The 57,381-nt window shown below is 53.2% G+C and carries 53 protein-coding genes, 1 other RNA gene, 1 riboswitch and 1 other annotated feature (1 of these 56 cut by a window edge); of the genes, 8 read left to right on the top strand and 46 right to left on the bottom strand.

The genetic code is table 11. The features are described 5' to 3' along the window. Positions 1-3: 3 nt before the first annotated feature. From H6A13_RS01175 to H6A13_RS01165, 3 genes are all read right to left on the bottom strand, one after another. Positions 4-1,446, bottom strand: a complete 1,443-nt coding sequence (locus H6A13_RS01175) for a TrkH family potassium uptake protein (RefSeq protein WP_204907787.1) — start codon at positions 1,444-1,446, stop codon at positions 4-6. 20 nt (positions 1,447-1,466) lie between these two features. Then, the gene (trkA, locus tag H6A13_RS01170) at positions 1,467-2,825 is read right to left on the bottom strand and encodes a Trk system potassium transporter TrkA (protein WP_204907786.1); all 1,359 of its coding nucleotides are present in this window, start codon (positions 2,823-2,825) and stop codon (positions 1,467-1,469) included. A gap of 191 nt (positions 2,826-3,016) precedes the next feature. Beyond that, a complete protein-coding gene (locus H6A13_RS01165) occupies positions 3,017-5,095 on the bottom strand; it encodes an elongation factor G (RefSeq protein WP_204907785.1) in 2,079 nt (692 codons plus the stop codon). Positions 5,096-5,285: 190 nt separating this feature from the next. Here H6A13_RS01165 and H6A13_RS01160 point away from each other — a divergent pair, with 190 nt between their 5' ends. From H6A13_RS01160 to H6A13_RS01150, 3 genes are read left to right on the top strand one after another with little or no spacing between them, the layout of a single operon-like run. Next, positions 5,286-6,380, top strand: coding sequence for a prephenate dehydrogenase (locus H6A13_RS01160; protein ID WP_204907784.1), 1,095 nt, complete (start codon positions 5,286-5,288; stop codon positions 6,378-6,380). Further along, positions 6,370-7,674 carry a 3-phosphoshikimate 1-carboxyvinyltransferase gene (aroA, locus tag H6A13_RS01155; RefSeq protein WP_204907783.1) on the top strand — a complete coding sequence of 435 codons (1,305 nt, stop codon included), beginning with the start codon at positions 6,370-6,372 and terminating at the stop codon, positions 7,672-7,674. The genes H6A13_RS01160 and aroA overlap by 11 nt, the downstream gene beginning before the upstream one ends. Before the next feature lie 45 nt (positions 7,675-7,719). Beyond that, positions 7,720-8,643 carry a DMT family transporter gene (locus H6A13_RS01150; protein ID WP_204907782.1) on the top strand — a complete coding sequence of 308 codons (924 nt, stop codon included), beginning with the start codon at positions 7,720-7,722 and terminating at the stop codon, positions 8,641-8,643. On the opposite strand, the gene H6A13_RS01145 is transcribed toward H6A13_RS01150, so the two are convergent. From H6A13_RS01145 to H6A13_RS01125, 5 genes are all read right to left on the bottom strand, one after another. Next, positions 8,578-9,279 (bottom strand): YitT family protein, encoded by a 702-nt coding sequence (locus H6A13_RS01145; RefSeq protein ID WP_204907781.1) that lies wholly within the window; start codon positions 9,277-9,279, stop codon positions 8,578-8,580. The genes H6A13_RS01150 and H6A13_RS01145 overlap by 66 nt on opposite strands. Before the next feature lie 91 nt (positions 9,280-9,370). Then, positions 9,371-10,348, bottom strand: coding sequence for a porphobilinogen synthase (gene hemB / locus H6A13_RS01140; RefSeq protein WP_204907780.1), 978 nt, complete (start codon positions 10,346-10,348; stop codon positions 9,371-9,373). Then, the gene (cobA, locus tag H6A13_RS01135) at positions 10,345-11,856 is read right to left on the bottom strand and encodes a uroporphyrinogen-III C-methyltransferase (protein ID WP_204907801.1); all 1,512 of its coding nucleotides are present in this window, start codon (positions 11,854-11,856) and stop codon (positions 10,345-10,347) included. The genes hemB and cobA overlap by 4 nt, the downstream gene beginning before the upstream one ends. Further along, positions 11,856-12,764, bottom strand: a complete 909-nt coding sequence (gene hemC / locus H6A13_RS01130; RefSeq protein ID WP_338042976.1) for a hydroxymethylbilane synthase — start codon at positions 12,762-12,764, stop codon at positions 11,856-11,858. The genes cobA and hemC overlap by 1 nt, the downstream gene beginning before the upstream one ends. After that, positions 12,761-13,249, bottom strand: coding sequence for a precorrin-2 dehydrogenase/sirohydrochlorin ferrochelatase family protein (locus H6A13_RS01125; protein WP_204907779.1), 489 nt, complete (start codon positions 13,247-13,249; stop codon positions 12,761-12,763). The genes hemC and H6A13_RS01125 overlap by 4 nt, the downstream gene beginning before the upstream one ends. Positions 13,250-13,341: 92 nt before the next feature. Between H6A13_RS01125 and H6A13_RS01120 the strand changes: the two genes are divergently transcribed. Beyond that, on the top strand, positions 13,342-14,154 hold the full coding sequence (locus H6A13_RS01120) for a sirohydrochlorin cobaltochelatase (protein WP_204907778.1): 813 nt from the start codon (positions 13,342-13,344) through the stop codon (positions 14,152-14,154). On the opposite strand, the gene H6A13_RS01115 is transcribed toward H6A13_RS01120, so the two are convergent. The 20 genes from H6A13_RS01115 to cbiD are packed head-to-tail and all read right to left on the bottom strand — an operon-like array spanning position 14,075 to position 32,032. Next, positions 14,075-14,935, bottom strand: a complete 861-nt coding sequence (locus H6A13_RS01115) for an energy-coupling factor ABC transporter ATP-binding protein (protein ID WP_204907777.1) — start codon at positions 14,933-14,935, stop codon at positions 14,075-14,077. The two genes, H6A13_RS01120 and H6A13_RS01115, sit on opposite strands and share 80 nt — an antisense overlap. Positions 14,936-14,970: 35 nt before the next feature. After that, positions 14,971-15,732 (bottom strand): cobalt ECF transporter T component CbiQ, encoded by a 762-nt coding sequence (gene cbiQ, locus H6A13_RS01110; protein WP_204907776.1) that lies wholly within the window; start codon positions 15,730-15,732, stop codon positions 14,971-14,973. Continuing rightward, on the bottom strand, positions 15,729-16,058 hold the full coding sequence (locus H6A13_RS01105; protein ID WP_204907775.1) for an energy-coupling factor ABC transporter substrate-binding protein: 330 nt from the start codon (positions 16,056-16,058) through the stop codon (positions 15,729-15,731). Before H6A13_RS01105 ends, cbiQ begins: the two co-directional genes overlap by 4 nt. After that, positions 16,045-16,818 (bottom strand): energy-coupling factor ABC transporter permease, encoded by a 774-nt coding sequence (locus H6A13_RS01100; protein WP_204907774.1) that lies wholly within the window; start codon positions 16,816-16,818, stop codon positions 16,045-16,047. Before H6A13_RS01100 ends, H6A13_RS01105 begins: the two co-directional genes overlap by 14 nt. A gap of 23 nt (positions 16,819-16,841) precedes the next feature. Further along, positions 16,842-17,471: a precorrin-8X methylmutase gene (locus H6A13_RS01095; RefSeq protein ID WP_070088213.1), complete on the bottom strand. Its 630-nt coding sequence runs from the start codon at positions 17,469-17,471 to the stop codon at positions 16,842-16,844. A gap of 3 nt (positions 17,472-17,474) precedes the next feature. Continuing rightward, positions 17,475-18,992 (bottom strand): cobyric acid synthase, encoded by a 1,518-nt coding sequence (locus H6A13_RS01090; protein ID WP_204907773.1) that lies wholly within the window; start codon positions 18,990-18,992, stop codon positions 17,475-17,477. Further along, positions 18,974-20,014: a pyridoxal phosphate-dependent aminotransferase gene (locus H6A13_RS01085; protein ID WP_204907772.1), complete on the bottom strand. Its 1,041-nt coding sequence runs from the start codon at positions 20,012-20,014 to the stop codon at positions 18,974-18,976. The genes H6A13_RS01090 and H6A13_RS01085 overlap by 19 nt, the downstream gene beginning before the upstream one ends. Positions 20,015-20,029: 15 nt before the next feature. Further along, entirely contained in the window at positions 20,030-20,944 is a 915-nt protein-coding gene (gene cbiB, locus H6A13_RS01080; RefSeq protein WP_243424691.1) for an adenosylcobinamide-phosphate synthase CbiB, read from the bottom strand. Further along, positions 20,838-21,515 (bottom strand): histidine phosphatase family protein, encoded by a 678-nt coding sequence (locus tag H6A13_RS01075; protein ID WP_243424689.1) that lies wholly within the window; start codon positions 21,513-21,515, stop codon positions 20,838-20,840. Before H6A13_RS01075 ends, cbiB begins: the two co-directional genes overlap by 107 nt. A gap of 5 nt (positions 21,516-21,520) precedes the next feature. Next, entirely contained in the window at positions 21,521-21,898 is a 378-nt protein-coding gene (locus H6A13_RS01070) for a bifunctional adenosylcobinamide kinase/adenosylcobinamide-phosphate guanylyltransferase (protein ID WP_204907770.1), read from the bottom strand. A gap of 1 nt (position 21,899) precedes the next feature. Next, positions 21,900-22,697 (bottom strand): adenosylcobinamide-GDP ribazoletransferase, encoded by a 798-nt coding sequence (locus H6A13_RS01065; protein ID WP_204907769.1) that lies wholly within the window; start codon positions 22,695-22,697, stop codon positions 21,900-21,902. Further along, entirely contained in the window at positions 22,694-23,248 is a 555-nt protein-coding gene (locus H6A13_RS01060; RefSeq protein ID WP_204907768.1) for a bifunctional adenosylcobinamide kinase/adenosylcobinamide-phosphate guanylyltransferase, read from the bottom strand. The genes H6A13_RS01065 and H6A13_RS01060 overlap by 4 nt, the downstream gene beginning before the upstream one ends. Next, positions 23,248-24,339: a nicotinate-nucleotide--dimethylbenzimidazole phosphoribosyltransferase gene (gene cobT, locus H6A13_RS01055; protein WP_204907767.1), complete on the bottom strand. Its 1,092-nt coding sequence runs from the start codon at positions 24,337-24,339 to the stop codon at positions 23,248-23,250. Before cobT ends, H6A13_RS01060 begins: the two co-directional genes overlap by 1 nt. Then, positions 24,312-25,706: a cobyrinic acid a,c-diamide synthase CobB gene (locus H6A13_RS01050; RefSeq protein ID WP_204907766.1), complete on the bottom strand. Its 1,395-nt coding sequence runs from the start codon at positions 25,704-25,706 to the stop codon at positions 24,312-24,314. Before H6A13_RS01050 ends, cobT begins: the two co-directional genes overlap by 28 nt. Beyond that, a complete protein-coding gene (gene cobK, locus H6A13_RS01045; protein ID WP_204907765.1) occupies positions 25,703-27,739 on the bottom strand; it encodes a precorrin-6A reductase in 2,037 nt (678 codons plus the stop codon). Before cobK ends, H6A13_RS01050 begins: the two co-directional genes overlap by 4 nt. Then, positions 27,736-28,464 (bottom strand): precorrin-3B C(17)-methyltransferase, encoded by a 729-nt coding sequence (cobJ, locus tag H6A13_RS01040; RefSeq protein WP_204907764.1) that lies wholly within the window; start codon positions 28,462-28,464, stop codon positions 27,736-27,738. Before cobJ ends, cobK begins: the two co-directional genes overlap by 4 nt. Next, positions 28,379-29,452 carry a cobalt-precorrin 5A hydrolase gene (locus tag H6A13_RS01035; RefSeq protein WP_204907763.1) on the bottom strand — a complete coding sequence of 358 codons (1,074 nt, stop codon included), beginning with the start codon at positions 29,450-29,452 and terminating at the stop codon, positions 28,379-28,381. Before H6A13_RS01035 ends, cobJ begins: the two co-directional genes overlap by 86 nt. Positions 29,453-29,471: 19 nt before the next feature. Then, positions 29,472-30,230: a precorrin-4 C(11)-methyltransferase gene (gene cobM, locus H6A13_RS01030; protein WP_070088201.1), complete on the bottom strand. Its 759-nt coding sequence runs from the start codon at positions 30,228-30,230 to the stop codon at positions 29,472-29,474. Continuing rightward, the gene (cobI, locus tag H6A13_RS01025) at positions 30,227-30,922 is read right to left on the bottom strand and encodes a precorrin-2 C(20)-methyltransferase (protein ID WP_204907762.1); all 696 of its coding nucleotides are present in this window, start codon (positions 30,920-30,922) and stop codon (positions 30,227-30,229) included. Before cobI ends, cobM begins: the two co-directional genes overlap by 4 nt. Before the next feature lie 3 nt (positions 30,923-30,925). Next, positions 30,926-32,032: a cobalt-precorrin-5B (C(1))-methyltransferase CbiD gene (gene cbiD, locus H6A13_RS01020; protein WP_204907761.1), complete on the bottom strand. Its 1,107-nt coding sequence runs from the start codon at positions 32,030-32,032 to the stop codon at positions 30,926-30,928. A gap of 116 nt (positions 32,033-32,148) precedes the next feature. Continuing rightward, a riboswitch (cobalamin riboswitch) is annotated at positions 32,149-32,341 on the bottom strand. 155 nt (positions 32,342-32,496) lie between these two features. Between cbiD and H6A13_RS01015 the strand changes: the two genes are divergently transcribed. Then, positions 32,497-33,771, top strand: a complete 1,275-nt coding sequence (locus H6A13_RS01015; RefSeq protein WP_420827211.1) for a M18 family aminopeptidase — start codon at positions 32,497-32,499, stop codon at positions 33,769-33,771. Between the two features lie 87 nt (positions 33,772-33,858). Here the strand turns inward: H6A13_RS01015 and queA are convergent, their stop codons facing one another. From queA to H6A13_RS00985, 6 genes are all read right to left on the bottom strand, one after another. Further along, positions 33,859-34,884: a tRNA preQ1(34) S-adenosylmethionine ribosyltransferase-isomerase QueA gene (gene queA / locus H6A13_RS01010; RefSeq protein ID WP_204907759.1), complete on the bottom strand. Its 1,026-nt coding sequence runs from the start codon at positions 34,882-34,884 to the stop codon at positions 33,859-33,861. Between the two features lie 39 nt (positions 34,885-34,923). Further along, on the bottom strand, positions 34,924-35,649 hold the full coding sequence (locus H6A13_RS01005) for an RDD family protein (RefSeq protein WP_243424688.1): 726 nt from the start codon (positions 35,647-35,649) through the stop codon (positions 34,924-34,926). Then, complete coding sequence (gene sppA / locus H6A13_RS01000; protein ID WP_204907758.1) at positions 35,630-36,607, bottom strand: signal peptide peptidase SppA; 978 nt, start codon at positions 36,605-36,607, stop codon at positions 35,630-35,632. Before sppA ends, H6A13_RS01005 begins: the two co-directional genes overlap by 20 nt. A gap of 18 nt (positions 36,608-36,625) precedes the next feature. Continuing rightward, positions 36,626-39,046, bottom strand: coding sequence for a phenylalanine--tRNA ligase subunit beta (gene pheT, locus H6A13_RS00995; RefSeq protein ID WP_204907757.1), 2,421 nt, complete (start codon positions 39,044-39,046; stop codon positions 36,626-36,628). An 18-nt stretch (positions 39,047-39,064) separates the two neighbouring features. Continuing rightward, complete coding sequence (gene pheS / locus H6A13_RS00990) at positions 39,065-40,084, bottom strand: phenylalanine--tRNA ligase subunit alpha (RefSeq protein ID WP_204907756.1); 1,020 nt, start codon at positions 40,082-40,084, stop codon at positions 39,065-39,067. Positions 40,085-40,135: 51 nt separating this feature from the next. After that, positions 40,136-40,364, bottom strand: a binding site (T-box leader). A 38-nt stretch (positions 40,365-40,402) separates the two neighbouring features. Continuing rightward, positions 40,403-41,227: a YihY/virulence factor BrkB family protein gene (locus H6A13_RS00985; protein WP_204907755.1), complete on the bottom strand. Its 825-nt coding sequence runs from the start codon at positions 41,225-41,227 to the stop codon at positions 40,403-40,405. Between the two features lie 186 nt (positions 41,228-41,413). Between H6A13_RS00985 and H6A13_RS00980 the strand changes: the two genes are divergently transcribed. Continuing rightward, complete coding sequence (locus tag H6A13_RS00980) at positions 41,414-41,983, top strand: xanthine phosphoribosyltransferase (protein ID WP_204907754.1); 570 nt, start codon at positions 41,414-41,416, stop codon at positions 41,981-41,983. 18 nt (positions 41,984-42,001) lie between these two features. Here the strand turns inward: H6A13_RS00980 and H6A13_RS00975 are convergent, their stop codons facing one another. The 10 genes from H6A13_RS00975 to H6A13_RS00930 all read right to left on the bottom strand — a co-directional run bounded on the left by H6A13_RS00975 (position 42,002) and on the right by H6A13_RS00930 (position 52,985). After that, positions 42,002-43,354, bottom strand: coding sequence for a SpoIID/LytB domain-containing protein (locus tag H6A13_RS00975; protein WP_204907753.1), 1,353 nt, complete (start codon positions 43,352-43,354; stop codon positions 42,002-42,004). 125 nt (positions 43,355-43,479) lie between these two features. Next, positions 43,480-43,661: non-coding RNA, 6S RNA (gene ssrS, locus H6A13_RS00970), on the bottom strand. Between the two features lie 61 nt (positions 43,662-43,722). After that, positions 43,723-44,205: a Cys-tRNA(Pro) deacylase gene (ybaK, locus tag H6A13_RS00965; protein ID WP_204907752.1), complete on the bottom strand. Its 483-nt coding sequence runs from the start codon at positions 44,203-44,205 to the stop codon at positions 43,723-43,725. A 64-nt stretch (positions 44,206-44,269) separates the two neighbouring features. Then, positions 44,270-45,595 (bottom strand): MATE family efflux transporter, encoded by a 1,326-nt coding sequence (locus H6A13_RS00960; RefSeq protein WP_204907751.1) that lies wholly within the window; start codon positions 45,593-45,595, stop codon positions 44,270-44,272. Between the two features lie 169 nt (positions 45,596-45,764). After that, positions 45,765-47,252 carry a threonine synthase gene (gene thrC / locus H6A13_RS00955; RefSeq protein ID WP_204907750.1) on the bottom strand — a complete coding sequence of 496 codons (1,488 nt, stop codon included), beginning with the start codon at positions 47,250-47,252 and terminating at the stop codon, positions 45,765-45,767. Between the two features lie 12 nt (positions 47,253-47,264). Beyond that, positions 47,265-48,542: a Na+/H+ antiporter NhaC family protein gene (locus H6A13_RS00950; RefSeq protein ID WP_204907749.1), complete on the bottom strand. Its 1,278-nt coding sequence runs from the start codon at positions 48,540-48,542 to the stop codon at positions 47,265-47,267. 31 nt (positions 48,543-48,573) lie between these two features. Beyond that, positions 48,574-49,065 (bottom strand): 3-isopropylmalate dehydratase small subunit, encoded by a 492-nt coding sequence (locus H6A13_RS00945; RefSeq protein WP_204907748.1) that lies wholly within the window; start codon positions 49,063-49,065, stop codon positions 48,574-48,576. Continuing rightward, positions 49,062-50,339, bottom strand: coding sequence for a 3-isopropylmalate dehydratase large subunit (gene leuC, locus H6A13_RS00940; protein WP_204907747.1), 1,278 nt, complete (start codon positions 50,337-50,339; stop codon positions 49,062-49,064). Before leuC ends, H6A13_RS00945 begins: the two co-directional genes overlap by 4 nt. A 20-nt stretch (positions 50,340-50,359) precedes the next feature. Beyond that, entirely contained in the window at positions 50,360-51,889 is a 1,530-nt protein-coding gene (locus H6A13_RS00935; protein ID WP_204907746.1) for an isopeptide-forming domain-containing fimbrial protein, read from the bottom strand. Between the two features lie 262 nt (positions 51,890-52,151). Beyond that, a complete protein-coding gene (locus tag H6A13_RS00930; protein WP_204907745.1) occupies positions 52,152-52,985 on the bottom strand; it encodes a putative ABC transporter permease in 834 nt (277 codons plus the stop codon). A gap of 161 nt (positions 52,986-53,146) precedes the next feature. Here H6A13_RS00930 and H6A13_RS00925 point away from each other — a divergent pair, with 161 nt between their 5' ends. Then, a complete protein-coding gene (locus tag H6A13_RS00925) occupies positions 53,147-53,380 on the top strand; it encodes a FeoA family protein (protein ID WP_204907744.1) in 234 nt (77 codons plus the stop codon). Continuing rightward, the gene (feoB, locus tag H6A13_RS00920; RefSeq protein ID WP_204907743.1) at positions 53,373-55,424 is read left to right on the top strand and encodes a ferrous iron transport protein B; all 2,052 of its coding nucleotides are present in this window, start codon (positions 53,373-53,375) and stop codon (positions 55,422-55,424) included. The genes H6A13_RS00925 and feoB overlap by 8 nt, the downstream gene beginning before the upstream one ends. A gap of 86 nt (positions 55,425-55,510) precedes the next feature. On the opposite strand, the gene H6A13_RS00915 is transcribed toward feoB, so the two are convergent. Beyond that, positions 55,511-56,338, bottom strand: coding sequence for a PHP domain-containing protein (locus H6A13_RS00915; RefSeq protein WP_204907742.1), 828 nt, complete (start codon positions 56,336-56,338; stop codon positions 55,511-55,513). 86 nt (positions 56,339-56,424) lie between these two features. After that, positions 56,425-57,381: the 3' portion of a phosphoenolpyruvate carboxykinase (ATP) gene (pckA, locus tag H6A13_RS00910; protein WP_204907741.1), read on the bottom strand. The gene runs 648 nt beyond the window's last position; the window shows 957 of its 1,605 coding nt (coding positions 649-1,605); its start codon lies off the right edge, out of view; it ends in the stop codon at positions 56,425-56,427.

Genomic DNA, 57,381 nt, shown 5'->3' with positions numbered 1-57,381 from the left:
CGTTTAAAACTTATTTCTGCGGAAGGGAACGGTAAACAGCAACAGGAACGGGAAAATCTCCAGACGTCCCGCCAGCATGTCAAAACAGAACACCAGCTTGGACAATGGAGAAAACTCCGCAAAGCTTCCCAGGGGTCCCACCAGCTCCATTCCAGGTCCTACATTTCCAATGGTCGTAAGAACCGCAGAAAATGTTGTGGTAAAGTCAAAATTGTCAGCAGACACCACGATCACGGACAACATAAAGATCAGCGCATAGGCAGCCAGAAATACGAACACGACCCGCACCACATCTCCACTCACTTTTTTCCCATTGACACGGATAATATTGACAGACTTGGGGTGGAGAAGCTGCATCACTTCCCGCTTGATCCCCTTCACAGCCATGATCAGCCGGGACACCTTGATACCGCCTCCTGTGGAGGACGCACAGGCTCCCACTACCATCAGGAACATCAGTATCGTCTGGGACAGCCAGGGCCACTCCACATAGTTGGCCGTAGCAAATCCAGTGGTCGTAATAATAGAAGCCACCTGGAAGATCGCGTAGCGGAAAGAGGTCACCGGATTGCCGTAGATATAGTTAATATTTACGGTAATGATCAGCGCCGACGCCAGGATGATCCCCAGATACGTCCGGAGCTCTTCATTTTTCCATACCGGCTTAAACTCCCGCAGCAAAAGAAGGTAATACAGACTGAAGTTAATACCGAACAGGATCATAAATACCGTGATCACGCCGTCAATGTATGCGCTGTCAAAATATGCCACGCTGACCGCATAGTTGGAAAATCCTCCGGTTCCCGCGGTTCCGAAGGTATGGATCAGGCTGTCAAACAGGTTCATGCCCCCAAAGAGCAAAAGGACCACCTGGATGATCGACAGTCCAAGATACATGCCGTACAGGATCCTGGCATTGGTCATCATCTTCGGCGCCAGCTTATCCTTCTCCGGTCCTGGCACCTCCGCCCGCATCAGCACCATGGAGTTCTTATCAAAGGACGTCAGCACCATGACAAATACCAGCACGCCCATGCCTCCCACCCAGTGGGTAAAGCTGCGCCAGAACAGCATGCCCTGGGGCAGCGCTTCCACATCCGTCAGGATGGTGGACCCGGTGGTGGTAAATCCGGAAACTGTTTCAAATAACGCATCAATATAATTCGGGATGCATCCGGAAAGGGTAAACGGCAGGGCGCCGAACATGGACCATAAGATCCAGGCGCTTGCCACTACCACCATTCCTTCTTTCCCGTAAATCTCCGCCTGCTTTGGTTTCTTTCTCCCGGCCAGCAGGTAGATCACCGTAAGCACCGCCGCCGGTATCAGGAAATAGATCCCTTCCGTCTCACGGTATAACAGCGAAACAAACGCAGGAAGCAGAAGCAAAAGCGCCTCTACTCCCAACATTTTCGCAAGTATGTATCGTATCATCTTTGTATTCATAACTTTTCTTCCCGTCTCCTCTATGCCAGTATATCACTGAATTGATTGATCATCTGATTGGTGGTGACAACCACAACGCTGTCCCCGACCTCCAGGTGATCGTTACCATTCGGGATAATGATCTTGCGTTTTCTTCCGATGCAGGCGATCAGGTAATTCTTCTTGGTGGGAAGCTCCTTTAACGCCACGCCGGTGATCTCGCATTCTTTCTTAATAATAAACTCCATGGCCTTTACCCGCCCGTTCAGAAGCTGGTACATGGCCTCCACATTGGCGCTGGCATAAGAGTTATTGCGGGCGATAACATAGCTCATGATCTCATCCGCTGTCGCGCTCTTGGCGGAAATGATACTGTCAATTCCCATATCTTCCACCATCTGCGCCCTGGAATCCTCATTGACCTTGGCGATGATCTTGGGTACGCCCCGGGTCTTCGCGAACAGGGACAGGATGATATTCTCCTCGTCCATACCGGTCAGCGCCACCAGCGCGTTGCACTCTTCCAGGCCTTCTTCGATCAGAAGTTCCTGATCCGTGGCATCCCCGTGGATCACGGTTGCTCTTGGAAGAAGCTCGCACAGTTCTTCACACCGCTCTTCTTTCTTCTCGATGATCCGCACCTGAATGCCTGCCTGCATCAGCTGGGCCGCCAGGTAGTAGCACATGTGCCCGCCGCCGCAGATCAGAACCTTCTTCACCTTCCGGTTCTTCTTTCCCAGAGATTTGAAGAAGCTTTCCAGATCCTGGTGTCCGGCCGCAATATGCATCTTATCTCCAGGCTGCAGCACAAAACTTCCATCCGGGATATACACTTCGTCTCCTCTTTTTACCGCGCATACCAGGATCTTGATCTGGTACTTCCGGTAAAAATCCGCCAGTGTCATGCCGGTGATAAAGCTGTCCTCTGTCAGCTTATATTCCACCAGCTCCACTCTTCCCTTCATAAAGGTCTCCACCTTGCTGGTCTCAGGGAACAATAATACTCTTGCCGCTTCATTGGCCGCCGCAAGTTCCGGGTTGACCGCCATACTCAGATGGAGGTCTTCTTTTAAAATACCGATCTGCCGGTAATATAAGGGGTTGCGCACCCTGGCAATGGTATGCTTTGCTCCAAGTCTCTTTGCGATCAGGCAGGACAGCATGTTCAGTTCATCTGTGGACGCACATGCGATCACCAGATCTGCGTGCGGCACGTCCGCCTGTCTCTGTACTTCAATATCCACGCCATTTCCGGGAATACAGAAAATATCCAGCTGGTTCAGCGCGTCCTGCAGTTTTCCTGCGTTCTGATCGATCAGTGTAATATCATAGCCCTCTTCTGACAGCTGGGATGTCAGCTTGTGACCGACCTTACCGTCTCCAATGATTACGATTTTCATCTCTTTTATCCTCTTTTTGCTTAAATTTGTAATGATGATAATGCGGGGCGAAAAAACAGATTTTCTGGGAATATCCGTTTCCTGCCCCACAGTATAGAGATTATAGCACTTTTGTTTCAAGAAAAAAAGCCCCAAAGGGCTTTTCTTCTTAATATTAATTTTTTGCTAAAGTTACTGATTTTACAGGGATTTTACGCATCCTCTTCCGCACGTTTCTTAATCTCTGCTTCCTGCACATCGGACGGAGCCTGCTCGTAGCGTACGAACTCATAAGAGTAGGTTCCTCTTCCGCCTGTCATGGAGCGTAATACCGTGCAATATCCGAAGAGACCAGTCATCGGAATGTCTGCAACGATCTCCTGCTTGCCTCCTGCAACCGGATTCATACCCAGCACACGTCCGCGGCGTTTATTCAGGTCACCCATGACATCTCCGGTGTAATCATCCGGAACTACTACCTTAATGGAAGCGATAGGCTCCAGAAGGATCGGCGCCGCTTCCATAAAGCCTTTCTTGAACGCCTGGATCGTAGCGGTCTTAAATGCCATTTCAGAAGAGTCTACCGGATGGTAGGAACCATCATATAACGTGGCTTTTACGCCCACAACCGGATATCCGGCCAAAGGTCCTCTCTGTACGGACTCCTGCAGACCTTTTTCCACTGCCGGGAAGTAGTTCTTCGGAACCGCTCCGCCTACAACCGTCTCTTCAAATACATACGGGCTCTCCAGATCTCCGGAAGGCTCGAAGGTCATCTTCACATGACCGTACTGTCCGTGTCCGCCGGACTGTTTCTTGTATTTGGTATCCACGTCGGATTTCTTCTTAATGGTCTCCCGGAAGGCAACCTTGGGAGTCTCCAGAGTTACCTCGCATTTATAGCGCTCTGCCAGCTTGCTGACAGCCACTTCCAGATGCTGGTCGCCCATGCCGTAGATCAGGGACTGGCGGTTCTCACTGTCGTTGACAGCCTTTAAGGTCACATCCTCTGCCATCATTCTCTGCAGCGCCTGGGATACCTTGTCCTCGTCTCCTTTATTCTTGGTCACATATCTCATATATGTATACGGTTTGGAATATTCCGTCTTTCCATACAGGATCGGTGTTGTCTTGGTAGACAGGGTGTCGCCGGTCTTCGTATTGGCGAGTTTTCCGATGGCTCCGATATCGCCTGCGAACAGTTCGCTGACTTCCACCGGTTTATTTCCGATCATGGTGTAGATCTTGCCAAGCTTCTCATCTGCTTCGGAATCTGCATTGTAGAGCACATCGTCTCCTTTCAGAACGCCGGAGCAGACCTTGATAAAGGAATATTTTCCGATAAACGGATCCACCATGGTCTTAAATACATACGCAGACTTTGCTTTTGCGAAGTCATAGTTTGCCTCGTAGATCTCGTTGGTCTTGCGGTTGATGCCCGCGCACTCTCTCCAGTCGGGACTGGGGAAAAATCTTACGATATCAGACAGCAGGTTGGCAACGCCCTGTGCCTGAAGATTGGATCCCATTGCCACCGGAACGATGGATCCTTCCATTACCTCGGTACGCATAGCCGCACGGATCTCTTCTACGGAGAACTCTTCTCCTGCAAAGTAACGCTCCATAAATTCATCGCTGGTCTCTGCCACTGCCTCCAGAAGCTTCTCTCTATAGATCTCCAGGTTCGGCTTGCAGTAATCCGGGATCTCGCACTCTTCTCTCTGTCCGATACCAGTGTAACGGCGTCCCGCGTTCTTGATAACATTGACATATCCCACCAGCTTCTCATTCTCGCGGATCGGCTGGAAATGCGGCGCGATCACCTTGCCGTAGCGGTCGGTCAGATCCTGCACCACCTGACGGAAGCTGGCGTCGTCCACATCCATCTCTGTCACGTAGACCATACGGGGCAGATTATACTTGTCGCAGAGTTCCCAGGCTTTTTCCGTTCCGACTTCCACGCCTGCTTTACCGGATACTACGATAACGGCCGCGTCCGCAACGCTGACTGCCTCTTCTACTTCTCCTACAAAATCAAAATATCCCGGAGTGTCCAGAACATTGATCTTCGCTTTTTCCCATTCGATCGGCACCAGAGTTGTGCTGATGGAAAATTCACGTTTCTGCTCCTCTTTATCAAAGTCACTGATCGTATTTTTGTCTGTAACCTTTCCCATACGAGTCGTGGCCCCTGATACGTATGCCATTGCTTCGACCAGGCTGGTTTTTCCGCATCCGCCGTGTCCAAGCAGGACTACGTTTCTAATTTCGTCCGTTCTGTAAACCTTCATATTGTGCTGCCTCCTTATTGGTAAAATCTCATGTGTACATTGTACTAAAAAATTGACAATATTACAACTGATTTATGCATTTTTTACAATCTATACAGCTTTTTTGCTTTAAAGTGGCAAAGTATTGACAAAGCCGGTTTCCAAAGGTTACAATATTTTCTGTATGAGCCTGGAAAGGAAACATGAAAATATGAAGATGAAAATTGGTTTTATCGGCCTGGGCCTGATCGGCGGCTCCCTTGCAAAAGCTATCCGCCAGTACTACCCGGACTGTGAGATTACAGCATTTGATAAGAATAAAGAAACACTGGCACTGGCTACCCTGGAGTCTGTCATCGACGTCGCCGCCACGTCCCTGGACGATAATTTTTACGGCTGCCGCTATCTCTTTTTATGCGCGCCGGTCTCCTGCAATACCGCCTATTTAAAGCAGCTGGCCCGGTATCTGGACGGAGACTGTATCTTAAGCGATGTAGGCAGCGTCAAGGGACAGATCCACCGGGAGGTGGAAAGGCTCGGGATCGGAAAACATTTTATCGGCGGGCATCCCATGGCCGGCTCGGAAAAGAGCGGCTACGCAAACTCCAGAGCCATGCTTCTGGAAAATGCCTATTATGTGCTGACGCCGGGAAAAGAAGTGCCGGAAGAAAAGGTCCGCGCCTTTCAGGAATTTCTTGAGAGCCTGAAAGCCCTGCCTGTCCTTCTGGATGCAGACACCCACGACAAAGTTACCGGAACCATCAGCCATCTGCCCCATATCATCGCGGCAAGTCTGGTGGAACTGGTCCGGGACACCGATACCGGCGAAGGACTGATGAAAACCCTGGCTGCAGGAGGATTTAAAGATCTGACCCGGATCGCCTCCTCTTCGCCTGTCATGTGGCAGCATATCTGCGAACAGAACAAAGAGCATATCACGGAGATCTTAAGCGGATACATCCGTTCTCTGGAAACCGCAAAGGAGCACATTGCCGCCGGCGACGGCCAGTGGGTGTACCGGCTTTTCGACCAGTCCAGGAATTACCGCAATTCCATCTCCGATGCGTCCGCAGGCCCGATCAAAAAGGCCTACGCCGTCTACTGCGATATCATTGACGAGGCGGGCGGGATCGCGGCCATTGCCACAATCCTGGCTTCCGGCGGGATTAATATTAAAAATATCGGCATCGTCCACAACCGGGAATTTGAAGAAGGGGTTCTGCGGATTGAGTTCTATGAAGAGACCGCCTCCAAAAAGGCGGCGGAACTGCTGCAGAAATACAGGTATATTGTTTATGAGCGTTAGAGACATTCATCCATCCAGACAATTAAAAGGAGAAATACTGGTTCCGGGAGATAAGTCCATCTCCCACCGGGCCGTCATGTTCGGCTCCCTGGCAAAGGGCGATACCCGGATCTCTCATTTCTTAAGCGGCGCGGACTGCCTGTCCACCATCTCCTGTTTCCGCAAGATGGGGGTGCCCATCGAAATGGAAAAAGGCCAGGTGCTGGTACACGGAAACGGACTTCACGGCCTGCGCGCCCCTGAAGAGGTCCTGGACACCGGAAACAGCGGCACCACCACCCGGCTGATCGCGGGGATCCTGGCCGGCCAGTCCTTCCCCAGCGTTCTTTCCGGGGATGATTCCTTAAATTCCCGTCCCATGGGACGGATCATGACTCCCTTAAATCAGATGGGCGCGCACATCACCAGCATCCGGGAAAATGGATGCGCCCCCCTTCGCATCGAGCCCGGCAGGCTTCACGGGATCCATTATACGTCTCCGGTTGCCTCTGCACAGGTAAAGTCCGCGGTTCTGCTGGCAGGCCTTTATGCAGAGGGAGAAACTTCCGTGACGGAGCCGGCGCTTTCCCGGAACCACACGGAACTGATGCTTCAGGGCTTTGGCGCTTCTCTTACTTCCACCGTCCATCCGGACGGGACCGCCACTGCCTCCGTCCTTCCCTGCAGCGAATTGTTTGCAAGAGACATCCGGGTGCCGGGGGATATTTCTTCTGCCGCTTATTTTATCGCGGCAGGGCTTCTGACCCCGGGGTCTGAGATCCTGGTAAGAAATGTGGGGCTGAACCCTACAAGAGCCGGCTTTCTGACTGTCTGCCAAAACATGGGCGCAAAGCTGTCCCTGCAGAACAAGACCACCCAGGGCGGGGAAGAGATGGCGGACATCCTGGTTTCTTCCGGGCCGCTGCACGGAACTGTGATCGAAGGCTCCCTGATCCCTTCTCTCATCGATGAGATCCCCATCCTGGCTGTGATGGCGGCCTTTGCAGATGGAACGACCGTCATCCGGGACGCGGCGGAACTGAAAGTCAAGGAAACCAACCGGATCGACACAGTAACAGAAAATCTGTCCGCAATGGGAGCGGACGTCACCCCCACGGAGGACGGCATGATCATCCGGGGCGGAAAAGCCCTTCACGGCGCACAGATCCACTCCCACCTGGACCACCGGATCGCCATGGCATTTACCGTGGCGGCGCTTGCTGCGGACGGTCCCTCCTCCATCCTGGACAGCCAGTGCGTGGATGTGTCCTATCCCGCCTTCTTCCAGGAGCTGGACGCACTTTGCGGGCGTTAAGATACGGATATCCTCCTACTGCAAGATAAGAAAGCGAGCATTTTTATGAAAAAATCTTCTGCAAAATCTTCTGTGATCACGAAACTGATCCTGACCATGCCGGTGCTTTCCGGTATCATGTGGGGCTCCGGCGGCATCTTTGTCCGCCGTTTCGATGCCCTTGGCATGGATAACTTTACCATGCTTTTTACCAGGATCATCGTAGCCGTCGCCCTTCTGGGAGCCGGGCTTTTCTTCTATGACCGCTCCCTTTTAAAAATCCGGCCAAAAGATCTGTGGGTCTTCTTAGGCGGCGGGGTCCTTGGCATGTTCGGGATCAACCTGACTTATAATGAAGCCATTAAGCACGGAACGCTGGCGCTTGCCTCCGTGCTTCTTAGCATGTCTCCCCTTTTTGTCGTTACTTTTTCCGTCCTTTTCTTCCATGAAAAGATGACGCTCCAGAAAGGCGTCTGCATGACGGTGGCTCTCCTGGGCTGCGTGCTGGTAAGCAGAGTGCTGGAAAGCGGCGCCGGGGCGGATCTTTCCCCCATCGCCGTCGGCTGCGGGATCGGTTCGGCTTTTTTCTATGCCCTCTACAGCATTTTCAGTAAAGCCGCCATGGAACGGGGATACCACGCCCTGACCATCACATTTTACTGTCTCCTGGCGTCTCTTCTCGCCCTGATCCCCGGCACCAACTGGGGGCTCATCGGCGTGACCATAGAAAAAGGCGGAAGCCTGATGCCGCTTTTTATGCTGGCACACTCTCTGGTCACTTCCGCCCTTCCTTATGTATTTTACACTTCTTCCTTAAGTTTTATCGACGCAGGGACCGCGTCTATTCTGGCCGCCAGCGAACCGGCGGCCGCCATGCTCTTTGGTTTCCTTGTCTTTTCCGAGGAACCGACGCTCCTGTCTGTATCAGGCCTGATCCTCACGACCGCGGCAATCATTGTTCTTGGCCGTTCTCAGAGCCAGTCGTCTTGAGATGCTTTCCCTGGAAACACTTTTTACCAGGTCAAGAAGCGTAGACGACAGGGTCACGGTGATCAGGGAAAATGCGATCTTGTGGACCGGCAGGTACGTAAGCGATAAGAGAAGGACCGTCACATCGGTAAAGAGATACGCCGCCGCGATCCGGCACTTCAGCGCCTTGGATATGGCCATGGCAAGCGCGTCGTCTCCGCCTGAGGAGGCGCCCTTTCTCACCACCAGTCCCACGCCCACACCGATAAACAGCGCCCCGGCAATGGCCGCCAGAAGCGGACTTCCCGACAGATCCGGAAAAAGATAGGGAAGTCTCTCCCACAGGAAAAACCATCCGGCCAGGCAGACCGACGCAAACGCGGAAGTCTTCAGGAAATCCTTTCCCAGCATCCGGAAAGCCAGCAGATAACAGCAAAGGTCCAGAGCCGGCGAAGCAATGGCCGCCGGAATGTGGAACCAGTGATTCAAAAGCAGGATCATGCCCAGCACGCCGCCCTCTGTGATCCCCGTCCTCTGATGCACGTTATGGAGCCCGAAAGAAGCGATCGCAGTACCGATCACAATACAGACAATGGTCCCCGGGGTAAATACTCTTTTCAGATCTTTTACAACTGCGGAAGCGATCCGCCGAAACATAGTATCATTCCTCCTGTTTTTTATCTCATCACAAGAATAAACCCTGGTATGATACCAGGGTCAACTCTTTTTTTCTTCTTTTTTCTATTTTTTATCCAATCCGGCCCTCTTTGATATATCCGGCCAGTTCCTTTGCATAATAAGTCAGATAGCTCTGAGCGCCGGCACGGAAAGCCGCCACTGCAGTCTCACATACGATCTGGTCTTCCAGGATCCAGCCTTTTTCTGCCGCCGCCTTGATCATGGCATATTCTCCGCTGACGCTGTAGGCGGCGACCGGAAGATTTGTGGCTTCCTTTGCCTTGGCGATCATATCCAGATAGGCAAGCGCCGGCTTGACCATAACAATATCTACGCCTTCCTCTTCATCCAGCAGAATCTCTTTGATTCCCTCCCTGCTGTTATGATAATCCATCTGGTAGCTTTTCCGGTCCCCAAATGCCGGAGCGCTCTTTGCCGCATCACGGAAAGGCGCATAAAATCCGGAGGCATATTTTACCGCATAGGACATGATCGGAATATCTTCATATCCTTCTGCGTCCAGAACCGTCCGGATCTTTCCCACCCGGCCGTCCATCATGTCGGAAGGAGCGACCATGTCCGCACCGGCCTGCACATGAGAGAGGGCCGTCTTAGCCAAAAGTTCCAGAGTGGAGTCATTGTCCACCTCACAGCCTTTAAGCATCCCGCAGTGTCCGTGAGAGGTATACTCGCATAGGCAGACGTCCGTAATATAGTAAAGATCGGGAAATCTTTTTTTTGCCTCCCAGAGCGCCCGCTGGATCACGCCGTCTTCGGCATAGGCCTGACTTCCCTTTTCATCCTTATAATCCGGAATCCCAAAGAGCATGACCGCCCCTACTCCCGCATCGCTTAACTTCTCCAGTTCCTCATACATCCTATCTACACTGTAACGGTACTGTCCCGTCATAGAAGGGATTTCTTCCCGGATTCCCTCTCCGTCACGTACAAACATGGGATAGATCAGGGATGCCTGATCTATTCTGGTTTCCCGCACCATTTTCCGAAGTATTTCTGCTTTTCTTAATCTTCTGGGTCTTTTTATCATCTGTCTTTCTGTATCCTTTCTACTAATTCTGTCAGACTTTCTATCGTAGCCTTCTCGGCCATCCGGCAATTCATGCCGTAGCTTTCTGCCGTCTCCATGGTCTGCCGTCCGATGCAGGCGGCAGTAAATCTGGTATAGTCCGCCCCCTCACTGACCGCGGCAAAACCGTGGACCGTGGAGCTGCTGGTAAACGTCACACAGTCAATCCTCCCGGCGTCAATCTCCCGGCGGATATCCAGCGCCTGACACGGTTCATATACGGTCTCATAGGTCGGAATATCCTCCGTCCGGGCTCCTGCTTTTTCCAGGATCTCTGTAAGTTTAGGATTGCCGGATGCCGACCTGGGGATCAGGATCCTTTTCCCTTTGACGTCCAGGGCTTCCAGACTTCGGGCCAGGGCTTCCCCTTCATAGGTTTCCGGCATCAGATCTGCCCGGATGCCATATTTTCCAAGCGCCTTCCTTGTTCCTTCTCCGATCACGGCAAAACGGGCCGGATAAGTATTCCTGATATCCAGGCCATGTTCTTCCAGGTACTCGAAAAAGACGCGCACACCGATCTGGCTGGTAAATACGATCCAGTCGCAGCTTTTTGTTTCCTTCAGGCACTCTGCCAGTCTGTCGCTTTTTACGGCACGTGTGTTGATCGCCGGAACCTCCAGCACCTCCGCGCCTTTCTTTCGCAGTCTTTCTGCCATAGAAGAGATCAGCTCTCTTGGCCTCGTCACCAGTACCCGCATCCCAGAAAGAGGAAGCTTCTCATACCAGGAAACCTCTTCTGACAGCCGGCACACATGGCCCACTACAATGATGGCCGGCGGCTGGATCTCTTCCTTCCGGCAGGCTTCTAAAAGCTCTGCAAGCGGCGCTGATACTTTTCTCTGTCCGGCCAGGGTTCCCTCCTGTATGACAGCAGAGGGCATCTGCGGATCCATCCCCGCATCAAGGAGCCCTTTCACGATATCGGGAAGCGCCGTTACCCCCATCAGAAAGACGAGGGTCCCCCCGGCCCGCACCAAAGCCGGATAATCACACTCCAGCTCTCCGTTCTTCTTTTTATGCCCGGTCACGATATGCAGAGAGGAAACATAGTCCCGGTGAGTCACCGGAATTCCTGCATAGGCCGGAACAGCCAGGGCGGACGTCACTCCTGGAATAACCTCGAAGGGGATTCCCGCTTCCTTCAGCTTTAGCAGTTCTTCTCCGCCTCTGCCAAACAGGAAGGGATCCCCGCCCTTCAGCCGGACAACCTTTTTCCCCTGCCGGGCTTCTTCCACCAGGATCTGGCATATCTCCTCCTGCGGGATCGGATGGTGCCCGGAGATTTTCCCCACATTCACGGCTTTCTGATCCGGACGGATCCTGGCCAGAATATCCCGGCCCACCAGATGATCGTAAACCACCACGTCCGCCGACTCCAGCACCTTCTTGGCCTTACATGTCAAAAGTCCGGCGTCTCCAGGTCCTGCGCCTGCAAGCCATACTTTCCCTGTCTCTTTATGTTCCATCACACTCCGGTGCCTCCCTTTCTTCCATACTTTCTCTCCATTTCCTCTGCCAGAAGGACGCCGATCTCTTCCGCATCCTCCGGCCTTCCTTCTCTGCTCCCGAGAGCATAGGAATCTTCCTCTTCTATATAATAAAGTCCCTGCAAATACAGCCTGTCTTTTTCTACTCTGGCATAGGCTGCCACCGGTGAAGAGCATCCCCCGTCCAGATACCGGACAAAGGCTCTCTCTGCCAGAGCTTCCAATCCGGCCCCCTCCTTTGCCAAAGTCTCCAGGAACCCATAATCCTCTCCGGCGCGTCCCTGGACAGCCAAAATCCCCTGTCCGGCCGCCGGAAGGATCTCTTCCGCAGAAAAATACCGGCAGATCCGATGTTCAAGCCCCAGCCGCTTTAAGCCTGCCGCAGCCAGGATCAGTGCATCGTATTCTCCCCGGTCCAGCTTCTCAAGCCTGGTCAGGACATTTCCCCGGATACTCCGAAACTCTGCCTGCGGGAACAGCCTCTCGCCCTGGATCCTCCTTCTGAAGGAAGAGCAGCCGATCACGCCCCGGCCCTTCCAGGGCTTTCCGCCCTCCGGCAGCACCAGCACATCCCGGACATCCTCTCTTTTGGTATATCCCAGGATGGGGATCCGGGAAGACTCTTCCATCGGCATATCCTTTAAGCTGTGGACCGCCAGGTCGATCCTGCCCTCGAGAAGAGCGCGGTCCAGTTCCTTGACAAACAGCCCCTTACCGCCGATCTTATCCAATGTCACGTCCAGCCGGCGGTCCCCGGTGGTTTCCATCGTGATAAGCTCCAGCTCAATCTCCGGATGGGTTTCCCGGATTGTATCCATCACAAGTTCTGTCTGTATCACCGCCAGACGGCTTTTCCTGCTGCCGATTCTGATTTTCCTACTCATCATGCTTTTGTCTCTTCCTCTAGTTTTATTAATATCTTTTCGATTTCCTCCCGGGCTCTTTTCGCCTTCCCATGGTCCCGCCCGCTGGCTGTGACTCCGGCTGTCAGATCCCCGCACACCGCGGTTCCCGGGAAATAGAAATCGCACAATTCCTTTTTGTGGGACACATTGACCGGAATCCCACGTCTCCTGCACTCATCTGCTGCCTGTTCATTGCAGGCCGGATCATCCGTGGCCGCCAGCACAAGATCCGCATCCCGGATCAATTCCGGCGCATACCGGGTTTTCAAATGGGTGACCATTCCTTCTTTTATATACCCTTCAATCTCTTCCGTCACCTCAGGCGCGATCACACAGATCTGCCCCGCAAATGACAAAAGCGTCCTGATCCGCCGTCCCGCAATGCGGCCTCCGCCGATGACCACTACCTTCTTTTTTGATAGATCAATAAACATTGGAAAAAAAGGCTTTTCTTCATATCTTTTCATTTTCAGTTGCGGTCCTTTCTTCCTCCCTGATATAATGACAACAGTGCAATTTTCTTTTTTGCACCTGTCAATTTCGAAAGGAGACTCTCTTTATGATAACAAAAAATACACCTTCTGACACAGCGATTTCTCCCAAAAAAGGTATCCTTGTCGTCAGCTTCGGCACCAGCCATCCGGATACCCGGGCAGTCACGATCAACGCCATCGAAGAAAGCATCCGGAATGCCCATCCGGATCTTGCGGTATACAGTGCCTGGACCAGCCAGATGATCATCCGAAAGCTTTCACGCACCACCGGTGAGCATATCCCCACCGTCACAGAGGCTCTGGAAAACATGCGCCGGGACGGCATTACCGACGTCTGCATCCAGCCTACCCATATCCTGAACGGCATCGAAAACGACCGGATGACGGCGGACGCCCTGGCTTTCCGGGATCAGTTTTCTTCCATTAGCTTCGGCGCCCCTCTTCTGTCCTCTACGGAAGATTTGAAAGAAGTCATCTCGATCCTCGCTGGAGAATATTCTTTCTTGAAAGAAGATGAGGCCCTGATCCTGATGGGCCATGGCAGCGACCACTTCTCTAACACGGTCTATGCCGCCCTGGACTATATGTGCAAGGACTTAAGGCTCTCTCATATCCACGTGGGAACGGTAGAAGCCTATCCCGCCCCCCGGGATGTGCTCCGCCATCTGGAAGGCAGCCCTATCCGCTCCCTTCATCTTCTGCCCCTTATGATCGTGGCAGGGGACCATGCAAAAAACGATATGGCAGGAGACGATCCAGACTCCTGGAAGGAGCAGTTCCGGTCAGCCGGTTATCAGGTTACCTGCCATCTGAAGGGGCTGGGAGAATTTCCGCAGATCCGGAAGATATTCCTTCGCCATCTGGAAGCAATTCTTTAAGAGTCTTTGGCAAAGGCGAAATTCCATAGATCTTTCCCACCTCGTAGAGAAGCGGCTTCTTAAGGCCGCTTTTTTCTATCAGCGCTTCGTCTGCAAAGATTTCCTCTCCTCTGCCGTCTGCCACAAGCCTGCCCTGATGGAAGATCAGGATCCGTTTTGCCCACCGCCAGGCAAAATCCACATCGTGGGTGGCCACCACCAGAGCGATTCCCTTCTGGTGAAGCTTTTCCAAGTTCTCCTCCAGGAGGCTTTGGTTCACCGGATCTAAGCTGGATGCCGGTTCGTCCAGGAGCATCAGCTCCGGCTCCATCGCCAGGATGTCGGCAATGCTGACCCGCTTTTTCTCCCCGCCGGAGAGTTCATGAGGGGCTTTTTCCTGATACTTAAGAAGCTCCATGGCCGCAAGGGCTTTTTCCACTCGGTTTCTTACCTCCTGTTCCGAAAGCTTCAGATTCATGGGGCCAAAGCTGACCTCTTCTGCCACCGTTCCGGCGATCAGCTGATGATCCGCTTCCTGGAAGATCAGCCCCACACTCTGGCGCAGATTCAGGATTTCCTTCTTTTTCCAGGAGATTTTCTCTCCCTTCAGATACAGACTGCCTTCTTTTGGTCTTAAGATTCCGTTGCAGCACCGGAAAAACGTACTCTTTCCGGCCCCGTTATTCCCAAGGACCGCAATTTTTTCACCGGAGGAAATAGAAAGGCTTACCTCCTTAAGCGCCCATTCCTTTTCTTCCTCATACCGAAAAGACAGGTCTTTCAGTCTTAAAATTTCATCCATTCCTTGGTTCCTCCCTCCCAGCTCCTGATCGTCCACTAGACTGCCGGCCAGCTGCGCCAGCAGATACAGATTCCTATTTCTAGAAGGACCAGAATCACAGGAATCACTGTCTTCCTCCAGTCTTTCCGGTATTTCCCCGAAAGGAACCGGACACTTCCGTCAAAGCAGCGGCTTTCCATAGCGTCAAAATTTGCCCCTGCCTGTCGGTAGCTGTAGGCCAGAAGATTTCCATAGATCCCGGCTGTGGTACGAAGAGAAGTCCGGTAATCCATGTATCCCATTCTTCCTTCCGCCGCCTGCTTCATATTCCCATGTACCTGATACATCAGAAAAATATAGCGGTACATCAGATACATCAGGCTGCAGATCAGGTCCGGGCAGTGCAGGCGCTTCAAAACACCGGTCAACTCCGTCACCGGCGTAGTCATTCCTAATGCAAACAAGGCAGACACCGCTCCCAGGGCCCGGAAAGTAACAAGAATTGTCCGAAGCACCGTCTCCCTGGTCATGCTAAGATATCCCGATCCAAAAGAAAAGCTTAAGATTCCTTCCCCCACGCTGGAATATTCCCACAAAAGCACCAGTCCGGAAAGCGCCAGAAACCCAAGCGGCAGCCGGAACATCCGGAGATATTTTCCTACCGGCACCTTCCCGTATACCCTGGCCCACAAAAGCATGACCACCGAAAGCTCGGCCCCCAGAAAAGGATGGGCCGAGCAGACTGCTGTTACCATCATACCCAGACAGAACAGGACTCTTGGCATAGGGGAAAGACCGCCTTTTTCCCCTCGCATCATTCCTCTTGTCCCCTGGAGTATTTCTTGCGGGCCACCAGGTAGCCAAAGCAAAACGCCAGGATCCCTACGCCGATCCCTGTCTGTACACAGAAAATCAGGCTTTCAATCTCGCCAGGGATCTCTCCTCCGATCAGGTTTTCCAATACCGGAGTGAACCAGGGCTCATACTCTGTCCCTGTCACTTCGTTTACCATCTGGCTTCCCGCATCGTCGCTTCCGCCAAATTCCGCCCCTCTTAAGGCAAGAAAGGGAACCACCACCAGCAGGATACTGGCCAGGATCAGTACACACACCAGCCCTTTATTTGATTTCTTATGCTCTGCCATCCGTCTTCTCCTTTCTGAAAAATCCGATCGCCCGAAGTTCCGGAGCCGCAAAGCTTTCCATCCCGATCACGATCAGCACCGTCAGGATTCCCTCCAGCACTGCCAGCGGCAGCTGCGTCGGGGCAAATACACCCAGAAACTTCACAGCGCTTGCCGCCACTCCGCCCGTCTCGCTTGGATAGGCAAGCGCCAGCTGGATGCTGGTGACGCAGTAGGTCAGAAGATCTCCCAGAAAAGCAGCTGCAAAGATCACTGCCTTCCGGTTCCAACCAAACCGGACGCCAAGCTTATAGATCCCAAAACTGAAAAGCGGTCCTGCAATCGCCATGCTAAAAGTGTTGGCTCCCAATGTGGTGAGCCCTCCATGGGCCAAAAGCACCGCCTGAAAGACCAGTACGATGATGCCTAAGATACTAACTGTGGAAGGCCCAAACAGGATGGCTCCAAGCCCAGTCCCTGTCATATGACTGCAGCTTCCGGTGACCGATGGGATCTTCAGCGATGAGATCACGAAGATGAACGCCCCGGACATAGCCAGCAAGATCAATGCTTTCTTCTGCTCTTTTACCAGTTTCCGGATCCGAAGGTACCCCGCCGCCAGAAATGGAAGGCAGACTGCTCCCCAGGCAATGCAGTAGCCTGCCGGAAGATACCCTTCCATGATGTGCATGGCCTTCGTATCAAGACCGCAGACATACACGGCAGCCGCAAGTGTGACGGCAAACAACAGTCCTTTTTCTGATTTGCTCCATTTGTTCATTTGTTTTCATCCCTCCAAGTATTTTAACATTGATACAGTAAGGCGTTGCAGATGCAGGCTGCAATATTGCTGCCGCCCTTTCTTCCCCGGGCCACGATGTAGGGCGTATCCTTTAAGGTCAGGATCTGCTCCTTGGACTGCACCACATTGACGAACCCTACCGGAGCGCCGATGACCAGTTTGGGAGCGATTCGCCCTTCCCGGATCAGCTCATACAGACGGATCAGCGCGGTAGGCGCATTGCCGATGGCAAAGATCAGGTCCTCTTCTAAGGCACAGGCCTTCTCCATGCTGGCGACGGCCCGGGTAGTACCGGCCCTCTTCGCCTCCTCTGCCACATCTGTATCCGACATGAAGCAGTATACTTGTCCGCCGTATTGCTCCAGTACCCTTTTATTGATGCCGGACCGGGCCATCTGGGTATCCGTGACGATGGACGCACCATGACGGATCGCTTCCTTTGCTTTTTCAACTGCCCCCTCGGAAAACGTCAGATTTCTGGCATAATCAAAGTCTGCGCTGGTATGGATACACCGCTTGGTCACTGCCTCCTGGTCTTCCGGCAGGGTCATGCCCTGCGCCTTTAACTCTTCCGAAATGATCGCGAAACTCCGCTTCTCGATCTCTTCCGGCCGTACAATCTCAATCTCCATCGACTACTCTTCCTCCTCCAAGATCTGATAAATGGCCTTCATGTCAAGATGCTCCCTGAGGGCATCTGCCAGCAGGTCGTACTGTTCTTCTTTCCAGTCTTTTAAGCTCTTGTTTTTAATCTCCTTTAAGCTTACGCCTTTCTTTTTTGCCAGGCTTTCTGCGATTTCCTCTGCTACGCCTTCCCGGTCAAAGATGCCGTGGATATAGGAGCCGTACACATTTCCACGGCTGTATCCGTCCATACTCGTTCTTCCGCTGACCTGGTCTTTCATCTGACTCATAGCTGCCTGTTCTTCCTGTCCATCCCTTTTTCTGGTCACGCCCATATGGATCTCATAGCCTTCCAGCTCTTTTCCTTCCAAGGACTTTAATGCCCCATCCACATGACAGAACCTTCCGCTGACCCTGGTCCTTGTTTTTTCCTTCGTAAATACCGTCTCCAGAGGAAGGAGTCCCATTCCCCGCATGGTTCCTCCTTCTTCCACTTTATCAGGGTCTCGCAGCTCTTCTCCTAACATCTGATAGCCGCCGCAGATGCCAAAAATGACCGTTCCCTGATCTGCTTCCTTTAAGATGGCCGCTTCCAGCCCATTTTCACGCATCCATTTCAGGTCTCCCATGGTATTCTTGGTTCCCGGAAGCAGGATCATATCCGGACGTTTTAGCTGCCCGGGATGTTCCACATACCGAAGGGTCACTTCTTCCAGATGCTCCAATGCCAGAAAATCTGTGAAGTTGGAGATCCGCGGCGTGCGGATCACCGCAATGTCTATCTTTCCGCCGCTGCCTGTCTTTCTAAACCGTTCTGTCAGGCTGTCCTCATCCTCAATATCCACATTCAGATATGGAGTCACACCCAGCACCGGCACCTGGCACCTTTCCTCCAGCATCTGTATTCCCGGATCCAGGATGGTCTTATCTCCCCGGAATTTATTGATGATCAGTCCCTTTACCCGCTCTTTTTCCTCCGGCTCCAGCAGCATCAGAGTTCCCAGAAGCTGTGCGAACACACCGCCCCGGTCGATATCTCCCACCAGCAGGACCGGCGCATCCAGCATCTTTGCCAGCCCCATGTTGACAATATCGTTTTCTTTCAGATTGATCTCCGCCGGGCTACCGGCGCCTTCGATGACGATCAGGTCGTACTCCTTTTCCAGCTTCCCGTATGCTTCCAGGATCTGCGGGACTAGCCGGCGCTTGCAGGCAAAATAATCCCGGGCGCTCATATCCTGCCAGACCTTCCCGTTTACGATGACCTGAGATCCCGTATCGTTGGTGGGCTTTAGCAGGATGGGATTCATCTCTACTCTTGGCCTGATCTTCGCCGCCTCTGCCTGGACCACCTGCGCCCGGCCCATCTCCAGTCCATCATCGGTGATAAAAGAATTCAATGCCATGTTCTGAGATTTAAAGGGCGCCGCCTTGTATCCGTCCTGATGAAAGATCCTGCAAAGGCCCGCACAGATCAGACTCTTTCCCGCATTTGACATGGTTCCTTGTATCATAATCCTCTTCGCCATGCGATCCACCTCTCGTTTTCTTCCTTTGTCCGGACGGCGATCCGGTAATATCCCTCTCCAAGTCCTCTGTAATTTCCGCAGTTCCGTATCAAGAATCCGGCCTCCAGAGCTTTTTCATAAAGTCCTTTCTCACTGGCAAAAAACAGGTAGTTAGCCCGGGAGCCGATCACCCGGTCGCCAAGCTCTTCCATCTGACGGCGCAGCTTTTCCCGCTCTTCTTTTAGAAACATCCGGGTTTCTTCCAGATATTCTTTATGATTCTTCATGGCGGCCACCCCTGCAATCTGCGCCGGCACCGACACATTCCAGGGCTGCAGAAAACGGTCCATCTCTTCCAGAAGGCCCGGATCACTGCAAAGGGCATACCCAAGCCTCAGTCCCGGCATACAGAATATCTTGGTAAAGGCCTTCACGATCAGAAGATTAGGATACTCTTTTAAAAATCCTGTCATGGTCGCCTGATCCGGATGATCCAGAAAGTCCACAAAGCACTCATCCAGAAGAAGGGTCACGCCTGCCTCTTTGCACCGCTTCAGGATCTTAAGAAGCAGCGGGCACTCCACCACCTGCCCGGTTGGGTTATTGGGATTACACAGGATCAAAAGATCCATCTCCGGTGTGATCGCCTGCAGGATCTCTTCTGTCACCAGAAAATCCTGCTCTTCCCGCAATACACATTCATGGATCACCGCGTCCACAGACCGGAGCGACCGCTCATACTCCGCAAAGGAAGGCTCGGGAAGCAGCACATGCTTTGGCTTTAATGCAAAGGCAGCGGCGAAAAACAGCTCCGCCGCACCGTTTCCACAGAGCACCTGCTCCTCTCCCACCTGCTCGAACCGGCAGATTTCCCGAATTAGCGCCTCGCACTTAATATCCGGGTAATGGGCGATTTTTCCCAGCTGCTCCTTAAGAGCCGAAAGCACCTCTTTTTGCACGCCCAGCGGATTACTGTTCACCGAAAAATCCGTCACCCCCGGGTTGCGGTAAATATCTCCTCCGTGAATCTGTTCTTTCTTCATCGTAACCTCCTGTCATCACAGCCAAAGCAGGCAGCATTTGATTCCCATAAAGACTGCCAGGGCCAGGATACTGGTGCCGTAAAGCAGCCGGTGGGACCTTCTGATATCTTCGATCTCAATGGGCCTTTTCGGATCCCCGATGGTGGGCTTTTCATAAAGTTTCCCAAAATACCAGGCATTTCCCGCAAGCTCCACTCCCAGGGCGCCTGCCATGACAGACTCCGTCTGCGCTGCATTGGGGCTTTTGTGGTTCTTCCGGTCCCGGCAATAAATCCGGAATGCCCCTGGCCCGTCCATCCCCAAAAGGAAGGCGGATGCGATCATCAGAACCGCCGCAAGCCGGGAGGGAAGAAAGTTCGCCGCATCATCAAGCCTTGCCGCTGCCGTCCCGAAATACCGGTATTTGTCATTCTTATATCCGATCATGGAATCCATGGTGTTCACCGCCTTATAGGCAAAGCCAAGTACAGCGCCGCCGATCACCATGTAGAACAGCGGAGCGATCACGCCATCAGAGGTATTCTCGGCCACCGTCTCCACCGCAGCCTTTGTCACCCCTTCTTCCGATAATTCTTCCGTATCTCTTCCCACGATCATGGACACCGCTTTTCGCCCGCTTATCAGTCCCTCTTCCTTTAGCGCCCGGCAGACCCGGTCACTTTCCACCTTAAGCGACTTCACCGCCAGGATCTGGTAGCAGAAAAAGGTCTCGATCAAAAGTCCCAGGGGGACAAAAAAGCGGTACGCCGCCAAAAGGATCCCCAGAGGAACGAGCGCGCTTATACTCACTACGAAAATCACCAGGACCACCCCGCCCAGGCGCTCACCGCCTCTGGTCTTTGGCAGACATTTTCTGATAATTTTTTCTCCCTTTTCGATCAGAAGCCCGATCAGCCGCACCGGATGATAGAGCCATGCCGGGTCCCCCAGCAGAAGATCCAGGACAAATCCCGCAAGTACCGGCACCGTCATCTGTAATAACCAGTTCATATCCCTCTCCATTTCCCACTTGAAAATCATAATAAGAGCCCTTAGGTCTGGCATAAGCCTCCATGATGCTCATGATGGTGCCGCCATGGACGATCAGAGCCGCCGTCTCTATACCATCCCGCCGGCAGTCTTCCAGTACCTTATCAAATCCTTCCACGCAGCGCCTCCGAAACCCGTCGGGTTCCTCTCCTCCCGGGAATCCAAGCGTCCCGCCGCTGTCGATCCAGGCCTGATACACCGGATCCCCGCTTAGATCCTGATAATTCTTTCCCTCAAAGCTTCCGAAATCACATTCCCGGAATTCTTCGACCTTTACCGGAGCCCGCCCCGGATACAGGATCTTCGCTGTCTGGATGCACCGCCGCATCGGACTTGCATAAATCCTTTGAACCTCCGGCGCCTCCTGTCCTTTCAGAGCAAGGATTCCTTCCTCACACAGGTCTTCCTCTGTCCTTCCGATATACCGGTGTTCCCTGTTCCCTGGCGTACTGCCGTGCCGGATGAGATACATCCTTATCATCCCTTGATCACCGTCCCTATACCGCAGATTACCCGGTGAACCCGCCTGGCCTTCCCTGCAAGCGCCGTGCAGACCCGCCCGGTCTGCTCCCTTACTTCCCGCTGGAAGGGATCCATAGGCACGATGCCGCAGCCGATCTCATCGGTCACGATCACCAGCTCCGGATTCTCCTGATACAGAATTTCCGCCAGATCCGCCACCGATTCTCCTGCCGCCATCCTCCGTTCCAGATAGCGGTGAAATTTCAGGATCCCCTGACACTGACAGAGTTCCTCAAAGGAGCAGTGTTCTCCGTCCGCCCAGGAAATGTCCGGGAATAGACGTCTGGCATACTCTGTTTTCCCCTGATAAGCTCCTCCTACGATCAGTTCCATTTTACCAGCCCGCTCCTTTCCATAAGATATCGGCAGTCACTGCCGCCGCTGCCATCCAGATCTCACAAAGCTGGAGAAAATACCCGGCCAGATCTCCTGTCATGCCGCCAAAAATCCGTCTGGTCATCCGCGCATAATAGAGGAATACACCCCCGGCGGCCAGGACAGCAGCCACTCCCGGCACACCTCCGGCAAAGATCATCACTCCAGCGGCCAGGATCACATAAAGAATCAGCACAAGACGGCTTCCCTTCTTCTTCGCTCCATCGGAGAAATCCGCTGCCATTCCCTTCTTTCTTGCCTGGGGAAAGCAGACGACGGAAAGCCCGCTAAGCGCCCGCGACAACACAAAACCTGCCGCGATCACCCGGACACTTTCTGCCGTCAGACCGCTGTAAATCCCCAGATCCAGCACAAAATAGCAAATCCCGGCGATCACCGCAAAGGCTCCCGTATGCGGGTCCTTTAATATCTCCAGCTTCCGCTCCCTGGATTGGTAGGAATGAAGGGCATCCTGAGTATCCAGATAGCCATCCAGATGAATCCCTCCGGTAACCCATACAGGAATCAGCACCAGAAGCGCCGTAAAAAAGAAGTCCGGAAATCCAAATCCGGCCTGATGCATCCACTCTTTCAGGGAATACACGGCATAAGTCAGCGCTCCGATCACAGCCCCCACCCAGGGAAAAAAGCACATCACATAAGCCTTGTTTTCTTTGGTCCAGTCTGCCGGGGGCACAGGGATCTTACTATACATCGAACATGCAATTTTAAAACTATTCCATACTCTGCTTTTCATACTTTCACCGGTACGGGGATCCCGTACACCACCTCCGTGATCTGATCGGCCGCACTTCCGATCTTCTGATTGGTCTCTCCCAGGATTTTCTGATAGGTTCTGGTTTCCTCCGAATAGGAATCAATGTCCCCATCCACCTGCCCTGTCACTACAGCCAGATACGCCGTATGTTCCGAAAGGTGACGGATTCCTTCCAGCACCTTTTCTGCCACCTTATCTTCCCCTTTTTCCTGTGCATCTTTTTCATCTTCCCGGTAAGATTCATTGGCCGTCAGGTTCATGACACATTCCAGCAGGATCCCTGCATTTTCCGGAATCTCCAGGGCTTCCAGATCCTGGTAACACTCCAGGGTGGCAAAGCCCTTCCCTGCCCGCTGATTTCTGTGGCGCAAAATCTTCTGTCTGCTCTCCTGCCCGAAGGGACGCATGGTCGCGATATAGAGAAAGGGCTTCTCTTTCCCGCACGCTTCCCGGCCGCCCTGCCGGATCAGCCAATTCTCCGCATAAACGGACTTTCCGCTTCCGCTTCCTCCTGTGATCAAATGTATCATTATTTATCTCCCAGCTCCTGATATTCTTCTACCTGAATGTCCGCAAAGGTGCTCATCTGACGGTAGACTGCCGCCGCCATGTCAAGCACCGGAAAAAAGGCCACAGCCCCGGTTCCTTCTCCCAGGCACATGTCGCAGTCCAGAGACGCCGAAAGCCCCAGAGCCTTCAGGAGGATCTGCATTCCCGGCTCCTTGGATTTGTGAGAGGCGATCATATATTCCTTTGCCTCCGGACAAAGCCTGCAGGCAAGAAGCGCCGCCGTCCCGGAGATAAATCCGTCGATCAGCACCGGAAGGCGCATCTTTGCCGCCCCCAGATACACGCCTGCAAGGCCGCCGATATCAAAGCCGCCCACCTTTTCGAGTACATCCACCGGATCGTTCGCGTCCGGCTTATGTAAGGCAAGCGCCTGGCGGATCACCTGGATCTTTCTGGAAAGCCCGGCGCTGGAAAGCCCGGCGCCTCTTCCCGTTACTTTTTCCGGATCTATCTGAAGAAGAGCCGCAAGCACCGCGCTGCTGGTGGTGGTATTTCCGATGCCCATCTCTCCGGTGGCCAGAAGCGCCACGCCCGCCTTTTTTTGTTCCTCCACGATCCGGACTCCGGTCAGGATACTTTGAAGTGCCTGCTCCCTTGTCATGGCAGGCTCCTTTGCAAAATTCCTGGTGCCGCAAGCCACCTTATAGTCCGGCACTTTTGTTTTTCCTGCCATGCCAATATCAATAGGAAGGATCCTGGCTCCCGCTTTCTTACACATAATAGCCGCACTGGTTTCTCCGGACAGGAAATTTTCAGCCACGATGGCCGTCACTTCCTGCCCCGTCTGGGTCACGCCTTCTTCTACCACTCCGTTGTCCGCACACATAACGATCAGCGCCTTTTCCTCGATCTTCACATCCGGATTTCCAGTGATCCCTGCGATCCGGATGATGTGCTCTTCCAGCTTTCCTAAGCTGTGCAGCGGCTTTGCAATAGAATTCCACTGCTTCTTTGCCTGTTCCATGGCATGTTCATCCAGCGGTCTGATCTGCCGGATGACCTGTTCCAAATCTGTTTCCTGATTCAAAACTCTTTCCTCCTGTTCCTGCATGCATCCAGAAAGTTTTCTGCAAACTTCCGGTTTCCTCCATAGTGAATGTGCGGATAACCCGCCCACAGACGCCCGGTGCTGACGATACATCTCCAGCTTCTTTTGGACAGTGGCTTGCTTGCCAGATACGCATTTCCTGCATCCGTGGAATCATAATAGTGAAATTCATGCGCCGGGATCTCTCCTGCATCCCCTCCAAAGGCCGTCCCGCCGGACAAAGTCACATAGCCGAATCTTAAAAGACGCCCTGTGTAATGGCTCCCTCCGGGTAAAACCCCCGTCATGGGAAAACGCTGTCCCTCTTTTGTTTCCAGATATTCCTGCAAATATAAGAAACCTCCGCACTCTCCGATACAGGGAAGCCCCTTCTTCACTGCCATACGGACGCTGCCTCGCATGGAACTGTTCCGACTAAGCTTTTCGGCATACAACTCCGGGTAGCCGCCGTAAAAGATGAGTCCGTCCACGTCTGCCGGAATCTTTTCATCCCGAAGCGGGGAAAAATACACAAGCTCCGCCCCCATATCTTCCAGAATCTTTAGGTTGTCCTGATAAAAGAAGCAGAAGGCTTCATCCTTTGCGATCCCGATCCGCACCTTTTCTTTTGCAGGCACTTTTCCGTCAGTCTCCCCGCATCCTTCGGATGTCCGGCGCTCTTCCTCTTCCATCATCCCGGCTGTTCCTGCCAGGGAAAGGAGTCCTGCAAGGTCTATGGTCTCTTCTGCCAGGCTTCCCAGACGCTTCAGCGTCTCCTTCATCGTTTCCATCTCTCCTGGAAGCCGAAGCCCCAGATACCGACTTTCTACCTGAAGCTCTTTTTTCACTGGAAGATAGCCGTACACCAGAAGTCCGGTCTGTTCCTCGATCATTTCTTTTAATCTGGGATACACAGAAGGCGAGATCCGATTCAGGATCACACCCCGGATATGGCTTTCTTTCCGGAAGTTTTGAAATCCCTGGATCTCCGCTACCAGAGAAAGGCTCTTTCCCCGGCCGTCCACCACCAGGACCACCGGCGTTCCCGTCGCGTCCGCCACCTCATAAGAGCTGGCCCCATCTGAGATCCCGCCGATGCCGTCGTAATATCCCATTACGCCTTCCAACACCGCAAGCTCTGCTTCCTTTGCATCCTTCAGAAGCCTCCGACGGATATAATCCCTTCCGCATAAAAATGTGTCCAGATTGGCGCTGCCGACTCCTAAGGCCTCCCGGTGAAACATAGGATCGATATAATCCGGACCACATTTATAGGAAATAAGGCGTAATCCTTTTTCTTTCCAGGCCGCAAGAAGGGCGCAGGTCAGCATGGTCTTTCCCGAGCCGCTCCCCGGCGCCGCGATCATGATTCTTGGAAGTTTTGTTTTCATTGTTCCTCCTCGTCACAGGTAAAACTAAAGATCCATACTGGATTTAACCCGGTCATCAGATGATAGTTCCCTGCTTTTCTTGCCCGGCTTACGGACACCTGCACCACGTCCTCTTCCCGGTGCCGGATCTTTTCCATACAGGCCTTCGCCTCTGCCACCGTTTCCAGAGAAATAGCTGTGATCACCACCCGGACGCGCGGATTCTTCCGAAGCACCGCTGCAAGGATTTCTGAAAGCCTTCCTCCGCTTCCTCCGATAAATACCTGGTCCGGCGCCGGCAGATCCTCCAGAGCCTCCGGCGCTTCTCCTGGAATCACTGTAAGGCCTGCTGCCCGCAGAGCTTCCTGATTCTCCCGGATAAGCTTAAGCCCTTCCGGGTTCCTTTCCACCGCATACACGCGGCCGCGAAAAGCCATCCTGGCAGCTTCTACAGCTACAGATCCGGTACCCGCGCCGATGTCATAGGCTACCGAAGTTTCTCCAAGCCGAAGCTTGGAAAGGGCAATGCATCGAATCTCTTCCTTGGTCATCGGCACCTTTCCTCTTACGAAAGCCTCATCTGGAACACCGGGGCCATAAGCGCTCTCTCCTCCATCCGGATTTTCAATCAGAAGGATCACCGGCCCTTCGCTCTCGTAGGAAGACATTTCTTCGGCGCTTCCCTTACGGATGTCTTCCTCCGGATAGGAGAGTCTGGCTCCTGCCGTCACGGCCAGCGCTCCGTAGCCATAGACCTTTAAGGTCTCGCAGATCTTACGGACGCTCTCCGCCCCGCTTCCCAGCACTATAGTCTTCTTATGCCACTCCACCGCCCAGATCAGGTTGTCTTCCCGTCCATGAAGGCTTAGAACTGCCGCATCCTCCCAGCTGGTGTGAAGCTTCGCGCAGAAATAAGAGACGGAAGAAATTCCCGGTACCACCCGTACCTGGAAGTCCGGCTCTTCCTGAAGCGCTTCCAAAAGTCTTTTCGCCCCGCTGTAAAAGCCCGGATCTCCGGACAGCACCACCGCCGCCTTCCGGATTAAAGGATGGCGCTTCACCGCCGCCAGAATGTCTCCCGGCAGATAGGCTTCTTCCGTGACCTGTCCTTCTATTGCCACAGCTTCTAGCATCCGTCTGGCGCCAATCAAAAGCCCGGCTTCCCGGCAGGCCTTTTTCGCTTCCAGCGTCAGAGACTCTTCTGCGCCCATGCCGATTCCCACGATTGCCAGCTCCCAGCTGTCAGAAAGGGACAGCTCTTGCTTCAGATAGGCATAGAGTTCTTCTTCCAAAAATCCTTCTCTTTCCTCCGTCCGGCCAATGACCACAAGCACTGCGCCGGCTTTTTCGGCCGCCTCACGTTTTTCCGGAAAGCCGCCTGTGCTCCCTGCTTCCTTAGTCACCAGGAAACGGATCTGGAACTCCCGGAGCATAGCCAGATTCAATTCCGCTGAAAACGGCCCCTGCATACAGATGAGATGCCGTCCTTCCAGTCCCAGCCCGTGGCATTTTTCCACCACCGAGGGCAGGGACAGTACCCGTGCATAAACCCTCTCCCGGTAATCCGGAATCCGTGTAAATGCTTCAAGCTCCTTACTTCCGGTAGTCAGAAGGATCTTTCCTTCCTTGTCCGCCAGATACTCTGCTGCCTCTTTTGCACTCTCTACCCAGACGGTCCTACCGTCCGGCCCTGCGGCGGTCCCGTCTTTTGCCATGTCATGCTCCGGAAGGAAAGTCCCCGCTTCCCGCAAAAGCCGGAGATATGGTTTCCCGCAGGATTCACAGGCCTGTTTTATATTGCGAGAAACTTCCCTTGCATACGGATGCGTGGCGTCCACAACGAAGGCCGGCTCATACTCCCGGATCCTATGGCACATCTCGGATACATCCATCCGGCTGCTCTCTGCCGTCACAGATTCACTCTCCGGAAGCAGGCTCTCCCCGTAGGCCGTCGCCACACAGACATGGACTCTGACTTTCCTTGCCGCCAGGTATTCTGTCAGCTTCCGCCCTTCTGTTGTCCCTCCAAAAATCAAAATCTTTTTCTCTGTCATAGCTGATATCCTCTCGGTGTGACCATCCGTCCCCGGATCACCTTCGTCTCGTGATTGCCGATGTAAACCGTGGAAAACATGTCTGCCTCTGCGTCTTTTAATTCTCCCAGAGTAAGAATCTGAAACGACTCGCCCTTTCTTGCGATATTTCTTACGATTCCGCACACGGTATCTGCCGGTTTATGGTTCATTAAGATCTCACAGGCTTTTTTCAGATAGTCCTTCCGCTTCCGGCTGGCCGGATTGTAGAGGCAGATCACAAAATCTGCCGCTGCCGCCGAAAGAAGCCGTTTCTCAATCGTCTCCCAGGGCGTCAGAAGATCGCTCAGGCTGATGATACAAAGATCATGCCCCAGGGGCGCTCCAAGGACAGCCGCACCGCCAAGGGCTGCCGTCACTCCCGGCACGACCTCGATTTCTACCTGTGGATACTCCTCCCCCACTTCATACATCAGTCCCGCCATTCCGTAAATCCCGGCGTCGCCGCTGCACACCATGGCGGTGGTTTTCCCTTCCGCCGCCGACTCGAAGGCCAGACGGCACCGCTCCACCTCCTGACGCATGGGGGTGGTGATATATTCTGCCCCGGGATAGGCTTCTTTTAAAAGTTCTACATACACGGTATAGCCTGCGATCACCTCACAGGATGCGAATACCTCCCGGGCTTTTTCCGTCATCTGTTCCTGGCTTCCCGGGCCCATGCCCACCACATATACTTTCTTCAAATTCCACACTCCATTCTGTCACGGCAAGGGCCGCCGTCACTTGGTCTTTTTTCTGTTTGGGGATCAGAAGCTTCCCGCCTTTCGAAGCTTTCACCGCGCTACGCTCGCAGACGTTATCGATTCCTGTTACCTGGCGGACAAATTCGGAAGAAGAAAACTCTCCCTCCACTTCCGAAAGCTCCTCCGCTGAAAACGACAGAAAGCTAATTCCCTTTTTCCTGCAATATTCCAAAAGCCCCGGCTCTTCTGCCTTCCGGTCGATGGTAGCGACAGCCCCGATACACTCCGGACAGACGTGAAAGTCTTCCAACGTTTCCGCCACAGCTTCCTCAATCTGCTCCGCAGACACCCCTTTTCGGCAGCCAATGCCTAATACTCCGGCCCTGGGGATCAGATACAAGGCGCGTCGCCAACCCGGATGTTCCAGAAGTCCGATATAGACGTCCGGCTCCTCCTGCGCTTCTTTGCCGTCCTCCATCTTGATCCGGATCTCTTTTCCGGCCAGCAGATCCGCTGAGATACGTTTCGCCTTTTCCATGTCTCGGATCAAGAGGCCGTTCTTTTTGGCAAATACATCCACCGCCCATTTCCCGTTCCGGTCCGTGGCCGTTGTCACCACCGGCTCCATCCCAAAGGCTGCTGCCAGAGCAAGGGCCAGCTCATTGGCGCCTCCAAGATGGCCGGACAGAAGCGGGATACAGTAGGCGCCCTGTTCATCGATGACCAGCACCGCAGGGTCCAGGGTCTTGGCCTGCACATAGGGTGCGATGGCACGCACGGCGATCCCTGCTGCCCCCACATAGACAAGCGCGTCCATCTCCGCAAACCGTTCTCTCGTCCACTGATCCAGAGATTCCGGGATGGATTCCTCCAGATCTCTGCATTTGACCGCCGCCTCGGCTTCATAACCTTGTTCCTGGAGCCAGTCACGGATCTTTCTGCCCAGCTCATAGCCTGCTTTCGTAAAACTGATGACTGCTGCTTTCATTCCTTCATCCTCTTGCCTTTTACTGGCTGCCTTTCCGGTATTCTGTCGTAAATGTAGGGTCATACAGCCTGGACCGGCTGTAATGCCGGCACCGCACCACGTCCCCCACGATGATCAGCGCCGTCTTGGTGATCTGGTGCGCGGCCGCCGTATCGGCAAGCGTCCCTACCGTACAGATGTGACATTCTTCCTCCGGCCAGGTCGCCTTATAGACGATGGCTGCCGGAGTTTCCGGAGCATATCCGCCTGCCAGAAGCTCTGCTTCCAGTTCTTTCAAAAGCCCGGCGCTTAAAAACAACACCATAGTGGACTGATGCCCGGCAAAGGAGCGTACTTTTTCCTTTTCCGGCACAGGGGTTCGGCCTTCCATCCGGGTAATGACCACGCTCTGGGACACATCCGGCAGCGTATACTCCAGGTTCAGCGCCGCGGCCGCACCGCTAAAGGAGCTGACGCCCGGACAAGAATCATAGGAGATTCCAAGCTCATCCAGACGGTCCATCTGCTCCCTGACCGCTCCATACAAGGACGGATCCCCGGTATGCAGGCGGACCGTCATCCAGCCCTTTTCTTCTCCCTCCTGCATCTGAATAAGTACTTCTTCCAGAGTCATTACCGCACTGTTATAAATCCGGCATCCTTCTTTTGTCAATTTCAAAAGTTCTGGATTTACCAACGATCCGGCGTAGATCACCTGATCTGCTTCCTGTAATAAACGCTGTCCCCGCACCGTGATCAGATCCGGCGCTCCAGGACCAGCCCCTACAAAATGTATCATACCCGTTCTCCTTTATCTTTCACAAATATCAGCGTATAATATCCGGCTTCCTCCGGCATCTCTTCTGCGCCATGGAAAATTCTTTCCCCTTCCATACCGCAGTTTTCCACCATTACCACATCCATGTCCGCCGAAAGGAGCTGTTCTTTCATCTTTCCGTACTGCCGTCCGGCTTTCAGCAGGATCTTTGTCCCCGGAAGCTCCAGCGCCTCCTGGATCTGATAGGAGGCCGGCACGATGTGGATCTGCTCTGCCTTTTCCCCGATTCCCATCTGTACCCTGGCTGCCGCCGCGCAAAAAGAGGGGATCCCGCTTACGATTTCCGTCTGGTATCCCGCCTCCCGAAGCTCCTGGTGAACATAGAGATAGGTCGAATATACCGTAGGATCTCCCAGTGTCAGAAATGCCACATCCTTTCCGGCATCCAGCTCTTCCTTCAGCTTTTCCACTGCAGCCCTGTGGCTCTCTTCCAATATTTTCGGATCCTTCGTCATCGGCATATGGATCCCCAGAAGTTCTTTTTCTCTGACGGCCGGTTCCGCTCCGGCCGCGATCTGATACGCCACTGTCTCCTCCGGCGCCTTTCCCGGCACTGCAATCACTGGACAGTTTCTTATGATTTTGCATGCTTTTATCGTCATGAGCTCCGGATCTCCCGGACCCACGCCCACACCATACAATCTTCCTGCCATGCTCTACCTCCTGCTTTTTTGCAATATCGCATCCGCCTGACTGGTCTTTCCCAGCATCCCGTACACGTTGGAAAAAACGACAGCCGCCGTCTCCATCTCCACCGGTGCGCGGTAAGAAAGATACTTCTCAATCTTTGCCATGACCGCATCCATGATCAGACCACGTTCCTCTTCGGTACACTGCGCCAATGCATCGTCTGTGGTCACGCAGTCCAGGAAAGCTCTGGCCTTTCCTTCCGGAAGCCCGGCAAGGAGCGCCGCGGCCGCAAAAAGTTCCATCCGGCAGTCTGCCCATTTGGAGTGGGTGTTCATGATACCGCCCGCCACCTTGATCAGTTTCCCGATGTGTCCGACCAGCACCAGACCCTGATACCCGGCTTCCGCCGCCATATCGATGGAATCACCGATGAAATTGCTGCACTTTACAACGTCTGTTTCCTCTATGCCATAGCTCTGCTTCAGAAAATCCAGTCCATAATTTCCGGGGGAGAGGATCAGGTATCGTTTCCCTTCTGCGTATTTTACCTGCATCTCCAGACAGATGGTATCCAGAAGCGCCTGTTCGCTCATGGGCTCTACCCGTCCGCTGGTGCCAAGAATGGACAGGCCGCCCTCAATACCAAGCCTGGGATTAAATGTCCGCTCTGCCAGCTTCTCTCCCTCCGGAATGGAGATCACTGCCTTAAGGCCGCCCTCATACCCTGTCTCCTGCGCGGCGTCTGAAAGTTCCTGCCCGATCATTTCTCTTGGAACCCGGTTGATGGCAGAGGCTCCCACCGGCTGATTCAAGCCTGGCTTTGTCACCCGGCCCACACCGATTCCCCCTTCCACCAGATAAGCGCTCTCCCGGATCCGCTCCACCCGGCTTTCTACCAGAATCCCATTGGTGATATCCGGATCGTCTCCACTGTCCTTTTTCACTCCGCAGGAAACCGCTTCCTCTTCGATCTTGATTTCTTCTATGTGAAACCTGGCAGTCTCTCCATTTGGAAGGATCACCTGCGTCTCCTGGACCTTCTCTCCTGTGAGCAGCATCCAGGCGGCCGCCTTTGTGGCGGCCTGAGCGCAGGTGCCTGTCGTGTATCCCCGCGCCAGCTTTTTCCTTGTCATCTCCACCTCTCCTATATGAAAAAAAGCCCGCTTTCTTTTTCGAAAACGAGCATAAACACCACGGCTCTCCAGCCATGATGTGTGAAAACGTACAACCAGTTACTCGTGGTTCGGAAAATCCTGTACCCTAACAGGCAGGTCTCCTGGCTTTTAGATCTTTACAAAGCGTACGCCTTCCCGGTTCCCCAGTGGCTCTTTTTACCCTTTGCTCCCTAATGACAGTGACGAGTTCGCACAGGATTTTCACCTGTTTCCCTTTTCACCAGACCCGGCATTTTCCGGTCTGACACCTGTTAGTTCCTATTCAGTTACTAATTATAGAATATACCATATCCCGGCGGGATACGCAAGGAATATTGCCAGGGCAGATATGCCTTGTTATTTCAAATGCATAAGGCATCTTGTAAAAATATGGACCAGTCTTTATAATAGATACAGTTTACAATCTTCAAATTACAAGGAGGATCCTCATGAATATTGTATCCGATCTCATCAGATTTCTGGAAGGAAGCCCCACCTGCTTCCACGCAATAAAAAACACAGAAACAGAACTGGAACGCCACGGATTTACCCGGCTTTCCGAAAACGAAGCCTGGAGCCTGACCCCGGGAGGCAGCTACTATGTCACCCGCAACGGCTCGTCCCTGATCGCATTTACCATCCCGGCGGGGTCCTGGAGCAGCATGCACATTCTTGCAAGCCACAGCGACTCGCCCTGCTTTAAGATCAAGGAACATCCGGAGCTGGAGACAGAAGGCCATTACATCCGCCTCAATGTAGAGCGGTACGGCGGCATGATCCTGGCTCCCTGGCTGGACCGCCCCCTCTCCGTGGCCGGCCGGGTGATCGTAAAAGATGCCGGCACCGGAACATACACCATGAAACTGGTCAACATCGACCGGGACCTGGTTCTGATCCCGAATCTGGCCATCCACATGAACCCGGACGCCAACAAGGGCTATACCTACAATCCACAGAAAGACATGCTTCCCCTGTATGGAACCCTTTCTGCAAAAGATACCTTCATGAAAACCATCGCCCGGGCAGCGGGCGTAGAAGAATCCGACATCCTGGGCCACGATCTGTTCCTTTACAACCGGGAAAAGGCCAGCATCTGGGGCGCAGATCAGGAATTCCTCTCCTGCGGGCGGCTGGACGACCTCCAGTGCGCCTTCGCTTCCCTTGCCGGTTTTCTCGCAGGAAAAAAAGAAACGTATCTCAATCTCCACTGCGTATTTGACAACGAAGAAGTAGGAAGCGGCACCAGACAGGGGGCGGCCTCCACCTTCCTCTACGATACGCTGACCCGGATCTTTCTGGGACTTGGCAGATCCACAGAAGATTACCTCATCAGCCTGGCCGACAGCATGATGATCTCCGCAGACAATGCCCACGCCGTCCACCCCAATCACCCGGACAAGGCCGATCCATCCAACCGTCCATATCTTGGCGAAGGCATTGTGATCAAATACAATGCCAGCCAGAAATACTGCACAGACGGCATCTCCACAGCCATGTTCCGGGATCTCTGCCGGGAAGCAGGCGTGCCCGTACAGACCTTTGCCAACCGCTCGGATATGGCAGGCGGATCCACACTGGGGAACATCTCCAACACCCAGGTACCGCTAAACACCATAGATATCGGCCTTCCCCAGCTCGCCATGCACTCCCCCTATGAGACGGCAAGCGTAAAAGACACCGAATATCTGGTCCGTGCCGCGAAAGAATTCTTCGCATAGGGTACACCCCAAATGCCAAAAAGGTACAGGGCAAAATGCAAATGGGGACGTAGACCTTTGCAAAAGGTCTACGTCCCCATTTGCATGTTACCGGATCAGCATCGCGTCTCCGAAGCTGAAGAACCGGTACCGTTCTTTTACCGCCTCTTCGTAAGCGGCCAGTACATGTTCTCTTCCCGCCAGCGCGGATACCAGCATGATCAGCGTGGACTCCGGCAGATGGAAGTTGGTGATCAGGCAGTCTAATACCTTGAAGCGATACCCCGGATAGATGAAGATCTCTGTCCATCCGCTTTTTGCCTCCATGTGTCCGTTCTCATCCGCAGCTGATTCAATGGTCCGGCAGCTGGTCGTTCCTACGCAGATGACCCGGTGGCCGTTCTCTTTGGCCCGGTTGATCTTTTCTGCGGCTTCTTCCCCGATCTGATAAAATTCCGAGTGCATGTGGTGATCTGTGATCTCATCCACTTTTACGGGCCGGAATGTCCCAAGTCCTACATGAAGCGTTACTCTGGCGATGTCTACGCCTTTTTTCTGGATTTCCTCCAGAAGTTCCGGTGTAAAATGCAGTCCCGCCGTGGGGGCCGCGGCCGAGCCGGAATGCGCCGCATAGACGGTGTTGTACCGGTCTTTGTCTTCCAGCTGATGGGTGATGTAGGGGGGCAGAGGCATCTGCCCCAGCTGATCCAGGATCTCTTCGAAGATCCCGTCAAAGGTAAACTGCACCAGCCGGTTTCCTTCCTCTACAATGTCTATCACTTCTCCCACCAGAAGACCGTCGCCAAAACTGATCCTGGTGCCGATCTTTGCTTTTTTCCCCGGCTTTACAAGTGTCTCCCAGACATTATTTTCTTTTCTTTTTAATAATAAAATTTCTATCTTTGCATTGGTCCCGATCTTGGAACCGATCAGTCTTGCCGGGATTACCTTCGTGTCATTGATCACCAGACAGTCTCCCGCCTCCAGATAGTCCGTAATCTCCCGAAATACATGATGGGAAACAGCCCCGGACTCCTTGTCTAATACAAGGAGCCTGGAGCTGGACCGGTCTTTCAGCGGATCCTGGGCGATCAGTTCCTCCGGCAGATCATAATAAAAATCCTGTCGTTTCATGATGCTTCAGAATCCCTTCTATTTCTTATTCTTATTCTCTCAATCTATCTTTTGTCCGTCCTGGGGCGGCGCCATAGTTTCCTGCCCTCCGTAAGGCGGCTGCTGCGCTATATTCTCCTGCCCTCCGTAAGGCGGCTGCTGCTGCGCCATATTTCCCTGCCCTCCGTAAGGCGGCTGCGGCGGATTTCCCGGTGCCCCCGGACCCGCCGGCCTCACAAGGGGCGCCTGGTATCTGGGATACACCGGGATCACCTTGATCTTTTTTGCATAGATCACTCTGGTATCACAGAGAAAATCATGCAGGCCTCTCTTTTCCTTATCCACGCCGGCCATAATATAGCCGATCCCCACAGACAGGCTGCAGAGAAACCGCCCGATGGTTTCCCGGTAGACCACGTCCAAAAGCCCCAGCGGCTCCTCCGGGCAGGCGCTGATCACCCGCAGGTTCATGGCCCGTTTTCCCAGAGTCGTGCCGGTCAGCCAGGTACAAAGGATAAAATACAGCACCTGGAACACATACAGCAAAATATCCTTCAGCGTGTAGTGAAACAAGATGTTTCCTCCCAGCCATGTCCCGGACAGAACCGATAACACACCTGCCAGGAACAGACGTACCACCAGAAGCCCGAAAAATACGATCAAACTGTCGATGGCATACGCGGCAAGCCGCACCCAGAAGCCGGCATACTCTGCCTGCATCCCGGTTCCTGTGCATTCTGCCTGCGCTCCGGCTTTCACATATGGATTACTGCAACTGTTCTGCATAGTACATCGGCACCCCGCTTTCCATCTCCTGCGCGGTCTCGGTCAGGATCTGTGCTTCAGACTTTGGCACGATCTTTTCTGCACTGGCAAACAGCGAAGCCCAGGCGTTCTTCGGCGCCTCCAGTTCGTAGAACTCATCCGTGCCAAGTTCTTCACTCATCGCTTCTTTCATGTCATCGTAAAGACCGATCTCGTCGATCAGGCCATGATCCAGCGCCTGTCTTGCGGTATAGGTCCTGCCGTCAGCCAGCGCCGTTACCTCTTCTTTTGACATACCCCGTCCTTCGGCCACGATCTCCACAAATCTGCCATAATATTCATCTACCTGCGTCTGATAAATAGCGATCTGCTCATCAGTCATCTGGCTGCTGTCCTTATTTTCCCCGCTGGTAATGCTCACATAACGGATGCCCAGCTTCTCATACAGCCCGGTCATGTCGTAGCCCGACATGATCACGCCGATGGAACCGGTCATGGTATTGGGGTTGGCATAGATCCGGTCGGAAGCCATGGAGATCATATAGCCGCCGGAAGCCGCATAGTGGGACATATAGTCCCAGACAGGCCGTCCGGTTTCTTCCTTATATTCCTGAAGCTTCAGGTACAGCTCCTCTGACTCATACACCGTTCCGCCCGGAGAATCCACATACAGGAGGAGTCCCTGATTCCTGGAATCCTCCATCAGATGGTCAATATACTCCAGGGTCGTCGTGTGCTGATAGCCGGAAGAGCTAGTCAAAGCGCTGCCTTCTGTCTGCTCCTGGATGGTTCCTTCCACCCGCACCACGCCGATGTAATCGGTCAGGGGTGCATGAAATGTATAATCTCCTGTCAGCAGCGTCTCCATGCCGCTTTCCAGCATCTTCTCTGAAACCGTATTCGTAAGCACGCTGGAAGCTCCGATAACGATAAATAATACCGCAGCAACAATCAGTCCGCCGATCTGTTTTTTCTTCATAAGCAGTTTTTCACCTCATTATTTCCGAAGTTCGATGCCCATGCCTTCCAGTTCCTTCAGGATCCGGTTCATGGCCTCTGTCACTTCTGCGTCCTCCAGTGTCTTATCCTGCGCGCGGAATACGATGGAATATGCAAGGGACTTATAGCCTTCCTTAATCTGCGCGCCTTCGTAAATGTCAAAGAGCGCATAGCTTTCCAGATAGGTTCCGCCCTGTTTTTCAATCACTTCTTCTACCTGTCCGGCCAGGATTTCTTTCGGCATCACCATACTGATGTCTCTGTTTACAGCCGGATATTTTGCGATGCCGGTGTACTTCCGGTCAAAGGTGGCAAACTCTGTCACAGCCGGCATGTCCAGAACAGCCAGATATGCCCGTTCTCCGATGCCGTAAGCGTCCGCCACGTCCGGATGTACCTCGCCCAGATAACCGATCACAGTTCCCCGGTATACAATATCCGCCTGGCGTCCCGGATGAAGGTACGGCTTCCTGCTGTTCGGGTCATACACTTCTTTCTCAGAAAGTCCCGCTTTTTCCAGGAACTCCTCAACCACGCCCTTCATACTGTAAAAGTCGCCGTCACCGTACATACCAAGCGTAAACTGCATTCTCTCCTGCGGCAGCTCCTTCAGAGGCAGTTCATCCGGCAGGTATACATTTGCCAGCTCATACAGCCTTACATTCTTATTTCTGCGGTTATAATTCGTAGCAAGAGAAGTCAGCATTCCGTTCAGCGGTGTGGTACGCATGATGCTGTAGTCCTCGCCCAGCGGGTTCATGATCTCGATCGCACGGCGAAGGCTGGAATCCTCCGGAATCTGAAGCTTATCAAACACCTTCGGGCTTTCAAAGGAATAAGTCATGCCCTGGCTGAAGCCACAGAACTCCGCGATCTCTCTTGCGATCTCCTCCACCCGCAGCTTAAAGGGCAGTTTGCCCATGGTGGACTCTCCCTTGGGAAGTGTGGTGGGGATATTGTCATAGCCAAAGAATCTTGCCACCTCTTCTGCCAGATCCGCGGTGCGCAGAAGATCCTGACGGAAGGTGGGCACGATCACTTCCTGCTTCTGCGGGTCATAACCCAGATCGATCTTTTCGAAATATCCCAGCATCTCTTCTGCGGAAATGTCTGTTCCCAGCAGCACATTGATCTCTTCCGGACGGAACGGCAGCCGGATCTCTTCTCTCTTTTCCGGGTAAACGTCTACCATACCGCCGACCACTTCTCCGGCGCCCATCTCTTCTACCAGCTGGCAGGCGCGGTCAATGGCCGCCTGTGCGTTATTGGGATCCAGACCCTTCTCGAATTTGCCGGAAGCATCCGTCCGAAGTCCCACTTTCTTGCTGGACTTCCGGATGTTGGTGCCGTCAAAGCATGCCGCCTCAAACAGCATGGTGTGGACATCGTCTGTGATCATGGAATTCTCACCGCCCATGATTCCCGCGATACCGATAGACTTTCTGCCGTCGCAGATCATCAGCACCGACTCGTCCATCTGGCGTTCCTGGCCGTCCAGTGTGGTAAACTTCTCGCCCTTTGCAGCGGTGCGGACAACAATCTCGTGATCCTCGATAGTGTCCAGGTCATAGGCGTGCATGGGCTGTCCGTACTCTTCCATCACATAGTTGGTGATATCCACCAGGTTGTTGATGGGACGGATCCCCACAGAAGCCAGCCTTCTCTGCATCCACTCCGGAGACGGTCCGATCTTGATATTTTTTACAACTCTTGCGCAGTATCTCGGGCAGAGATCTGTATTTTTCACAGAGACCTTGATATAATCCGCCGCGTTTTCACTGTTTCCAGTCGGGGTTACCACAGGCGGGCAGAACTTCTTTCCAAAAGTAGCCGCCGCTTCTCTGGCAATTCCCACCACGCTGAAGCAGTCCACACGGTTGGATGTGATCTCATACTCAAATACCACGTCATGCAGGCCCAGCACTTCTACCGCGTCGGCCCCCACTTCTGTATCTTCCGGGAAAATGTAGATGCCTTCCTCCGGAGCGTCCGGGTACATATCCCGGTTGGAGCCCAGTTCCTCGATGGAGCACATCATACCGCAGCTCTCCACGCCTCTTAACTTTCCTTTTTTGATCTTGATGCCTCCGGCCACGCGGCTTCCCGGCTCATGTCCTCCAGCCACACGTCCGCCGTCCAGTACCACCGGAACCTTGTCGCCCTCATGCACATTGGGAGCGCCGGTCACGATCTGGATGGTCTCAGATCCTATATTTACCTGACAGATAATCAGTTTATCTGCGTCCGGATGCTTCTCGATCTTCTCAATCTGTCCAACCACGATCTTGTCCAGATCCGCATCCAGTTTCTCATATCCTTCTACCTTGGTTCCGGAAAGCGTCATCGCATCCGTATATTCCTGTGCTGTCACGTCAAGATCCGGAACATAGGCTTTGATCCATGATAATGATGTATTCATAAATAGTTATCTCCTTTCCTAGAACTGCCGCAAGAATCTGATGTCGTTTTCATACAGCAGCCGCATGTCGTCGATCTCGTATTTCAGAAGCGCGATACGCTCCAGGCCTACGCCGAATGCAAATCCGGAATACACCTCCGGATCAATGCCGCACATTTCCAGTACGTGCGGATGTACCATACCACAGCCCAGGATCTCGATCCATCCGGATCCCTTGCAGAACCGGCATCCTTTGCCTCCGCACTTAAAGCAGGAGACATCCACCTCTGCGCTTGGCTCGGTAAACGGGAAATGATGGGGACGGAACTTCGTCTTTGTCTCCGGTCCGAACAGCTCTTTTGCGAACACTTCCAGCGTTCCCTTAAGATCTGCAAAAGATACATTTTTATCGATCACCAGTCCCTCGATCTGATGGAAGGAAGGAGAATGTGTCGCGTCCACTTCGTCAGAACGGAACACACGGCCCGGGGAGATCACCCGGATCGGCGGTTTTGTATTTTCCATGACACGGGCCTGCACAGAAGAAGTCTGGGTCCGCAGCACAATGTCCTTATTGATGTAGAAGGTATCCTGCTCATCCTTGGCCGGATGTCCGTCCGGAATGTTCAGTTTCTCAAAGTTGTAAAGATCATACTCTACTTCCGGTCCTTCCACCACCTCGTAGCCCATGCCCACGAAGATACGCTCTACTTCCTCAAGCGCGATAGTATTGGGATGGCTGTGGCCCACCAGGTTCTTCCTGGAAGGCAGTGTCACATCGATCACTTCCTGCTTCAGGCGCTCTTCACGGATTGCCTTTTCCATATTTTTACGGGTCTCCTCCAGGACAGACTCGATCGCGGCACGGGTCTCATTGACCAGCTGGCCTACCTTGGGTCTCTCCTCCGGAGCCACATTCTTCATTCCTTTTAATACGGCGGTCAGTTCTCCCTTTTTCCCCAGGAACCTTACCCGCACATCATTTAATTTTTCCGGCACATCAGCCGCTTCTATGGCTCTGAGCGCCTCTTCTTTGATGTTCTTCAGCTTTTCCTGCATCGTTTTCCTTCCTTTCAAAATTCATTAAAGAAATAAAAAAATCGCCCCTTCAAAAGGGACGAGATCTACCCGTGTTACCACCCTGCTTCCTGCTTTTGCCCGGCAAAAACAGGCGCTCATTCCTGCGTAACGTGCATGGACGGCATCTCCTACTGCTGATTTCAAAGATGCAGCTAACGTGGGAAATTCGATCGCCACCTGAACCCGGAAGGACTTCCAGCCGCTGATCCTTCCTCTCTGCGGGAAAATGGGTCTCTACTGACACGGTCATCGCTTTTTTCTATACGACACCTATTGTAACCACATGCGCTTCGGATGTCAAGAGAAATCTCCCGGGAAAATCCGCATGTTCAGTTCTCCACCCAGCAAAATGCAGTACATGCAGAAATACATCCACAGCATGATCAGCACGATGGTGGTCAGGCTTCCGTACATACTGGAAAATCCGGTGAACACATCCACGTACACGGAAAACACCCAGGAGATCGCCATCCATCCGATGGCTGCAAATACGGCTCCCGGAAGCTGGCGCAAAAGAGAGTCTCTGCGGTTGGGCAGAAATTTATAGATCAGAAGCGAAAATGCGACCATGACGATCGGGGTCAGGATCGTACGCAGTTCGATCACCCGGTCCGCGATCTCCGCAAAGATCGGAATGTGTTCGGAAATAAAAATATTCAGAGAATTACCAAACACGGACAGCACCAGCAGAAACAGGATCACCAGCAGGAACATCAGCGTGTAGAGCGTGGAGCGGAGTCTTAAGATCACATAGTTACGGGTCTCTTTGCAGTGGTATACACAGTTCAGCCCCGTTGTCATGGCCAGAACGCCTTTTCCTGCCGACCACAGAGCCACAATGATCGTAACCGGGATGATCCCCATGGACTGATTGTACACCTGGTTCACCACCGTAGCCATCATGGAGTCTACAGAAGACGGGAATACCTGCATCACCGCCGTCATAACATCCGCCTTGGTCACCGGTGTATACTGCACCAGAGTCAGAAGGAGCAGGATGATCGGAATCATACACAGCATAAAAAAGTATGCAGACTGGGCCGCATACGCGCCTACGTGGTCGTTCCCGATCTCATCGGTGATATCTGTGATCTTTTCATATATCTTTTTCAGCTTATCCATGGACCTCTCCTGTCCCGGCCGTCTTCCGGCCTTTCCTGACTGATGCTTTCAGCTTTCAACAAAATAATACTCTCTAATTTTACTCGATTTTTCCCGGTTTGTCTATTGAAAAACCCGGTTCCATCCGTTACTATATATTTTAACTATATTTTTTACAATCAATTTTTACTAAGGAAGGGAATACAGATGGAACTTTTAAAAGAACGGATCTTAACAGACGGCGTAGTAAAACCAGGCAATGTACTGAAAGTAGACAGCTTTTTGAACCATCAGATGGACATTGATCTGATCAATGAGATCGGCAGGGAGTTCCGCCGCCGGTTCCCAAGCGAAAAAATCACCAAGATCCTGACCATCGAGTCTTCCGGTATCGGGATCGCCTGTATCGCCGCCCAGTACTTCCATGTACCGGTAGTATTTGCAAAAAAAGCCCAGAGCATTAATATTGACGGCGAAATCTACCACACCAAGGTAGAATCTTTTACCCACAAAAAAGTCTATGACGTGATCGTATCCAAAAAATTCTTAGGCCCAGAGGACCATGTTCTGGTCATCGACGATTTCCTGGCAAACGGCTGCGCCCTGATGGGACTGATCAGCCTGATCCGGGACGCAGGCGCTACCATTGAAGGCGCAGGCATCGTCATTGAAAAAGGATTTCAGCAGGGCGGAAAACTGATCCGGGAGACGGGCATTCACCTGGAATCCCTGGCTGTCATCGATTCCATGACCGACGACAGTCTGACGTTCCGGTAAGTTTCGTTTCCGGCAAGTTCAGTTGCTGATGATTTCCGTACCCGGATAGAAAAGCTGCAGGATCTCCTGGCAGCTTTTTCCTTTTTTGGCCATCTCATTGGCCCCGTTCTGACTCATGCCGATGCCGTGTCCATACCCGCCGCCCCGGATGACGAAGGTGTCGCCGGATTTTTCCACGGTAAAAAAGGCGCTTGGCAGAAGACTTCCTGATGCAGCGCTGGTCCCGTCCTGTCTGATAATCTCATACCCGCTTCCGCCAAAAGCCCTGCGGATCTTATTTTCTGTTTGCACAGCAGCGCTCCCTTTCTCCCCTGTAAATGTCACCTCCAAAGCCACGTCTCCTGGTCCCCGTTTTGTGACTTCCACCTTTGTCAGCATTCCCAGATCCTGCCGGAGATTCAGTCCTGCCAGATCCGAAAGGGTCTGCACCGGGATCTTTGCCTCCCACCGGTACCAGGGGAGATCTTTTTCATAATCTCCTGCCCCGTCTCCCACCTCTACAGACTGCAGATACTGATTCTGCGCATCCGGAGGCGTTCCCCAGGCCTCCAGGCTGGTCGTGCGTCCGCAGGACGTGGAATAATAATAGGCGGTCACGATCTGCCCCTGAAAGCAGAGCACCTGTCCCGCTGTCTCCTCCACTGCTCTATTTGAAGTCTCCTGGGCAGCGGAATTTCCGTACACCTGATAATCGGTGCTGTCGTTGACATGGGCCTCATATTCCGGATAGCCAAAAGACTCCATCTGCCGGTACGCATAGCTTCTGGCACAGACCGCCTGGGCCTTCAGAGCCTCCAGCTCATAGGAGGCCGGCATCTCGCTTGGAAGCACCCGGCAAAGGTAAGATTCCACAGGCAGCTCATTGATCAGGATCACACCTTCTGCTGTCGGGCGAAGTTCCAGCGTTCCCTGGTAGGAAGGCTGTCCGCAGCCCCGTTCGATGCTGTGGACCGTAAGATCCCCGCCGTCCCTGGCACGCAGGCGGATCACACCCCCTGCAAATCTGGCATCATCCGGACGGATGTCCAGCACCTGGCCGGCCGGGATCTCTTCCTGCCCCGTCCCCGATTCCAGCACAAGACCGGCGCCGGAAGAGACGCTTACCAGCGGATGGGCCTCATTCTGATACCCGGTGCTTAAAAGCAGCACGCGGATATCGGGATTGTCTGCCGGCGTCTTTTCCGCCTCCTTCTCCCCGGCTTCTGCCGCATCTTCCGCCCCCTCTTCTCTTCCGCCGCTTTGCTTCAAAACCGGCGTGTCCTTTTCATAAATACCTGGAAACCCGCCAGGATCCGCGACCACCGCCCGAAGGCCGGCAACAGACAACAGACAGATCCCCAGCGCCACCAGATAACATCTGATCCGATTCATACGGCCTCCTTGTCCTCTTTTTCCCTGTTCCTTTCATCCTATGACGAGACGTCCCGGGATATGAATCCGGGAGCGCTCCTGTAACGTAAAAAGGCAGCCGCGCAAGCGACTGCCTCATCTTTGGTATAGTCCCCGGAATGCCGTTTCCCGTATTTTGACTCCTAGCCACAGCTAGGTGGGTGTCCGCATCTGCTTTTCTGCCTTCCTCTTCCAAAACGGAGGCCTGACATATTACAGAGATATAAGAGTCCCGTTTAAAGTAATGTAGGTTCAAAATTACGGGGGATATCGAACATCCCAGGTTTCCACTGAAGATATTATAACCCATTTACCCGTTTTTTACAACTGTCTGGGAAAAGAATCTTACGCTACTCTTCCGTAATATCGCCCAGCTGATACCGGATCACCTTTTTCAGATCCGCAAGACTTACTTCCACCTGATATCCGATCTTGCCGGCGCTGAACATGATCTTGTCAAAATGTTCCGCGCTTTTGTCAATGGTCGTCACAAACTGCTTCTTCATCCCGATGGGGGAACATCCGCCATGGACATACCCGGTCAGCGGAAGAAGCTCTTTGGATTTGATCATCTCGATGCTTTTTTCTCCCACACACTGGGCGGCTTTTTTCAGGTTCAGTTCCCGGCTGACCGGCACAACAAATACATAGTGCTCCTTAGACTTTCCCACAGTCACCAGGGTCTTAAACGCCCGGTCCGGATCCTCTCCCAGAGCCTCTGCCACCTCCAGGCCGCTGACCGCGCCGGTGGATACATAATTATGGCTCTGATACTCGATCTTCTTCTGATCCAGGATCCGCATCACATTTGTCTTTTCTTCCTTTTTTCCCATGCTGCTCTCCTTCTTCCTTTCTATACCGTAGATTATACTCCGGCTGTCCCAAATGTTCCAGTCTCTATTTTGCCGCTTTCCGGTATACCCCATAGGCGACCAGCGCCGTGACAAGTTCCGCGATCCAGAAGGCGTTCCATACGCCTGCCGCGCCGAAGATCCGGCTGAGGAGAAAAGCGGCCGGTATGATGATAAGCACATACCGGAACAGGGAGATGACAAGGGATGGCACGCCTTTGCCCAGTCCCTCCAGCGCCCCGGACGACGTAACGGAAACTGCAGACACGACGAAGCCGGCGCTGATGATGCGAAGCGCGCTTTCTCCGGCCTGTATGGTCTCCTGGCTGTGGGTGAAAAGTCCGATCAACGGTCCGGGTACTGCCAGACAGATCAGGGTGCCAAAAATCATGATGATCCCGCTCATGAAAAGGACAATGCGGTATATCTGTCGGACTCTGCCTTTTTCTCCCGCCCCGTAATTGAATCCGATCAGCGGGCGCATTCCCTGGACGAATCCGTTCGCCGGCAGATACAGGAAGGTCTGCAGCTTGTAGTAGATGCCAAGGACCAGAATATATACTTCTGAAAACGCCGCAAGGATCGCGTTCAGCGCTGAGATCAGAAGAGACGGCAGCGCCAGATTCAGCGTGGCCGGGATCCCGATGGAATAAAGCCTTAAGACCATCCACTTTTCCGGCACCGCATATTCTTTGCGGATCTTGACCCGGATGGGGCGCATCACATATACGCCGATGTAGATCACCAGAGACAGCACCTGTCCCAGTCCTGTAGCAAGCGCCGCCCCCTCGATCCCCATGGCCGGGAACGGCCCCAGGCCAAAGATCATCACAGGATCCAGGATGATATTGGCAACGCATCCGCAGGTCAGCCCTACCATCGTAACCTTCATGGCGCCTACTGCCTGAAATACCTTTTCAAACACCAGACCCAGCATGATCGCCGTTGTAAATAAAAATACAATCGTTGAATACCGGATCCCCAGATCGATCACCGTCTCCGAGGAGGTGAACATCCGCAGGAATCCGGGCATGATCGCGATCCCCGCGATGGTAAGTATGACGGCGTGCACCATGGACAGCACCGTACCGATGGTCGCCGCCATATTGGCCTTTTTCTCATCTCCGGCCCCCAGATGCAGAGCGATCACCGCGTTCATTCCCACGCCAAAGCCAATGGCGATGGCGTTGATAAAATTCTGTACCGGATAAACCAGAGACAAAGCTGTCATAGCGTCCTCGCTGATCTGCGCCACGAAAAAGCTGTCCACAATATTGTACAGGGAATTGACCATCATAGACAGTACCATGGGCAGGGACATCGACAGGATCAATGGCAGCACCGGTTTTTCTTTCATAAAGTTCTCGTTCATACTTCCTCCTGCTGTGTTTCTTCTCAAAAAAAGCCACACAGTTACCAGTTCATGATAGCTGTGTGGCGAAAAGACGATAAAATCCGGAAAAATCCACGACACATTTTCCGAGAAATATCTTACTTCCTCTTTCTGAAATTGTCAAGCGCGGAATCAGAAGCCGGACGCTCTACATCCCTAAAAATCTTTTAACGCACTCCTTCATATCTTCCGGATCGCATTCTGTCTTATGCAGGACCTCCGCTTCCCGGATCTCGCGGATAGCCATAGGCGTCTCACGGCCGGAAACAGACGGCATATCGGCAAGGAGTTCCATCTCATCCTTGGCTCCAAAGGCCGGGTCAATGGCAGAAAGCACGCTTCCTGCAAATTTATATGGGCTTGCCGTTGACGCGATCACGCAGGGACGCCCGTCGCCGGTACGCTTCTGATACTCTCTGCAGACATGGGACGCAACCGCAGTATGCGGGTCGATCACATAGCCGGTCTTCTCATAAAGGCGGCGGATCTCCTCTGCAGTCTCTCTTTCATCCGCATACCCGGCGTCAAAGTCCGCAAGACGTTCCTTCATAGCTGCCGTGATCTCATATCTTCCGGAAACCTGAAGCTTACGCATCCTTTCCGCGGTCCCGGCTGCGTCTTCGCCTGCGGCCAGATACAGGAGCCGCTCCAGATTACTGGAAATCAGGATATCCATAGAAGGAGACGTCGTTAAAACAAACTCCCGGTTTTTGTCATAGGTGCCGGTCCGGAAAAAATCATAGAGTACTTTATTCTCATTGGACGCGCAGATCAGCCTGCCAAGAGGCAGCCCCATCTGCTTTGCATAATAAGCGGCCAGGATGTTGCCGAAATTGCCGGTCGGAACCACTACATTTACCAGGTCCCCCGGACAGATCTCGCCGTATTTTACAAGCCTGGCATACGCATACACATAATAGACGATCTGCGGCACCAGCCGTCCGATATTGATCGAATTCGCAGAAGAAAACTGATAGCCGTGCGCCGCCAGTTCCTCTGCAAACTCCCGGTCCTCAAACAGAGCCTTCACTCCGCTCTGGGCCTGGTCAAAGTTTCCCCGGATCGCCGCTACATCCACATTTCTTCCCTTCTGGGTAACCATCTGCAGCTTTTGCACCTTGCTGACCCCGTCTCTGGGATAAAAGACAATGATCCTGGTTCCCTCCACATCCGCGAATCCCGCCATGGCCGCCTTCCCCGTATCGCCGGAGGTGGCCGTCAGGATGACGATCTCCTTATCCGCATGGTTCTTTCTTGCTGCAACGGTCATCAGATGCGGAAGGATCGACAGCGCCATGTCCTTAAATGCGATGGTTGCTCCGTGGAACAGCTCCAGATAGTAGTTCCCGTCCGCTTTCGCAAGCGGCGCGATCTCCTCTGTATCAAACTTCTCATCATAGGCTTTTTCTACGCAGCTTCTCAGTTCCTCCTCCGTAAAGTCTGTGAAGAACTTCTGCATCAGTGCGCAGGCGGTCTCCTGATAATCCATGGCCGCCAATTCTTCGATGGAAAGCGCAAGCGCCGGGATCCTTTCCGGCACGAACAGTCCGCCGTCCGGAGCAAGCCCGGTCAGAATCGCCTTAGAAGCGCTGACCTTAAGATCTGAATTTCTCGTACTCTTGTAATACAGTTCCATCTTTTCACCCTTTTACTCTGCTTTCATAAAAACAATAAACAGGATCGCGCTGATCCCCATCAGTACCGGATAGTACAGATACGGGATGATCTCAAAAGGCGTCAGCCCGGTCAGGCTGGCCGCAGACAACAGCTGGGCTCCGTACGGAATCAGTCCCTGGCCCACGGAAGTAAAGATGTCAAGAAGCGAAGCCGAACGCCTGCCCGTTACATGAAATTCCTCACTGATCTCCTTTGCGATCGGTCCGGCCATTACGATAGCCACCGTATTGTTCGCCGTACACAGATCCACCAGCAGGGCAAGGCCCGCGATACCGGCCTCTGCTCCCCGTTTTCCGCGGATCCTTTTCCGGATCAGATCCAGGATAAACTGGATCCCTCCGTATTCTCTTACCAGAGACACGATACACGCCACAACGATAGAGATCACGGTAATATCATACATTCCCGTCACACCGTCGCCTACTGCGGTAAACATTTCCCCTGCAGCCAGGCTTCCGGTTGCCACGCCGATCACCAAAGACAGCACCGTTCCGGTCACCAGGACGACAAACACATTGATCCCGATCAGCGCGCCCACCAGGACCACCAGATAGGGGATCACCTGGGCCACATGATAGGGAAGTTCTTCTGTCATCTGGAAACTGCCGTTTCTTGTCACCACCCAGAAGATCACCACGGTCAGAAGCGCCGCCGGAAGCACGATCTTAAAGTTCTCCCGGAACTTGTCCTTCATCTCGCATCCCTGGGTCTTTACTGCCGCGATCGTGGTGTCCGAGATCATGGACAGATTGTCGCCAAACATGGCGCCGCAGACCACGGCTCCGATGCAGACAGCCATGGCAAACCCTGTCTTTTCACTGATCCCTGCAGCGATCGGCGCAAGAGCCGCGATCGTCCCCATGGAAGTTCCCATGGACACGGAGATAAAGCAGCCGATCACAAAAAGGCCCACCACCGCGATATGAGCCGGCAGAACAGACAGGCCCAGATTGACCGTACTGTCCACGCCGCCCGCAGCGGTAACCGCCCCGGAAAATGCTCCGGCGCTCAAGAAGATCAGACTCATTGTGATAATATTTTCATCGCCCACGCCTCTGGTGACGATCCGGATCTTTTCCTGGAATCCCAGTTCCCGGTGCTGTAAAAATGCCGCCAGCAGGGCGATCAGAAATGCGACGATCGCCGGCATGGCGTAAAAGTCTCCGGTGACGATCCCGGATCCCAGAAAGATCACCAGAAATACGCCGATCGGCAGCAGCGCCGCCACATTTCCTTTCTGCTCCCTCATACCATTACCCTCTTTTATCTCTTATTTTTTCTTACTTTTTCTTACTGTTCGTATAATTTACCAGACCGCCTGCAGCGATCAGTTTCTGCATAAATTCCGGGAAAGCCTGTCCCTGATACTCCGTTCCTTTGGTACGGTCATAGATCTTGCCGCTGTCAAAGTCCACTTCCACCTCGTCGCCGGCCTCGATCCCTTTTGCCGCTTCCGGGCATTCGATGATCGGAAGTCCGATATTAATGGCATTGCGGTAAAAGATCCTTGCAAAAGTTTCCGCGATAATGCAGCTGACTCCCGCCGTCTTCAGGCACAGCGGCGCATGCTCTCTGGAAGAACCGCAGCCAAAATTCTTATTCGCCACAATGATATCGCCGGGCTGCACCTTCTTCACGAAATCCGGATCAATGTCCACCATCGCATGGCTTGCCAGTTCTTTTGCATCAAAAGAATTTAAGTATCTTGCCGGAATGATCACATCCGTATCTACATTGTCTCCATATTTAAATACATGTCCTGCCGCTCTCATGATCTGTCACCTACTTTCTCCGGATTTGCAATATAACCTGCGATCGCGCTTGCAGCCGCCACTTCCGGTGACGCAAGATAGATCAGGGAATCTACATGGCCCATACGGCCGACAAAATTACGGTTGGTGGTGGATACGCATTTCTCTCCTGCAGCCATGACTCCCATATGGCCTCCCATACAAGGGCCGCAGCTTGGCGTATTCACCGCGCAGCCTGCGTCTACAAAAATGTCTACCAGACCTTCGTCCACACACTGCTTGTAAATCTTCTGGGTCGCGGGAACGACCATAACGCGTACATCCCGGTGCACGGTCTGCCCCTTCAGGATGGCCGCCGCTTTGCGCATGTCTTCCATTCTTCCATTGGTACAGGATCCGATCACAACCTGGTCGATCTTGATGGGCTCCATTGCCTCCACCTCGTCGATGGTCTTTGCATTGCCCGGAAGATGCGGGAATGCCACGGTCGGACGGACTTCGGAAAGATCCACGGTGATCACTTCGTCATAAGGAGCGTCCGCATCCGCCTCATAAATGGTATACGGCTTCTTTGAATGCTCTTTGATATAGGCAAGGGCCGTTTCATCTACCGGGAAGATCCCGTTCTTTGCCCCGGCTTCGATCGCCATATTTGCCATGGTAAACCGGTCGTCCATGGACAGATGCGCAATGCCGTCTCCGGTAAATTCCATGGACCGGTACAGGGCTCCGTCTACGCCGATCCTGCCGATGATATGGATAATGATATCTTTTCCGCTGACATATTTTCCCGGCTTTCCGGTCAGGACAAATTTGATGGCGCTTGGCACCTTAAACCAGATCTCTCCGGTCGCCATGCCGGTTGCCACGTCCGTTGTCCCCATGCCTGTGGAAAATGCGCCCAGCGCTCCATAGGTACAGGTGTGGGAATCCGCGCCGATGATACATTCCCCGGCTGTCACCACGCCGGCCTCCGGAAGGATCGCATGCTCCACGCCGGATTTTCCCTGCTCAAAATACCAGGAAAGCCCCTGTTCCTTTGCATATTCACGGATCGCTTTTGAATTCTCCGCAGACTTGATATCCTTATTCGGAGTAAAATGATCCGGCACAAACACCACTTTATCTTTATCGAATACGTGATCCGACATCTGGCGGATGATCGGAAGAGCCATAGGCCCGGTAATGTCATTTGCCATCACGATGTCTAACTTCGCTTCGATGAGCTGGCCTGCCTCCACATGATCAAGACCTGCATGAGCCGCCAGTATTTTCTGCGTCATTGTCATTCCCATTGCGACAACCTCCTCTTTTTCTACTTAGTCTTACTGGGTATTTTAACACAGATAAAGACGGCGGCGCAAGAAAGAATCAGCAAGACCACAAGAAGGGTCAAGCCGGATTCGTCTCCGGTCTTCACAGACGGCGCTTTTACTGTCATCTCTTCCACCTGGGGCTCCGGTTCCGGCGCTGGTTCCGGCTCAGGCTCCGGTTCCGGCTCAGGCTCTGGTTCCGGTTCGGGTTCCGGTTCCGGCTCCGGCACTTCTACGATCTCCCGGTCCCGTTCTTCTTCCGCATTATCCGCCCGCACTACTACCTCATTTTCAATCTCTTTTCCGATCAGCGCTTCGTCCGTGATCATCACCTGATACTCCACGGTATACTTTTCGCCCAGCTCTTCCCACTGCAGAAATTCACCGGCCCGGATGGTAAAGCTGTTCCCGGTCACCTGGATCTGCGCGTCCCGGACAGGATTTGCCCCTGCATCCAGAAGGACCACCGAATTCTTCTGAAGCTTGACCCCTTCCGTCAGGATCGTGTCAGTGATCACCACATTTTTGGCCACTGCATTCTGGATTCGCTGGGTCACGTCTGTCGTATAGGTGATCAGATCTCCTACCTGATACTTCTTATCCGTCTTATCCGCCTCTTTTGTGATGGTAAGTTCCGGTTTTTCCAGCCATTTCACCTTCAGAGACACGCTGGAAGGCTCCACAGTGATCAGGTGGCCGCTTCCCATATCCTGACTGCTGCCGCCGGTCTCCACGATCAGGGTCCGCCAGCTTTTATCCAGGGACGCCTTTATCTGGCCGCTGTCCCAGGCGCCGCCATTTTCATACGCCACGTCCGCCGCCAGATAGAACTGGTCGCCGCCATAGACCGTCACAGTTCCCTGGTCCCTGGTCTGGCGGGTCACATTGACCAGTGTCATCCCTTCCGCCAGCGGGAAGGTCACCGAATTGGACGTATCTCCCTGGCAGGTGATCAGATCTGTTCTCTGGCATTTTTCCTCCGGGCTATAATAGGCAGTGGCTTCCGCTGCTGAAAGCGAAAACTCCTGATCCGGCACAGGCGGAAGGTTCCTGATATGCTCCGTAAACGTGATCACCGCCCCTTTGATATCCTCATTCAACCCGATAAATCCTGCGCTGTTCGGATCGCAGCCGTCATAAATATAAGACAAAATGCAGTGGGACAGGCAGTAGGACCGGTCCGGGGCGTCCCACCCGCCGGTAAGGGAAGGCTTGATATGCGTATCAAACCCGGGGCCGCCGTACACATAATACATCGCCTTTGCCAAAAGTTCATCGGAGCTCATCTCGCCGGAAGCATAAGTTCCGTTCCCCGGCGAAGTCTTGTCAGGCTCCAGGCAGTAAGCCAGATTGCCGTCAATGTAGTAGTAATAGGTGGAATACCCGATATACTCCACCCGGTCTCCCCGCACCAGGGACACCTCCGCTGCCTCGGCTGTCAGTCCTCCTCTTGCCACAGCCGCCAGAACAGCCAGAAAAACTGCACACAAAAGAAACAGCCAGCCGCGATATTCTTTTTTTCCTGTAATCATAGATCCATCTCCTTTTCAATAAAAATAATCTGTACCCGCAAATCAAAGGTACACAAAAAACACCTGCCGCCCTCCTTTCCTTCTGTGTTGTTCTTCTCGTTTTGGAAAACCGGAATGAAACTTCCTGCTCTGGGGGAATCCCCATTGAAATAAATGAATAAAGAATTTTCTTAGACGAGTGCCTTTATCATAAAAGGATTTCTGCATTTTGTCAATACAGAAATCCTTTCTCAAAGCCAAAATTTTTACCGGAAATCTCCGGCTATTTTCCTTCGTGGACTCTTGCCCGGATACGCTCCAGAAGTTCTTTATGCCGCCTGGACTGCATGGTAGGGAAGGCCCGGACGATACGCCGGCCGTCCCGGATACTTCTCTCTGCCAGTTCCCGGTATCTGCCCCGCAGTTCTTCCGCCTGCAGGCGAAGTTCTGTGAGCTGTTCTTTGCGCTCCTCTTTGCGCTCCTCCCTGGCTGCGTCCAGCTTCTCGTGGATCTCGATGCCGTCCATTACATTTTCATAGATATTCTCACCCATGCGGCCGGACAGTTCCCGCAGATCCGCAGCGACCTTATCCAGGGCATCCAGCTGCCGGTTCCACTTCAGGATACTGTTTACCGTTACCAGAAGGTCCGCCGCCATGGCGCACACGCAGCCCGTCAGGATCAGGATCCCCAGGACATGGGGCAGCAGAAGGCACAGATCCCGGACCACCGGATGGACCACCTTTACAATGGTCACGCAGGCGACGCCCCACACCAGGGAAAATACCAGGCACACATAACCGCCGATATTAAAAGGCATCCCCGTATAATCCCACCATTTATGATGAAAGAGGCGGTCCAGCACAAAGCCTGTCAGGCCCTCGATCAGAGTCACCAAAATCGTGGACGCCAGATACAGCAGCACCCACTGGTCCCTCAACGGATCCAGAAACGCCGTCACCGTCACCACCCCTACGCCGTAGATAGGGCAGATGGGCCCGTTTAAGAATCCCCGGTTTACAAATCTGCGTTCTTTTGCCGCCGCAAATGCCACCTCTGTACACCAGCCAAGAATCCCATAGATGAAAAAATACAGCAGCATCTCATACAATGTCATATGTCTTCCTTTCCGCCCGCTCCGGCAAAACAGCGTTCACCGCCGGTCATACATTTTCTGATAAACCAGAGTATACTTCATAATTGATATCCCCGTCAATTGGTGATATAATCATTTTGCTAATGATAAATGTTATCAATAATCACAGGAGATGAAAGGACATGACACTCAAACAAGGCAAAAGCAATCAGACCTACCGCGTCAGATCCATCCACACTTCTCTGGATCTGGAACGGCGGCTGGAAGCCCTGGGGCTGACAGAGGGGTCTTTGATCACCATTATAAATAATGACAAAAAAGGGGCCATGACGGCAAGATTCCGGGGAACGCGGTTCGCTCTGGGGCGCAGCATCGCCGAACACATTGAAGTAACGGAGGCTGCAGACCATGAATAGCAAAAAGAGCATCAACGTCGGATTTATCGGCAATCCAAACTGTGGAAAAACCACGCTTTTCAACGCATTTACCGGGGCAAACCTGAAGGTTGCCAACTGGCCCGGCGTAACCGTAGAAAAAAAAGAAGGCACCACCTACTATCAGGGACAGGAGTTCCGTCTCATCGACCTGCCCGGCATTTACAGCTTGACGTCCTATTCCATGGAGGAGACGGTCTCACGGGAATGCATCATGAGCGACGAAGTGGACGTGATCGTAGATGTGATCGACGCCTCCAGCCTGGAACGCAACCTCTATCTGACGCTGCAGCTTCTGGAACTCGGGAAACCAGTTGTACTGGCTCTGAACATGATGGATATCGTGGAGGAGCGGGGCATGGAGCTGGATCTTCACCGGCTTCCGGAGATGCTTGGCGTACCTGCCATCCCGGTTTCCGCCAGAAAAAAATCCGGTCTCTCCATCCTGATGCACGCGGTGGCCCACCACAGCGAGATGCAGGCCCAGGGGCCTCTGATCCATCATCATCCCGGCCTTCATTCCTCCCACAGGCACGACCATCATTCCGAGTATGCCATGGTATACACCGACGAGATCGAGGACAAGATCGATGCCATCATCGTGCGTCTGAAAGAAACATATCCGGATCTGGAAAATAAACGCTGGCACGCCATCAAATACCTGGAGGCGGACGAGAGCGTCACAAGCCAGTATCCCATTGATGTTACCGGCATTGCGGACCGCAGTTATGAAAAAGAAATCATCAATCAGAAATATGATTTTATCGAAGAAGTCATCGGCGAGGTTCTGGTCAACAAATCCCAGAAAGCCGCTTTTACAGACAGGATCGATCATTTCCTGACCCACCGGCTGCTTGGACTTCCCATCTTCCTTGCCATCATGGCGCTGGTCTTTTTCCTGACCTTTGCCATCGGCGACTGGCTGAAAGGATATTTTGAACTTCTGCTGGAAATGTTCTCCGGCGCAGTAGGAAACTTCCTGACCGGAATCCACGTCAATGCCATGCTCCAGTCCCTGATCCTGGACGGCGTGATCTCCGGCGTGGGCGGCATTCTGACCTTCCTGCCCAACATTTTCATTCTCTTCCTGGCGCTTGCCATCCTGGAAGACAGCGGCTACATGTCCCGGGTTGCCTTTGTCATGGACGACATCATGAGCAAACTGGGGCTGTCCGGACGCGCATTCCTTCCGCTGCTCCTGGGATTTGGCTGCTCCGTTCCGGCCGTTATGGCCTCCCGGACCCTGGAAGACCCCAAAGACCGGTTCAAAACCGTCCTGGTCACCCCGTTTATGTCCTGCAGCGCAAGGCTTCCGATCTACGTGCTGTTTTCCTCCATGTTCTTCGGAAAAAATGCCATGCTGGTCTGCTATTCCCTGTATCTGCTGGGGATCGTGACCGCCATTGCCACTGCATTTATCCTGTCAAAAATAGACGGGAGCAAGGCGTCCCACTCCCTGCTAATCGAGCTGCCGGAATATAAATCGCCAAATGCGCGGACCATCGCCATCTATGTCTGGCAGAAGATCAAAGACTACCTGACCAAAGCAGGAACTGTGATCTTCGTAGCTTCCGTTATCCTGTGGGTGATCCTGAACTTCGGCCCCTCCGGATACGTAACCGACATCTCCCAGAGCTTCGGCGCCATGATCGGTAAACTGGCGGTTCCACTGTTCCGGCCTGCAGGCCTTGGCTACTGGCAGATCATTGTAGCGCTCATCTCCGGAATCGCGGCAAAAGAAGTCGTCGTTTCCAGCTGCAGCGTACTCTTCGGGATCCAGAACATCACCACCGCCCACGGCATGAGCGCCATGGCCGCCACCCTGGCCTCCATGGGCTTCGGCGCCGCAAACGCCTATGCAATGATGGTATTCTGCCTGTTGTACATCCCCTGCACCGCCACCATCGGCACCATGCACCGGGAACTCCACAGCTGGAAGTCCACCATCGGGATTATCCTCTTCCAGCTTGGCATCGCATGGATCATGAGCACACTCATCTATCATCTGATATTGTTATTTATTTAACGCGGTACACCCTGAATGCCGATTAGGTACACGGCAAAATGCAAATGGGGACGTAGACCTTTGCAAAAGGTCTACGTCCCCATTTGCTACCGCGTATGTTTCTGCAGATACGGAATTTCGATCGGATCGATCGGCGACGGCGGGTTTTCCACCTCGCCTTTTTCTTTGCGCTTTTTCCTGCGGAGCAGCTCTCCGCCCTTATTGTAGAACCAGAAGGAATAGGTCAGAAGCTTTCCTGCCTTGCCCATTTTCTCCCGGGTGGTCTTGCCATAGTACGTGCCTCCGGCCTCGATCGGCACTTTCCGCCGGATCAGTGAGATCAGTTCTGTCTCGCAGGTCACATACTCCGGCAGGATCGTATATCCCATGGAAACGCATTCGATCTTATGGGCATCGCTTCCGCCGATCCCCGGCTTCTTATACTTTTTGGCCAGTTTCATGGCGCAGGCATTGGAATCTTCCTGCTCGCAGGCGTTAAATGCCTCAATAAAATCAAACCGTTTCATGATCTCCGGAGCCTGATAATATTTCTTGGTATTGGTAAAGCTCAGATATTTCTCCCCGCAGGGATGTGCCGGGCCAAGGATCCCGCCGTGACGGTGCACAAAATCGATCAGCGCCGCCACCGGCAGCCCGCGAAGCTCCAGCAAGCGCATCTTCACCCCTTCCGGCATAATGCAGATAATGTGGCCTCCGTCGCAGGTATCGTACTCGATCCCTTTTAAAACCACAAAATCTTCATGGACCTTTCCCTTCATATCATATTTCCAGTGACGGTAGCCCTTATAGGTGTCGTGATCCGTGATCAGCATCCCGTCAAATCCATGCTCCTTCAGCTTCGTAATATACTCGTCCAGTGATACTTTGCTGTCAGGAGAGCCTTCTTTAATGTGACAATGCATATCCAGCTTCATAGGTATGCCTCCTTTACTCAAGCTCCAAGCGCTCTAAATCATTTTACAGGGCAAAAATCCCCGGCATTACGCCGGGGAAATCTGTTTTATTCCTGTGGGCCGGCAGCAACCAGAGCCTTGCCAAGCTCGTTGCTTTCGTATTTCTTGAAATTCTTGATAAATCTTGCTGCCAGATCTTTTGCTTTTGCTTCCCATTCAGAAGCATCTGCATAAGTATCGCGCGGATCCAGGATCGCAGGATCAACTCCCGGAAGCTCTGTGGGCACTTCAAAGTTGAAGTAAGGAATCTTCTTGGTCGGCGCTGTCAGGATCGCTCCATTCAGGATCGCGTCAATGATGCCGCGGGTATCCTTAATGGAAATACGCTTGCCGGTTCCATTCCATCCGGTGTTCACCAGATAAGCCTTGGCTCCGCTTTCTTTCATTCTCTTTACCAGCTCTTCTGCATACTTGGTCGGATGCAGTTCCAGGAACGCCTGTCCGAAACATGCGGAGAAGGTCGGTGTCGGCTCTGTGATGCCGCGCTCTGTTCCTGCAAGCTTTGCTGTAAAGCCGGACAGGAAATAATATTCTGTCTGCTCCGGAGTCAGTACAGATACCGGAGGAAGTACGCCGAACGCATCTGCAGACAGGAAGATCACGTTCTTCGCTGCCGGAGCTGCGGATACCGGACGCACGATTTTTTCAATATGGTCGATCGGATAGGAAACACGGGTATTCTCTGTCACGCTCTTATCATGGAAATCAATGTGTCCCTCTGCATCAAGGGTGACATTCTCAAGCAGCGCGTTTCTCTTGATCGCATTGTAAATGTCAGGCTCAGAATCTTTGTCAAGATCAATTACCTTCGCATAGCAGCCGCCCTCGAAGTTAAATACGCCGTTGTCGTCCCAGCCATGCTCGTCATCGCCGATCAGCAGTCTCTTCGGATCTGTGGAAAGGGTGGTCTTGCCTGTTCCGGAAAGTCCGAAGAAGATCGCGGTATTCTCGCCGTTCATATCTGTATTGGCAGAGCAGTGCATGGAAGCAATGCCCTTCAGCGG

Source organism: Mordavella massiliensis (genome assembly GCF_016902415.1).
Classification (GTDB): domain Bacteria; phylum Bacillota; class Clostridia; order Lachnospirales; family Lachnospiraceae; genus Merdimonas; species Merdimonas faecigallinarum.
Note: the sequence above shows the minus strand (reverse complement) of the source record. Positions and strands in the feature narration are given on the sequence as shown.

Bases quoted from the DNA above. Each gene is read 5' to 3' on its own strand.
- H6A13_RS01075 (WP_243424689.1), bottom strand. From the start codon at position 21,515: ATGTATCTCATCCGGCACGGCAGTACGCCAGGGAACAGGGAACACCGG.
- sppA (WP_204907758.1), bottom strand. From the start codon at position 36,607: ATGAAGAAAAAACAGATCGGCGGACTGATTGTTGCTGCGGTATTATTT.
- hemC (WP_338042976.1), bottom strand. From the start codon at position 12,764: ATGATGAGTAGGAAAATCAGAATCGGCAGCAGGAAAAGCCGTCTGGCG.
- cobI (WP_204907762.1), bottom strand. From the start codon at position 30,922: ATGGCAGGAAGATTGTATGGTGTGGGCGTGGGTCCGGGAGATCCGGAG.
- leuC (WP_204907747.1), bottom strand. From the start codon at position 50,339: ATGGGAATGACAATGACGCAGAAAATACTGGCGGCTCATGCAGGTCTT.
- H6A13_RS01085 (WP_204907772.1), bottom strand. From the start codon at position 20,014: ATGAAGAAAGAACAGATTCACGGAGGAGATATTTACCGCAACCCGGGG.
- H6A13_RS01095 (WP_070088213.1), bottom strand. From the start codon at position 17,471: ATGGAGATTGAGATTGTACGGCCGGAAGAGATCGAGAAGCGGAGTTTC.
- H6A13_RS01050 (WP_204907766.1), bottom strand. From the start codon at position 25,706: ATGAAAACAAAACTTCCAAGAATCATGATCGCGGCGCCGGGGAGCGGC.
- H6A13_RS00950 (WP_204907749.1), bottom strand. From the start codon at position 48,542: ATGAGGGAGCAGAAAGGAAATGTGGCGGCGCTGCTGCCGATCGGCGTA.
- H6A13_RS01105 (WP_204907775.1), bottom strand. From the start codon at position 16,058: ATGGCAGAGCATAAGAAATCAAATAAAGGGCTGGTGTGTGTACTGATC.
- ybaK (WP_204907752.1), bottom strand. From the start codon at position 44,205: ATGGGAAAAAAGGAAGAAAAGACAAATGTGATGCGGATCCTGGATCAG.
- H6A13_RS01115 (WP_204907777.1), bottom strand. From the start codon at position 14,935: ATGGATGAAATTTTAAGACTGAAAGACCTGTCTTTTCGGTATGAGGAA.
- H6A13_RS00930 (WP_204907745.1), bottom strand. From the start codon at position 52,985: ATGACATTGTATGAGATGCTGCTGTATTTTTTCATCTATGGGATTCTT.
- H6A13_RS00935 (WP_204907746.1), bottom strand. From the start codon at position 51,889: ATGATTACAGGAAAAAAAGAATATCGCGGCTGGCTGTTTCTTTTGTGT.
- queA (WP_204907759.1), bottom strand. From the start codon at position 34,884: ATGAAACGACAGGATTTTTATTATGATCTGCCGGAGGAACTGATCGCC.
- H6A13_RS01160 (WP_204907784.1), top strand. From the start codon at position 5,286: ATGAAGATGAAAATTGGTTTTATCGGCCTGGGCCTGATCGGCGGCTCC.
- cobA (WP_204907801.1), bottom strand. From the start codon at position 11,856: ATGGAACATAAAGAGACAGGGAAAGTATGGCTTGCAGGCGCAGGACCT.
- thrC (WP_204907750.1), bottom strand. From the start codon at position 47,252: ATGGAACTGTATTACAAGAGTACGAGAAATTCAGATCTTAAGGTCAGC.
- H6A13_RS01150 (WP_204907782.1), top strand. From the start codon at position 7,720: ATGAAAAAATCTTCTGCAAAATCTTCTGTGATCACGAAACTGATCCTG.
- H6A13_RS01120 (WP_204907778.1), top strand. From the start codon at position 13,342: ATGATAACAAAAAATACACCTTCTGACACAGCGATTTCTCCCAAAAAA.
- H6A13_RS01125 (WP_204907779.1), bottom strand. From the start codon at position 13,249: ATGAAAAGATATGAAGAAAAGCCTTTTTTTCCAATGTTTATTGATCTA.
- cbiQ (WP_204907776.1), bottom strand. From the start codon at position 15,732: ATGATGCGAGGGGAAAAAGGCGGTCTTTCCCCTATGCCAAGAGTCCTG.
- H6A13_RS01065 (WP_204907769.1), bottom strand. From the start codon at position 22,697: ATGAAAAGCAGAGTATGGAATAGTTTTAAAATTGCATGTTCGATGTAT.
- H6A13_RS00975 (WP_204907753.1), bottom strand. From the start codon at position 43,354: ATGAATCGGATCAGATGTTATCTGGTGGCGCTGGGGATCTGTCTGTTG.
- H6A13_RS01165 (WP_204907785.1), bottom strand. From the start codon at position 5,095: ATGAAGGTTTACAGAACGGACGAAATTAGAAACGTAGTCCTGCTTGGA.
- H6A13_RS01070 (WP_204907770.1), bottom strand. From the start codon at position 21,898: ATGGAACTGATCGTAGGAGGAGCTTATCAGGGGAAAACAGAGTATGCC.
- H6A13_RS00960 (WP_204907751.1), bottom strand. From the start codon at position 45,595: ATGAACGAGAACTTTATGAAAGAAAAACCGGTGCTGCCATTGATCCTG.
- pheS (WP_204907756.1), bottom strand. From the start codon at position 40,084: ATGCAGGAAAAGCTGAAGAACATCAAAGAAGAGGCGCTCAGAGCCATA.
- H6A13_RS01035 (WP_204907763.1), bottom strand. From the start codon at position 29,452: ATGAAAGCAGCAGTCATCAGTTTTACGAAAGCAGGCTATGAGCTGGGC.
- H6A13_RS01175 (WP_204907787.1), bottom strand. From the start codon at position 1,446: ATGAATACAAAGATGATACGATACATACTTGCGAAAATGTTGGGAGTA.
- pheT (WP_204907757.1), bottom strand. From the start codon at position 39,046: ATGAATACATCATTATCATGGATCAAAGCCTATGTTCCGGATCTTGAC.
- cbiD (WP_204907761.1), bottom strand. From the start codon at position 32,032: ATGACAAGGAAAAAGCTGGCGCGGGGATACACGACAGGCACCTGCGCT.
- H6A13_RS01100 (WP_204907774.1), bottom strand. From the start codon at position 16,818: ATGAACAAATGGAGCAAATCAGAAAAAGGACTGTTGTTTGCCGTCACA.
- H6A13_RS00915 (WP_204907742.1), bottom strand. From the start codon at position 56,338: ATGAAGCTGGATATGCATTGTCACATTAAAGAAGGCTCTCCTGACAGC.
- H6A13_RS00980 (WP_204907754.1), top strand. From the start codon at position 41,414: ATGGAACTTTTAAAAGAACGGATCTTAACAGACGGCGTAGTAAAACCA.
- trkA (WP_204907786.1), bottom strand. From the start codon at position 2,825: ATGAAAATCGTAATCATTGGAGACGGTAAGGTCGGTCACAAGCTGACA.
- H6A13_RS01005 (WP_243424688.1), bottom strand. From the start codon at position 35,649: ATGCAGAACAGTTGCAGTAATCCATATGTGAAAGCCGGAGCGCAGGCA.
- H6A13_RS00985 (WP_204907755.1), bottom strand. From the start codon at position 41,227: ATGGATAAGCTGAAAAAGATATATGAAAAGATCACAGATATCACCGAT.
- H6A13_RS00925 (WP_204907744.1), top strand. From the start codon at position 53,147: ATGACACTCAAACAAGGCAAAAGCAATCAGACCTACCGCGTCAGATCC.
- H6A13_RS01145 (WP_204907781.1), bottom strand. From the start codon at position 9,279: ATGTTTCGGCGGATCGCTTCCGCAGTTGTAAAAGATCTGAAAAGAGTA.
- H6A13_RS01060 (WP_204907768.1), bottom strand. From the start codon at position 23,248: ATGATACATTTGATCACAGGAGGAAGCGGAAGCGGAAAGTCCGTTTAT.
- feoB (WP_204907743.1), top strand. From the start codon at position 53,373: ATGAATAGCAAAAAGAGCATCAACGTCGGATTTATCGGCAATCCAAAC.
- cobK (WP_204907765.1), bottom strand. From the start codon at position 27,739: ATGACAGAGAAAAAGATTTTGATTTTTGGAGGGACAACAGAAGGGCGG.
- H6A13_RS01090 (WP_204907773.1), bottom strand. From the start codon at position 18,992: ATGGCGAAGAGGATTATGATACAAGGAACCATGTCAAATGCGGGAAAG.
- hemB (WP_204907780.1), bottom strand. From the start codon at position 10,348: ATGATAAAAAGACCCAGAAGATTAAGAAAAGCAGAAATACTTCGGAAA.
- aroA (WP_204907783.1), top strand. From the start codon at position 6,370: ATGAGCGTTAGAGACATTCATCCATCCAGACAATTAAAAGGAGAAATA.
- H6A13_RS00945 (WP_204907748.1), bottom strand. From the start codon at position 49,065: ATGAGAGCGGCAGGACATGTATTTAAATATGGAGACAATGTAGATACG.
- cobM (WP_070088201.1), bottom strand. From the start codon at position 30,230: ATGATACATTTTGTAGGGGCTGGTCCTGGAGCGCCGGATCTGATCACG.
- cobT (WP_204907767.1), bottom strand. From the start codon at position 24,339: ATGCAGGAACAGGAGGAAAGAGTTTTGAATCAGGAAACAGATTTGGAA.